Annotated in this window: 51 protein-coding genes (2 of these 51 cut by a window edge); 20 read left to right on the forward strand and 31 right to left on the reverse strand. The window is 65.7% G+C overall.

Features of this window, described 5'->3' with window-relative positions:
• On the forward strand, nt 1-1,263 hold the 3' portion of the coding sequence (locus AC5P6A_RS11220) for a glycosyl hydrolase family 18 protein (RefSeq protein ID WP_180877066.1). The gene continues 837 nt to the left of window position 1, outside the view; 1,263 of the gene's 2,100 nt are visible here — the last part of the coding sequence; its start codon lies off the left edge, out of view; its stop codon occupies nt 1,261-1,263.
• 119 nt (nt 1,264-1,382) lie between these two features.
• Here AC5P6A_RS11220 and AC5P6A_RS11225 read toward each other — a convergent pair whose 3' ends face one another.
• The gene (locus tag AC5P6A_RS11225; protein WP_021203463.1) at nt 1,383-2,171 is read right to left on the reverse strand and encodes a DsbC family protein; all 789 of its coding nucleotides are present in this window, start codon (nt 2,169-2,171) and stop codon (nt 1,383-1,385) included.
• Between the two features lie 100 nt (nt 2,172-2,271).
• Nucleotides 2,272-3,249, reverse strand: a complete 978-nt coding sequence (gene xerD, locus AC5P6A_RS11230; protein WP_180877064.1) for a site-specific tyrosine recombinase XerD — start codon at nt 3,247-3,249, stop codon at nt 2,272-2,274.
• 56 nt (nt 3,250-3,305) lie between these two features.
• Between xerD and AC5P6A_RS11235 the strand changes: the two genes are divergently transcribed.
• A complete protein-coding gene (locus AC5P6A_RS11235) occupies nt 3,306-3,797 on the forward strand; it encodes an RDD family protein (protein WP_021203465.1) in 492 nt (163 codons plus the stop codon).
• A gap of 179 nt (nt 3,798-3,976) precedes the next feature.
• On the opposite strand, the gene lptG is transcribed toward AC5P6A_RS11235, so the two are convergent.
• Complete coding sequence (lptG, locus tag AC5P6A_RS11240) at nt 3,977-5,083, reverse strand: LPS export ABC transporter permease LptG (RefSeq protein WP_019660994.1); 1,107 nt, start codon at nt 5,081-5,083, stop codon at nt 3,977-3,979.
• Nucleotides 5,080-6,162 carry an LPS export ABC transporter permease LptF gene (gene lptF, locus AC5P6A_RS11245; RefSeq protein ID WP_019660993.1) on the reverse strand — a complete coding sequence of 361 codons (1,083 nt, stop codon included), beginning with the start codon at nt 6,160-6,162 and terminating at the stop codon, nt 5,080-5,082. Before lptF ends, lptG begins: the two co-directional genes overlap by 4 nt.
• Before the next feature lie 104 nt (nt 6,163-6,266).
• Between lptF and AC5P6A_RS11250 the strand changes: the two genes are divergently transcribed.
• The 4 genes from AC5P6A_RS11250 (at nt 6,267) to AC5P6A_RS11265 (ending at nt 12,054) form a co-directional block, all read left to right on the forward strand.
• A complete protein-coding gene (locus tag AC5P6A_RS11250; RefSeq protein WP_021203467.1) occupies nt 6,267-7,745 on the forward strand; it encodes a leucyl aminopeptidase in 1,479 nt (492 codons plus the stop codon).
• A gap of 82 nt (nt 7,746-7,827) precedes the next feature.
• Complete coding sequence (locus AC5P6A_RS11255; protein ID WP_019660991.1) at nt 7,828-8,253, forward strand: DNA polymerase III subunit chi; 426 nt, start codon at nt 7,828-7,830, stop codon at nt 8,251-8,253.
• Nucleotides 8,254-8,324: 71 nt separating this feature from the next.
• Nucleotides 8,325-11,153, forward strand: a complete 2,829-nt coding sequence (locus AC5P6A_RS11260) for a valine--tRNA ligase (protein ID WP_346473461.1) — start codon at nt 8,325-8,327, stop codon at nt 11,151-11,153.
• Nucleotides 11,154-11,232: 79 nt separating this feature from the next.
• Entirely contained in the window at nt 11,233-12,054 is an 822-nt protein-coding gene (locus tag AC5P6A_RS11265) for an EamA family transporter (protein WP_346714939.1), read from the forward strand.
• A 66-nt stretch (nt 12,055-12,120) separates the two neighbouring features.
• Here the strand turns inward: AC5P6A_RS11265 and rimI are convergent, their stop codons facing one another.
• The 3 genes from rimI to pssA are packed head-to-tail and all read right to left on the reverse strand — an operon-like array spanning nt 12,121 to nt 13,897.
• On the reverse strand, nt 12,121-12,618 hold the full coding sequence (gene rimI, locus AC5P6A_RS11270) for a ribosomal protein S18-alanine N-acetyltransferase (RefSeq protein WP_019660988.1): 498 nt from the start codon (nt 12,616-12,618) through the stop codon (nt 12,121-12,123).
• Nucleotides 12,615-13,124 (reverse strand): hypothetical protein, encoded by a 510-nt coding sequence (locus tag AC5P6A_RS11275; RefSeq protein WP_058980477.1) that lies wholly within the window; start codon nt 13,122-13,124, stop codon nt 12,615-12,617. Before AC5P6A_RS11275 ends, rimI begins: the two co-directional genes overlap by 4 nt.
• Nucleotides 13,121-13,897 (reverse strand): CDP-diacylglycerol--serine O-phosphatidyltransferase, encoded by a 777-nt coding sequence (gene pssA / locus AC5P6A_RS11280; protein WP_019660986.1) that lies wholly within the window; start codon nt 13,895-13,897, stop codon nt 13,121-13,123. The genes AC5P6A_RS11275 and pssA overlap by 4 nt, the downstream gene beginning before the upstream one ends.
• An 80-nt stretch (nt 13,898-13,977) precedes the next feature.
• On the opposite strand from pssA, the gene AC5P6A_RS11285 reads away from it, so the two are divergent.
• From AC5P6A_RS11285 to AC5P6A_RS11295, 3 genes are all read left to right on the forward strand, one after another.
• Nucleotides 13,978-14,355, forward strand: a complete 378-nt coding sequence (locus AC5P6A_RS11285; protein ID WP_171953400.1) for a DUF4124 domain-containing protein — start codon at nt 13,978-13,980, stop codon at nt 14,353-14,355.
• Nucleotides 14,356-15,012: 657 nt separating this feature from the next.
• Nucleotides 15,013-16,716 (forward strand): proline--tRNA ligase, encoded by a 1,704-nt coding sequence (locus tag AC5P6A_RS11290; protein ID WP_058981022.1) that lies wholly within the window; start codon nt 15,013-15,015, stop codon nt 16,714-16,716.
• Nucleotides 16,717-16,938: 222 nt separating this feature from the next.
• The gene (locus AC5P6A_RS11295; protein ID WP_010480700.1) at nt 16,939-17,322 is read left to right on the forward strand and encodes an H-NS histone family protein; all 384 of its coding nucleotides are present in this window, start codon (nt 16,939-16,941) and stop codon (nt 17,320-17,322) included.
• 110 nt (nt 17,323-17,432) lie between these two features.
• Here AC5P6A_RS11295 and AC5P6A_RS11300 read toward each other — a convergent pair whose 3' ends face one another.
• Nucleotides 17,433-18,692, reverse strand: a complete 1,260-nt coding sequence (locus tag AC5P6A_RS11300; protein ID WP_019660983.1) for a threonine/serine exporter family protein — start codon at nt 18,690-18,692, stop codon at nt 17,433-17,435.
• Nucleotides 18,693-18,784: 92 nt separating this feature from the next.
• Between AC5P6A_RS11300 and AC5P6A_RS11305 the strand changes: the two genes are divergently transcribed.
• The 4 genes from AC5P6A_RS11305 to AC5P6A_RS11320 are packed head-to-tail and all read left to right on the forward strand — an operon-like array spanning nt 18,785 to nt 22,303.
• A complete protein-coding gene (locus AC5P6A_RS11305; protein WP_019660982.1) occupies nt 18,785-19,906 on the forward strand; it encodes an ABC transporter permease in 1,122 nt (373 codons plus the stop codon).
• A gap of 1 nt (nt 19,907) precedes the next feature.
• On the forward strand, nt 19,908-20,735 hold the full coding sequence (locus tag AC5P6A_RS11310) for an ABC transporter ATP-binding protein (protein WP_021202702.1): 828 nt from the start codon (nt 19,908-19,910) through the stop codon (nt 20,733-20,735).
• A gap of 3 nt (nt 20,736-20,738) precedes the next feature.
• Nucleotides 20,739-21,665 carry an MlaD family protein gene (locus AC5P6A_RS11315; protein WP_019660980.1) on the forward strand — a complete coding sequence of 309 codons (927 nt, stop codon included), beginning with the start codon at nt 20,739-20,741 and terminating at the stop codon, nt 21,663-21,665.
• A complete protein-coding gene (locus AC5P6A_RS11320) occupies nt 21,662-22,303 on the forward strand; it encodes an ABC-type transport auxiliary lipoprotein family protein (protein ID WP_134731781.1) in 642 nt (213 codons plus the stop codon). Before AC5P6A_RS11315 ends, AC5P6A_RS11320 begins: the two co-directional genes overlap by 4 nt.
• A gap of 4 nt (nt 22,304-22,307) precedes the next feature.
• Here the strand turns inward: AC5P6A_RS11320 and AC5P6A_RS11325 are convergent, their stop codons facing one another.
• The 3 genes from AC5P6A_RS11325 to AC5P6A_RS11335 are packed head-to-tail and all read right to left on the reverse strand — an operon-like array spanning nt 22,308 to nt 24,309.
• Nucleotides 22,308-22,895: an alpha-ketoglutarate-dependent dioxygenase AlkB family protein gene (locus tag AC5P6A_RS11325; RefSeq protein WP_019660978.1), complete on the reverse strand. Its 588-nt coding sequence runs from the start codon at nt 22,893-22,895 to the stop codon at nt 22,308-22,310.
• Between the two features lie 48 nt (nt 22,896-22,943).
• Nucleotides 22,944-23,576, reverse strand: a complete 633-nt coding sequence (locus tag AC5P6A_RS11330) for a CoA transferase subunit B (protein ID WP_312002651.1) — start codon at nt 23,574-23,576, stop codon at nt 22,944-22,946.
• Between the two features lies 1 nt (nt 23,577).
• Entirely contained in the window at nt 23,578-24,309 is a 732-nt protein-coding gene (locus AC5P6A_RS11335) for a CoA transferase subunit A (protein WP_021202697.1), read from the reverse strand.
• 158 nt (nt 24,310-24,467) lie between these two features.
• On the opposite strand from AC5P6A_RS11335, the gene AC5P6A_RS11340 reads away from it, so the two are divergent.
• The 3 genes from AC5P6A_RS11340 to AC5P6A_RS11350 all read left to right on the forward strand — a co-directional run bounded on the left by AC5P6A_RS11340 (nt 24,468) and on the right by AC5P6A_RS11350 (nt 29,958).
• Nucleotides 24,468-27,098 (forward strand): DEAD/DEAH box helicase, encoded by a 2,631-nt coding sequence (locus AC5P6A_RS11340; RefSeq protein ID WP_346714988.1) that lies wholly within the window; start codon nt 24,468-24,470, stop codon nt 27,096-27,098.
• A gap of 97 nt (nt 27,099-27,195) precedes the next feature.
• Complete coding sequence (locus tag AC5P6A_RS11345; protein ID WP_019660974.1) at nt 27,196-28,542, forward strand: phosphohexomutase domain-containing protein; 1,347 nt, start codon at nt 27,196-27,198, stop codon at nt 28,540-28,542.
• Nucleotides 28,543-28,554: 12 nt separating this feature from the next.
• Nucleotides 28,555-29,958, forward strand: a complete 1,404-nt coding sequence (locus AC5P6A_RS11350) for a mannose-1-phosphate guanylyltransferase/mannose-6-phosphate isomerase (protein ID WP_346714940.1) — start codon at nt 28,555-28,557, stop codon at nt 29,956-29,958.
• Nucleotides 29,959-30,033: 75 nt separating this feature from the next.
• Here the strand turns inward: AC5P6A_RS11350 and rfbD are convergent, their stop codons facing one another.
• Genes rfbD through rfbB form a run of 4 tightly spaced genes read right to left on the reverse strand, consistent with a single transcriptional unit; the run spans nt 30,034 to nt 33,435 of the window.
• Nucleotides 30,034-30,927, reverse strand: a complete 894-nt coding sequence (rfbD, locus tag AC5P6A_RS11355) for a dTDP-4-dehydrorhamnose reductase (RefSeq protein WP_346474880.1) — start codon at nt 30,925-30,927, stop codon at nt 30,034-30,036.
• Nucleotides 30,924-31,481 (reverse strand): dTDP-4-dehydrorhamnose 3,5-epimerase, encoded by a 558-nt coding sequence (rfbC, locus tag AC5P6A_RS11360; RefSeq protein ID WP_171953395.1) that lies wholly within the window; start codon nt 31,479-31,481, stop codon nt 30,924-30,926. The genes rfbD and rfbC overlap by 4 nt, the downstream gene beginning before the upstream one ends.
• Nucleotides 31,478-32,365 (reverse strand): glucose-1-phosphate thymidylyltransferase RfbA, encoded by an 888-nt coding sequence (gene rfbA / locus AC5P6A_RS11365; protein ID WP_171953394.1) that lies wholly within the window; start codon nt 32,363-32,365, stop codon nt 31,478-31,480. Before rfbA ends, rfbC begins: the two co-directional genes overlap by 4 nt.
• Nucleotides 32,366-32,379: 14 nt before the next feature.
• A complete protein-coding gene (gene rfbB / locus AC5P6A_RS11370) occupies nt 32,380-33,435 on the reverse strand; it encodes a dTDP-glucose 4,6-dehydratase (protein WP_346714941.1) in 1,056 nt (351 codons plus the stop codon).
• A 262-nt stretch (nt 33,436-33,697) separates the two neighbouring features.
• On the opposite strand from rfbB, the gene AC5P6A_RS11375 reads away from it, so the two are divergent.
• From AC5P6A_RS11375 to AC5P6A_RS11390, 4 genes are all read left to right on the forward strand, one after another.
• Entirely contained in the window at nt 33,698-34,444 is a 747-nt protein-coding gene (locus tag AC5P6A_RS11375) for an electron transfer flavoprotein subunit beta/FixA family protein (RefSeq protein ID WP_019660968.1), read from the forward strand.
• Complete coding sequence (locus tag AC5P6A_RS11380; protein ID WP_346474879.1) at nt 34,444-35,385, forward strand: electron transfer flavoprotein subunit alpha/FixB family protein; 942 nt, start codon at nt 34,444-34,446, stop codon at nt 35,383-35,385. Before AC5P6A_RS11375 ends, AC5P6A_RS11380 begins: the two co-directional genes overlap by 1 nt.
• Before the next feature lie 166 nt (nt 35,386-35,551).
• Nucleotides 35,552-36,241, forward strand: a complete 690-nt coding sequence (locus tag AC5P6A_RS11385) for an NAD-dependent epimerase/dehydratase family protein (RefSeq protein ID WP_108755349.1) — start codon at nt 35,552-35,554, stop codon at nt 36,239-36,241.
• Nucleotides 36,231-37,187, forward strand: coding sequence for a glycosyltransferase family 2 protein (locus AC5P6A_RS11390; protein ID WP_329842778.1), 957 nt, complete (start codon nt 36,231-36,233; stop codon nt 37,185-37,187). Before AC5P6A_RS11385 ends, AC5P6A_RS11390 begins: the two co-directional genes overlap by 11 nt.
• A 1-nt stretch (nt 37,188) precedes the next feature.
• Here the strand turns inward: AC5P6A_RS11390 and AC5P6A_RS11395 are convergent, their stop codons facing one another.
• From AC5P6A_RS11395 to AC5P6A_RS11470, 16 genes are all read right to left on the reverse strand, one after another.
• Nucleotides 37,189-38,037: a glycosyltransferase family 2 protein gene (locus AC5P6A_RS11395; RefSeq protein WP_108755347.1), complete on the reverse strand. Its 849-nt coding sequence runs from the start codon at nt 38,035-38,037 to the stop codon at nt 37,189-37,191.
• A 2-nt stretch (nt 38,038-38,039) separates the two neighbouring features.
• A complete protein-coding gene (locus AC5P6A_RS11400; RefSeq protein WP_188248907.1) occupies nt 38,040-38,486 on the reverse strand; it encodes a GtrA family protein in 447 nt (148 codons plus the stop codon).
• A 2-nt stretch (nt 38,487-38,488) separates the two neighbouring features.
• Nucleotides 38,489-40,384 carry a hypothetical protein gene (locus AC5P6A_RS11405; RefSeq protein ID WP_346714942.1) on the reverse strand — a complete coding sequence of 632 codons (1,896 nt, stop codon included), beginning with the start codon at nt 40,382-40,384 and terminating at the stop codon, nt 38,489-38,491.
• Nucleotides 40,385-41,043: 659 nt separating this feature from the next.
• A complete protein-coding gene (locus AC5P6A_RS11410) occupies nt 41,044-43,527 on the reverse strand; it encodes an LTA synthase family protein (protein ID WP_346714943.1) in 2,484 nt (827 codons plus the stop codon).
• 131 nt (nt 43,528-43,658) lie between these two features.
• On the reverse strand, nt 43,659-44,714 hold the full coding sequence (locus AC5P6A_RS11415) for a methyltransferase domain-containing protein (RefSeq protein WP_346714944.1): 1,056 nt from the start codon (nt 44,712-44,714) through the stop codon (nt 43,659-43,661).
• Nucleotides 44,715-44,780: 66 nt separating this feature from the next.
• Nucleotides 44,781-45,380, reverse strand: coding sequence for a D-glycero-alpha-D-manno-heptose-1,7-bisphosphate 7-phosphatase (locus AC5P6A_RS11420; protein ID WP_329842771.1), 600 nt, complete (start codon nt 45,378-45,380; stop codon nt 44,781-44,783).
• The gene (locus tag AC5P6A_RS11425) at nt 45,377-46,075 is read right to left on the reverse strand and encodes a sugar phosphate nucleotidyltransferase (RefSeq protein WP_329842770.1); all 699 of its coding nucleotides are present in this window, start codon (nt 46,073-46,075) and stop codon (nt 45,377-45,379) included. Before AC5P6A_RS11425 ends, AC5P6A_RS11420 begins: the two co-directional genes overlap by 4 nt.
• A gap of 1 nt (nt 46,076) precedes the next feature.
• The gene (locus AC5P6A_RS11430) at nt 46,077-46,655 is read right to left on the reverse strand and encodes a D-sedoheptulose-7-phosphate isomerase (protein WP_329842769.1); all 579 of its coding nucleotides are present in this window, start codon (nt 46,653-46,655) and stop codon (nt 46,077-46,079) included.
• Nucleotides 46,652-47,680, reverse strand: coding sequence for a GHMP family kinase ATP-binding protein (locus tag AC5P6A_RS11435; protein WP_329842768.1), 1,029 nt, complete (start codon nt 47,678-47,680; stop codon nt 46,652-46,654). Before AC5P6A_RS11435 ends, AC5P6A_RS11430 begins: the two co-directional genes overlap by 4 nt.
• A complete protein-coding gene (locus AC5P6A_RS11440) occupies nt 47,677-51,087 on the reverse strand; it encodes a class I SAM-dependent methyltransferase (RefSeq protein ID WP_329842767.1) in 3,411 nt (1,136 codons plus the stop codon). Before AC5P6A_RS11440 ends, AC5P6A_RS11435 begins: the two co-directional genes overlap by 4 nt.
• Before the next feature lie 38 nt (nt 51,088-51,125).
• Complete coding sequence (locus AC5P6A_RS11445; protein ID WP_171953387.1) at nt 51,126-52,484, reverse strand: ABC transporter ATP-binding protein; 1,359 nt, start codon at nt 52,482-52,484, stop codon at nt 51,126-51,128.
• On the reverse strand, nt 52,474-53,268 hold the full coding sequence (locus AC5P6A_RS11450; protein ID WP_329842766.1) for an ABC transporter permease: 795 nt from the start codon (nt 53,266-53,268) through the stop codon (nt 52,474-52,476). Before AC5P6A_RS11450 ends, AC5P6A_RS11445 begins: the two co-directional genes overlap by 11 nt.
• 2 nt (nt 53,269-53,270) lie before the next feature.
• Nucleotides 53,271-54,452 carry a cystathionine gamma-synthase gene (locus AC5P6A_RS11455; protein WP_329842765.1) on the reverse strand — a complete coding sequence of 394 codons (1,182 nt, stop codon included), beginning with the start codon at nt 54,450-54,452 and terminating at the stop codon, nt 53,271-53,273.
• Nucleotides 54,453-54,575: 123 nt separating this feature from the next.
• Nucleotides 54,576-55,946: a pyridoxal-phosphate dependent enzyme gene (locus AC5P6A_RS11460; RefSeq protein WP_021202680.1), complete on the reverse strand. Its 1,371-nt coding sequence runs from the start codon at nt 55,944-55,946 to the stop codon at nt 54,576-54,578.
• A gap of 301 nt (nt 55,947-56,247) precedes the next feature.
• Entirely contained in the window at nt 56,248-56,484 is a 237-nt protein-coding gene (locus tag AC5P6A_RS11465; protein ID WP_005407964.1) for an HP1242/YdcH family protein, read from the reverse strand.
• Between the two features lie 324 nt (nt 56,485-56,808).
• A protein-coding gene (locus AC5P6A_RS11470; protein ID WP_180877041.1) for an OmpA family protein crosses the window boundary here: on the reverse strand, nt 56,809-56,926 show its end. It continues 767 nt past the right edge of the window; only the last 118 of its 885 coding nucleotides appear in the window; its start codon lies off the right edge, out of view; its stop codon occupies nt 56,809-56,811.

A 56,926-nucleotide genomic window follows, 5' to 3' on the forward strand; every position in this document is an offset into this window, starting at 1 on the left:
GGCACCGAGATCAGCGCCACCACGCTGGCCGGCGACGGCGGAACCACCGGCAAGCGGGTCATCGGTTACTTCACCCAGTGGGGCATCTACGGCCGCAACTACCGGGTCAAGAACATCGACAGCAGCGGTTCGGCCGCGCGCCTGACCCACATCAACTACGCGTTCGGCAACGTGCGCAACAACCGCTGCGAAGTCGGCATCACCCAGCCGTCGGACCCGAACAGCGGTGCCGGTGGCGATGCCTTCGCCGACTACACCAAGGCCTTCAGTGCCGCCGAGAGTGTCAGCGGCAGCGCCGATACCTGGGACCAGCCGCTGCGCGGCAACTGGAACCAGCTCAAGCAGCTCAAGGCCAAGTACCCGAACCTGAAGGTACTGATCTCGCTGGGTGGCTGGACCTGGTCGCGCGGCTTCTCCAGCGCGGCGCGCCCGGAGAACCGCCAGGCCTTCGTCGCCTCGTGCATCGACGCGTACATCAAGGGCAATCTGCCAGTGACCGACGGTGCCGGTGGTGCCGGTGCCGCGCTGGGGGTGTTCGACGGCATCGACATCGACTGGGAATACCCGGTGGCCTGCGGCATCGAATGCGGCAAGCCGGAAGACAACGCCAACTTCACCGCGCTGATGGCCGAGTTCCGCCGCCAGCTCGATGCGGTGCGTCCGGGCCTGTTGCTGACGGTGGCGGTGGGCGCCGGCATCGACAAGATCCGCGTCACCGATCCGGCCGCGTACCACCCGTACCTGGACTACATCAACGTGATGACCTACGACTTCCACGGCGCGTGGGATGCGAAGACCAATCACCAGTCGGCGCTGTTCGATTCGCCCAATGATCCGTCCACCGGCGACCAGAAGCTGTACAACAGCAACGACGCCATCGAGGCCTTCATCAGCCGCGGCGTGCCCGCGGCCAAGCTCAACCTGGGCATCGGCTACTACGGGCGTGGCTGGACCGGTGTGGCCAACGCCAACAACGGCCTGTACCAGACCGCGACCGGCGCTGCCCCGGGCACGTATGAAGCCGGCATCGAAGACTGGAAGGTGCTGAAGAACCTGGCGTGGCCGGGCTACACCGACAACACCGCAGGTGCCACCTGGATCTACAACGGCAGCACGCTGTGGAGCTTCGACACCCCGGCCAACATCACCCGCAAGATGGGCTACGTGAAGACCCAGGGCCTGGGCGGCGCGTTCGTCTGGGAGTTCAGTGGTGACGATGCGCAGGGCACGCTGACCAAGGCGGTCAGTGATGGCCTGAAGTAAGAAAAAAGCCGGGGGTGCTGCGCGCCCCCGGCTTCCTACCTGTAGAGCCAAGCCCATGCTCGGCTGCGGAAACATCAGCCGAGCATGGGCTCGGCTCTACAGAAACAAGGTCGGTCGCGTCAGCGCTTGGCCGACAGCTTTTCCAGCGCCGCACGCAGCTGTGCCGGCGGCAGGTAGCCCCCCAGCTGGGTGCCGTCCGGCGCGAAGATCGCCGGCGTGCCGTTCACGCCCAGCTGCTGGCCCAGTGCGTACTGCATCGCCACCGGGTTGGTGCAGTTCTTTGCCGGCACGCTGCCACCGCGCTTGGCGTTGGTCAGTGCCTGGCGGCGATCAGCCGCACACCAGACCGAGATCATGTCGGTGTAGTCCTTGCTGCCGAGGCCCATGCGCGGGAATGCCAGGTACTCGACGGAGATGCCGTTGCGGTTGAGCTCGGCGATGTCCTGGTGCAGCTTGCGGCAGTAGCCGCATTCGATGTCGGTGAACACGCTGATGGTGTACTTGGCGTTCGGTGCGGCAAACACGATGCGGTCGCCATGGTTGGCCTTGGCCAGCAGATCGCGGCGGTAGCCGAGCAGGCCTTCGCTGTTGGCCGGGCCCTTGGCACGGGTGTCGTAAGGCTGCGACTGGAACAGGTAACGGCCATCATCGGACACGTACAGGAGCTGGCCGGAGACCACCACTTCACGGAAGCCCGGGAACGGTGCGGCACCGATGTAATCCACCTGGAAACCGGGATTGAGCGCGGTCAACGCGGCACGTACCGCCTGGTCGGCCGACGCGTTGGCGGCGGGGGCGGCCTTGGCCGCAGCGGCAGCAGCAGGCGCCTTGGCGGCCGGCGGGGCCGGCTGGGCGCAGGCGGTCAGGCTGAGCGCACCGAACACGGCGGCGATGGCAAATCGGAGCATGGAACGATCCGCGACAGAAGAAGACCCTGGATTCTGACACAGCCAGCGGTACCGGACAGCGGCACCGCCCATGGTTTGTGGCCGGGATTCAGGGGCCTGCTCAGCCGCGCGGATGGTGGCGGGCGTGCAGCTTCTGCAGGTGCTCGCGCGCTACCAGGGTGTAGATCTGGGTGGTGGACAGCGAGCTGTGGCCGAGCAGCATCTGCAACGCGCGCAGGTCGGCACCACGGTTGAGCAGATGGGTGGCGAAGCTGTGGCGCAGGCCGTGCGGGCTGATCCGCGCCGGGTCGATGCCGGCCACCTGCGCATGGCGCTTGACCAGGTGCCAGAACACCTGCCGGGTCAGCGCATGCAGCGACGGCTCGATGAACAACGGCGTCTGCCCATCGGCCAGCGCCTGCACCTTGCCCTTCCCGACCAGCTGCGGCCGAGAGTGCTGCAGGTAGCGCTCCAGCCAGTGCTGGGATTCCTCGCCCAACGGCACCAGCCGTTCCTTGCTGCCCTTGCCGGTGACCCGCAGCACGCCCTGGCGCAGGTTGACCGCAGTCGCGGGCAGCAGCACCAGCTCGCTCACGCGCAGGCCGGCGGCGTACATCAGTTCCAGCATGGCGCGATCGCGCAGGCCCAATGCGCTGTCGGTATCGGGCGCTGCCAGCAGCGCGTCGATCTGGCTTTCGGCCAGCGCCTTGGGCAGCAGCCGTGGCAACTTCGGCGGGTCGAGCAGCGCGCTGGGATCCTCGCTGCGTTCGCCGCGGCGCACGCCATCGGCGAAGAACGCCCGCAACGCCGACAGCAGGCGCGCATTGCTGCGCGGCGACCAGCCATGCCGGGTGCGCCAGGCCAGATACTCGAACAGTCCGGGGCGCTCGATGCCGGCCAGGCCACCGTCGCGCCCATCCATCCAGCGCGCCAGCCCTTCCAGATCGCGCCGGTAGCTGTCGAGGGTGGCGCGGGCCAGGCCGTTCTCGGCCCAGATCGCATCAAGGAAGCGCTGGATGCGCGCGCTGTCGTCGGCGCGCAGTTCGGGCAGTTGCTGGACCAGCTGGCGGCGTTCGGCGGGGGTGGAAACATGGGCCATGCGTGCAGGATACGGGGGCCACTGCGGGCACGGCCAGCTTTGCGTATGCTCGACGCATGTCCCAGCCTGCCACCGACACGGCCTCTGCCGCTGCTACCGAAATGCCCCATCCGCGCGCATTGTTGCTGTGGCGCATGCTGGCAATGGTCTACGACGCACTGCCGGTGCTGGCACTGTGGATGCTCGCCGGCACGCTGTTCACCCTCGCCTACACCCTCAGCGGCCACGCGCAACGCGAGAACATCGCGCCATTCAGTGCCTGGCAGTGGCTGCTGTGGGCGGTGTGCTGGGCGATCACGGGGTGGTACGCCACGGCCAGCTGGCGCCGCGGCGGACAGACGCTGGGCATGCGTCCATGGCGGCTGAAAGTGCAATCGAGCGATGGCACGCCACTGCGGCGCAACCAGCTGTGGCTGCGCTTTGCGGTAGGTACGCTGTCACTGCTGCTGGGCGGGCTGGGATTCTGGTGGGCGTGGGTCGACCGTCAACGCCTGACCTGGCACGACCGCGCCAGCGGCACCCGTCTGGTGCGCATGCCGAAACGGTGATGCACGACCTGTAGAGCCGAGCCCATGCTCGGCTGGCAGGCGGTGCGCAAAAAGCAGCCGAGCATGGGCTCGGCTCTACAGAATCCAGCACGCTGGGCCGGGATGCTGGTGGTCCTGGCACGGATGCCGAAGCGGTGGATTGCCCCGGTAGCGCCGGGCATGGCCCCGCGCCACCAGAATCAGCCCGACTTGCGCCGGAACAACAGTCCGGACACCGCCAGCATCACGATCGGCGGCAACGCATAGGCAATGCGGTAGTCGAACTTCAACGCGCCGGCCATGCGCCCGAAGAACAGCTGCAGCAGCCAGAAGCCCAGCGCGAACAGGATGCCCAGGAACAGGCGCTTGCCCATGCCGCCGCTGCGCAGCGAACCAAACGCGAACGGCACCGCCGCCAGGCACAGTGCCAGCACGTTCACCGGGTAGAACCAGCGGCTCCAGTAGACATCCTCGAAATCGCGCGCATCCAGCCCGTTGCGCTGGCGGTAGGCAATGCTGGTGCTCAGCTCGGCAACGCTCAGGTTGCGCGGCTTGGCGATGCCGGTAGCCAGTGCCGCCGCATCGAGATTCGAGTTCCACGGCTCGCGCGCCACTTCCTGGCGGGTCGCCGAACGCTCGCCGAAGGTGTCGCGACGCACCCCGGTCAGCACCCAGCCGTCCTTGTCGTGCTCGGCGGTGGCGGCATGGGTCAACGAGGCGATCCCTCCGTTCCCGGCAATGCGGTAGAGACGCACGTCGCGCAGGATCAGGCGGGTGCCCTTGTCACCGACCAGCTGCTCCTCGCCGCTCTGCGCGTTGAGGAAGGTATCGCCTTCGCGTGCCCACAGGCCGGAGTAGCGGCTGGTCGCGATATCCCGGCCCCACTTGGCGCTGGACTTCAGCGCATCGGCGCGGTCCTGGCCCCAGGGGCCCAGCGTCTCGGCGCTGAGCACCATCACCGCGGTCAGCAGTGACAGCGCGATCGCCACCGAAACGCTCAGGCGCTTGCGCGACAGGCCCAGTGCACGCAGCGCGGTCAGTTCAGAGGTCGCTGCCAGCTGGCCCAGGCCCATCAGTGCGCCGATCACCGCGGCCGTGGGGAACATCGTGTAGGCGCGGCGCGGCACCGTGTACAGCACCCAGGCGGCGGCATGGCCCAGCGTATAGCCGTTCTTGCCGATGTCCTTGAACTCGCCGGAGAAGGCCATCACCACGTCCAGGCCGACCAGCACCGCCCAGGTCAGCAGCACCGTGGTGAACACCGACCGGCCCAGGTACAGGTCGAAACGCATCGGGCGCAGCCTCATGCGCGGGCTCCCTTCGGGTGGCCCAGGCGGCCATCACGTGCATACATCCAGATCGCCAGCGCCAGCAGCGGCACCGTCAACCACCACAGGCCCAGCGCGGCCGGAATCTTGCCGTTGGCAATCCAGCCACTGCCGATGAACATCAGGTTGGTACCCACCATGTAGGCCATCAGGGCCAGCATCATGCGGCCATAGCGCTGCTGCCGCGGCGAACTGCGGCCCAGCGGCACGGTCAGCAGGGCGAACGCCAGCGCGATCAGCGGCGGTGCGATGCGACGGTGCAGCTGCGCCTGCGCCTGCGGGCGCGCATCGCCGATCAGCTTCAGGGTCGGCATCAGTTCCGGGTCGTCCTCGGTGCGGGTCTGTGCGCCGTCGGGCAGGGCCACGTCATTGCGGGCGAAGGTCGCCAGCCGGTAGTCGAGCCCACCGGCCACGGGCCCTTCCACCTGGTGGCCATCATCCAGTTCCAGGAAGCGCTGGCGGGTGCCCTCGAAGTACATGCGGCCACTGTTGGCCGAAACCACTTCCAGGCGATCATCCTTCTGCCGCTGCAGGAACACCTTGCCCAGCTGGGTGCCGTCGGGCGAGATCGAGGACAGGTAGACCACGCCGCCGTTGGGCAGCGGCGTGAACCGGCCCGGCTCCAGGCCGGCCATCAGCACGCTGCGGTTGGCCTCGATGACCATCTGCTCTGCCACCCGGCCGGCCCACGGGCCCAGCCACAGCGAGCAGGCGCCGACCAGCAGCACCACCGGCACCACCAGCATCAGCAGCGGCCGCAGCAGCCGCTTTGGGCCTACCCCGATCGCGGTGATGACCGCCATCTCCGAGTCGCGGTACAGGCGGGCGATGGCCAGCAGCAGGCCCAGCATCAGCGCCAGCGGCAGGATCAGCGGCAGGTAGGCGATGAACTGCAGGCCCAGCTGCGAGAACAGCAGCTTGGCCGGCAGGCGCCCGTCGGCGATGTTGCCGAGGATGTCCACCAGCACGCCGCCCACGCTGACCACCAGCAGGACGATCAGGGTAGCCAGGAAACTCTGGACGAAATCGCCCAGCAGGTATCGGTCGAGCTTCAGCATGGGGCGGTGGTTTAAACTCTGGGGTTCGTTCGCGGTGCCGCCCAGTCTACTGTCTGGGCGTAAACGGCCTGCGATTGTACGGACTCGCCAATGGAATCTGCTCAATGGCCCTCGAATTCACCCTGAACCACGTTGCTCCGGCCGCCGCCACCGTTGATTGCCTGGTGGTCGGCGCGTATGCCGACCATACCCTGACCCCGGCCGCGCAGGCGCTGGATGCCGCCAGCGGTGGCCGCCTGGCCGCCCTGGCCCAGCGTGGCGACCTGTCCGGCAAGACCGGCGCCACCACCCTGCTGCACGACCTGCCGGGCGTGAGCGCGCCGCGCGTGCTGGTGGTCGGCCTCGGCGACGCCGCCCGCTTCGGCGTGCCGCAGTACCTGAAGGCCGTGGGCGACGCCGTGCGTGCTTTGAAGGCCGGCGCTGCCCGCAGCGCACTGTTCACCCTGTCCGAAGTGGCGGTGAAGGACCGCGACGCGGCCTGGGCGATCCGCCAGGCGGTGATCGCCGCCGATCACGCCGCCTACCGCTACACCGCCACCCTGGGCAAGAAGAAGGCCGACGACGCCGGCCTGGCCCAGCTGGCCATCGCCGGTGACGACGCGCAGGCCCTGGCCCAGGGCCAGGCCATCGCCGCCGGTGTCGAGTTCGCCCGCGAGCTGGGCAACCTGCCGCCGAACTACTGCACCCCGGCCTACCTGGCCGAGGTGGGCGTGAAGTTCGCCGGCGAGCATGACGGTGCCGAAGCCGAGATCCTCGACGAGCACCAGATGGAAGCGCTGGGCATGGGCTCGCTGCTGGCCGTGGCCCGTGGCTCGGCCAACCGCCCGCGCCTGGTCGTGCTGAAGTGGAACAATGGCGGCGACGCCAAGCCCTACGTGCTGGTCGGCAAGGGCATCACCTTCGATACCGGTGGCGTCAACCTGAAGACCCAGGGCGGCATCGAGGAAATGAAGTACGACATGTGCGGTGGCGCCAACGTCATCGGCACCTTCGTCGCTGCGGTCAAGGCCAAGCTGCCGCTGAACCTGGTGGTGGTGGTGCCGGCCGTTGAAAACGCCATCGATGGCAACGCCTACCGCCCGTCCGACGTGATCACCTCGATGTCGGGCAAAACCATTGAAGTGGGCAACACCGACGCCGAAGGCCGCCTGATCCTGTGCGATGCGCTGACCTACGCGCAGCGCTTCGAACCGGCGGCGCTGGTCGATGTCGCCACCCTGACCGGTGCCTGCATGGTCGCCCTGGGCCACCAGACCGCCGGCCTGATGAGCAAGCACGACGACCTGGCCAACGAGTTGCTGGCCGCCGGCGAGCAGGTGTTCGACCGCGCCTGGCGCCTGCCGCTGTGGGACGAATACCAGCCGATGCTGGATTCGACCTTCGCCGACGTCTACAACATCGGCGGCCGCTGGGCCGGTGCGATCACCGCCGGCTGCTTCCTGTCGCGCTTCGCCGAAGGCCAGCGCTGGGCCCACCTGGACATCGCCGGCGTGGCCAGCGATGAAGGCAAGCGCGGCATGGCCACCGGCCGCCCGGTCGGCCTGCTGAGCCAGTGGCTGCTGGACCAGGCCGCCCGCGCCTGATGCCGTACCCGACCCTGGCCGGCAGACGCCGGCCCGGGCCTCGCCCGGCACCGCCGGAACCCTGCCTGACCCGGACCCTGCCATGCCCCGCGCCGACTTCTACCTGATCGCCAAGCCCCGTTTCCTGACCGAGCCCCTGCGCCTGGTCTGCGAGCTGGCGCGCAAGGCCAACGACGCCGGGCTGTTCACCCTGGTACTGGCCCGCGACCAGGCCCAGGCCGAGGAGCTGGACGAACTGCTGTGGGCGTTCGACAACGATGCCTACATCCCGCACCAGATTGCCGGCGAAGACATGGACGAGGAAGAAGCCCTGGTGCTGATCGCCGTGCCCGGCACCGAGGCACCGGTGCGTCCGCTGGTGATCAACCTGCGCGACGAGCCCTGGCTGGGCCAGTGCGAGCGCGTGCTGGAAGTGGTTCCGGCCGATCCGGAAGCGCGCGAACCGCTGCGCGAACGCTGGCGCCAGTACAAGGCCGCCGGTTACGACCTGAACAAGCACGACATGTAAGCGCGCCCCGGTCCCTTGATGGGCCGCCGCCGCGCCCTGATCCTTCAACGATTACCTCCTGGTTCCCCCGCATGACCCAACTCGCCTCCAGCTACGACCCGACGTCCTTCGAGACCGACCTCTACGAGGCCTGGGAGAAGGCCGGCCACTTCAAGCCGTCCGGCACGGGCGAGCCCTACACCATCCTGCTGCCGCCGCCGAACGTGACCGGCACGCTGCACATGGGCCATGCGTTCCAGCAGACCCTGATGGACGCGCTGGTGCGCTACCACCGCATGCGCGGCTACGACACGCTGTGGCAGGTCGGCACCGACCACGCCGGCATCGCCACCGAAATGGTGGTCAGCCGCAACCTGGCGCTGGAAGGCAAGGGCGAGACCCGTGATTCGCTCGGCCGCGAAGGCTTCATCGGCAAGGTCTGGGAGTGGAAGCAGCAGTCCGGCGACACCATCGAACGCCAGATGCGCCGCCTCGGCACCTCCGCCGACTGGTCGCGCAGCACCTTCACCATGGACCCGCAGCCGTCGGCGGCGGTCAACGAAGCCTTCGTGCGCTGGTACGAGCAGGGCCTGATCTACCGTGGCCAGCGCCTGGTGAACTGGGACCCGGTGCTGAAGACCGCCATTTCCGACCTGGAAGTGGAGAGCGCCGAGGAAGACGGCTTCCTGTGGTCGATCGCCTACACGCTGGATGAAGGCCTGAGCTACGAGCACGTCGAGCGCGATGCCGATGGCGTGGAAACCCTGCGCGAAATCCGCGACTACCTGGTCGTCGCCACCACCCGTCCGGAAACCCTGCTGGGCGATACCGCAGTGATGGTGCACCCGGAAGACGAACGCTACGCGCACCTGATCGGCAGAAACGTGGTGCTGCCTTTGACCGGCCGCCGCGTGCCGGTGATCGCCGATGATTACGTGGACCGCGCGTTCGGCACCGGCGTGGTCAAGGTCACCCCGGCGCATGATTTCAACGACTACGAAGTGGGCGTGCGCCACAGCCTGCCGATGATCAACCTGTTCACGCCGGTGGCAGCGCTGAACGAAAACGCGCCGGAGCGCTTCCAGGGCCTGGACCGCTATGAAGCGCGCAAGGCCGTGCTGGCCGAACTGGAAGACCTGGGTATCCTGATCGAGACAAAGGCGCACAAGCTGCAGGTGCCGCGCGGTGACCGTACCGGCCAGGTGATCGAGCCGTACCTGACCGACCAGTGGTTCGTGAAGATGGACGACCTGGCCAAGCGTGGCCTGGAACTGGTCGAGGACGGAAGTATCGCCTTCGTGCCGCCGAACTGGATCAACACCTACCGCCACTGGATGAACAACATCCAGGACTGGTGCATCAGCCGTCAGCTGTGGTGGGGCCACCGCATCCCGGCGTGGTTCGATGCCGCCACCGGCAGCTGCTATGTCGGTCGCAGCGAAGAGGAAGTGCGCGCCAAGAACAACCTCGGCAGCGACGTGGTGCTGAACCAGGAAAGCGACGTGCTGGAGACCTGGTTCTCCTCGCAGCTGTGGCCGTTCTCCACCCTGGGCTGGCCGAATGAGCAGGCCATGGCCGAGCGCGGCTTCGACCGCTACCTGCCATCGTCGGTGCTGATCACCGGCTTCGATATCATCTTCTTCTGGGTGGCGCGCATGATCATGGCCACCGACAACCTGGTTGGGAAGATCCCGTTCAAGGACGTCTACTTCACCGGCCTGATCCGCGACGGCCAGGGCCAGAAGATGTCCAAGAGCAAGGGCAACGTGCTCGACCCGCTGGACATCATCGATGGCATCACCATCGACGACCTGGTCGCCAAGCGTACCGGCGGCCTGATGCAGCCGAAGATGGTGGAGAAGATCGAAAAGGCCACCCGCAAGGAATTCCCGGACGGCATTGCTGCCCACGGTGCCGATGCGCTGCGCTTCACCATCGCCGCGCTGGCCACCCACGGCCGCGACATCAAGTTCGACATGAACCGCGCCGAGGGCTACAAGAACTTCTGCAACAAGCTGTGGAACGCCAGCCGCTTCGCCCTGATGAACACCGAAGGCGCTGCGTTCACCGGCGTGCCGAAGCCGCGTACCGATGCCGAGCGCTGGATCCTTGCGCGCCTGGCCGCCACCACCGCCGAAGCGCAGGGCCATTTCGCCGCCTACCGCTTCGACCTGCTGGCGCAGTGCCTGTATGAGTTCGCCTGGAACGCGTTCTGCGACTGGTTCCTGGAACTGAGCAAGCCGGCACTGAACGGTGCAGACGCCGCCGACGCCGAAAGCACCCGCCACACCCTGCTGTACGTGCTGGAAGCGCTGCTGCGCCTGCTGCACCCGCTCACGCCGTTCATCACCGAACAGCTGTGGCAGCAGCTGGCCCCGCGCCTGGGCCTGACCGAAACCACGCTGTCGCTGCGCCCGTACCCGACCGCCGCCGAGTTCGAAGGCGATTTCGCCCAGGCCGAGGCCGACGTGGAATGGCTGAAGGCGGTGATCAGTGCCGTGCGCCGCGTGCGCAGTGAGCTGAACGTCGCGCCGTCCAAGCTGGTGCCGCTGCGCCTGCAGGCCGGCCTGGCGCAGGACCGCGTGCGTATTGAACGCTTCAGCGCCTCGCTGTCGTTCCTGCTGAAGCTGGACAGCGTCCAATGGCTGGCCGAAGGCGAAAGCGCACCGCCGGCGGCCGCCGCGATCGTGGGCGAGCTGAAGCTGCTGGTGCCGCTGGAAGGCCTGGTCGATCTGGACGCCGAGCGCGCACGCCTGGACAAGGAGATCAAGCGCGTGGAAGGCGAGCAGGAAAAGAGCGAAACCAAGCTGGCCAGGTTCACCGACAAGGTTCCACCGGCGGTGGTCGAGCAGGAGCGCGTGCGATTGGCCGACTGGAACACTCAGCTGGCCGGCCTGCGCGAACAGCGCGCGAAGCTGTAACACCTCGCCCTGGTGGGTGCCAACCAAGGTTGGCACCCAGCAAACCCGGAACATTTTCCCGGCATGGCATCATCACCGGATGCCGCTTTCCATCTTCCTGCTGGTCCTCGCCGCTGCGGCACTGCATGCCAGCTGGAATGCGATCGTCAAACGCGGGCCGGACAAGTTCCTCGGCACCGTGCTGGTGACCGGCAGCGCTGCGCTGCTGTCGGCGGCGGCCCTGCCCTTCCTGCCGTTCCCGGCCGCGCAAAGCTGGCCCTGGCTGGCTGCATCCGTACTGCTGCAGGTGACCTACCACGGGCTGGTCGCACGCTGCTACCAGCGGGTCGACATGAGCCTGGCCTATCCGCTGATGCGTGGCAGCGCGCCGATCCTGGTTGCACTGGCGGGCTCCCTGCTGGGCGAGCAACTGCCCCCGGCGGCGTGGCTGGGCGTGGTGCTGGTGAGCACCGGCATCCTGTGCATGGCACTGGGTGCACGTGGCGGCCAGCTGCGCCTGCCGCTGCTGACTGCGGCGATGATCGCCACCTACACCCTGGTCGATGCGCACGGCGCGCGCGAGTCCGGCAGCGCGCTCAGCTACACGCTGTGGTTGTTCCTGCTGTCGGGCATTCCGCTGCCGCTGTGGGCGTTGTACACCCGCGGCGGCGCGGTATTGGACTATGCGCGGCAGCATTGGCCACTGGGCCTGGCCGGTGGCGTCGGCACCACCGCCTCCTACGCGATGGCGTTGTGGGCCATGACCCAGGCACCGGTGGCGATGGTCTCGGCGCTGCGCGAATCCTCGATCCTGTTCGCGTTGCTGATCTCGGTATTCGTGCTGCGCGAGCGGATTCCGCGTGCGCGCTGGCTGGCAGCGGCGTTGATTGTGGGTGGCGTGCTCGCACTGCGGATGGCGTGAGAGAAGCGTGCCAACCAAGGTTGGCGGCTAGCGGTAGTGCCGGCCGCTGGCCGGCACCCTTCTCCGTCACAACGGCGGCATCGCCTGCAGGTCGCCATCGACCAGCTCGATCGCCATCACCACCGCGTCCTCGCGGCCCTGTGCGGCCGGGTAGTAGCGCGGGCGGCGGCCGATCTCGTTGAAGCCTTCGCTGTGGTACAGCGCCAGCGCCGGCGTATTGGACGGACGCACTTCGAGGAACACACGCTGTGCCCCCCGGTCGCCAGCCAGCTGTACCAGCGCGCGCAGCAGTTGACGACCCAGCCCACGCGACTGCGCCAGCGGATCGATGCAGATGTTCAATACATGTGCCTCATCGGCCGCGATGCTGAGCACCCCATAGCCGATCAACTGGCCATCGCGCTCCATGGCCAGGCCGGGATAGCCCGCACGCAGGCAATCGACGAAGATGCCGCGGGTCCACGGAAACGGATACCCGCGTACCTCAATCGCCATCACCGCGTTGAGGTCACTCTCGCGCAGCGCGCGCAGGCTGACCGGACCAGGCTGGCTGACCGCACTCACGGTGCGCCCCGCTTGCGCAGGGCACGCAGCTGCGGCCACAGCGCGCGCTTGGCGGCGGGATCCTGGCGCAGCTGGTCCAACGGCCAGCTGTCCATCAGCGCCTGCGTGGCCGGATCATTGGGATTGCAGCCGGACGCGCGCAGCAAGGCGATCTGCAGGCGATCCGGCAGCCGCACCACCGGCTGCCGGGCATTGCCGCCGGGCAGCGGGCGGGCCGCCGCCGGCGCGGTATCCGGTGCGTTGACCGGGGTCTGGCGACGTGGTGGCGCCTGGCGTTCCTGCCGGGAAACCGGTGTTGGCGCAGCCAGAGGTTCGCGCGCGGGCGCGGTGGGTGCCCGCGCCTGCTCCACCGCTGGCGCGGCAGCCGCCTCGGCTTCGGCCACGCTCAGCTGCAGCGCGGCGTCCAGCTCGGCGGCCAGCTGGCCGTCGTGATAGACGGTGTAGCCCATGGCCTGCAGCCAGGCCTGCTGGGCCGGAGACCACAGCACGGGCAGGTCCTGGCTCACGCGGCCTCGGGCTTCTTGCGCAGGCGCTGCACGGCCCACATCACCGGGCCGGACAGGGCGTACAGGATGCCCACCGCGAACAGCACGCGCGGCAGGTCGATCACCGCGATGGCGATGGCCACTGGTACCAGGGCCAGCACCAGGAACGGCACGCGGTCGGAACGGGTACCCTTGGCGCCGCCGCCCTTGAAGCTCCAGAAGCGGATGCGGCTGACCATCAGCAGCGCCGCGATGATCGTCACCGCCAGCGCCACGTAGCGCAGCTGGTTGCCGTCCCAGCCCAGGTTGCCATCTGCGAACGCCCAGACGAAGGACATCATCAGGCCGGCCGCGGCCGGGCTGGCCAGGCCGACGAACCAGCGTTTGTCGACCACCGCCACCTGGGTATTGAAGCGGGCCAGGCGCAGTGCCGCGCAGGCCGCGTACAGGAACGCTACGGCCCAGCCAACGCGGCCGAGCAGCGGATCGTCGAACTTCAGCCACGACAGCGACCAGTGATACATCACCAGCGCCGGAGCCATGCCGAAGCTGACCAGGTCGGCCAGCGAGTCGTACTGCACGCCGAATTCGCTGCTGGTGCCGGTCAGGCGCGCCACGCGCCCATCCAGCCCATCCATCACCGCCGCCACGAACACGGCGATGCTGGCGTTGACGAAATCCCCATTGGCCGCGGCGATGATCGCGTAGAAGCCGGCGAACAGTCCGGCAGTGGTGAACAGGTTGGGCAGCAGGTAAATCGTGCGCGAACGCGGCGGCGGTGTGATCGGGTCCATGGAATCCAGTTTAATCGACTTGCCAGTGCTCGGCGCCAATGCTGCAATCGGCGTTCTACGCCCATTCCGCGGAGTTTGCCATGCGTGCCCTGTCCTGCCTTGGATGCCTGCTGCTGCTGGCCAGTGCCAGCGCCGTGGCTGGCCCGGTCTATAAATGGAAGGACGCCCATGGCGTGACCCAGTACTCGGAGACCCCGCCGGCCGGCAAAAAGTACGAGACCCGGGAGCAGGCGCGCAGCCCGCAGACTGCAGCCAGCACCCAGACTCCGGCTGCACCGGTGCCCGAGCAGTGCAGCACCGCCCGTGCCAACCTGGCCTTGCTGGATGGTGGCGGCCAGGTGATGCAGGACGCCGATGGTGATGGCAAGGCCGATACCCCGTTGAGCCCGGAGCAGCGCACCGCGCAGAAGGGGCTGGCGGAGGCCGCGATCAAGGCGTACTGCCCACCGGCAAGTTAAGGGGGTCGGCAGGGCTGCGCCCTGCACCTGCAGAGGCTGCATGCAACGGCAACGGCAACGTCAAAAGCGGGCATTCCGTGGAATGGCGGGGCGGTGTCGGATTGCGGGGACGCCGCAAGTACGTCCATGTAGGCTTGGCAGCCGCATCCATGCGGCTGACACCCCGCAATCCGACACCGCCCCACCCCCGACAGATTCCCGGTGGCCAATAGATCCACGCCATGCGTGGATGAAATCTGTCGGATCTCGAATTGAATCCGGGGTCAGATCCGTTTTCCTGCGGAAAACGGATCTGACCCCAGGAGCCATTCCGACAGCTCGCAGGAAACTGTCGAAGGCGGGGTGGGTCCGGTTGCGGGAGTGTCCGCGGCATGGATGCCGCGGCCAAGCCCCCATGGGTGAGGGCGCTTTGCTCGCGAAGCACTGCTTCGCAAGCGCCCGAACGCACAGCCGCCAGCGGCTGGGCCGGACCGCGGAGCGGGGTTTACGGCGTCTCCCGCAACCGGACCCACCCCGCCATCCCACGGGAAGCCCGCTGTTGCTGTTGCTGTTGCAGCTGACGTTGCTTGAGGCGGGTGCAGGGCGCAGCCCTGCCGATACCCCTCCCCCCGGCCGGGCTGGCAGAATAGGCGTCTCTGCCGTTATCCGAAGCCGACGATGCGCCTCTCCCAGTTCCACCTGCACACCACCAAGGAAACCCCCAGCGACGCCGAGCTCACCAGCCACCGGCTGATGCTGCGCGCGGGCATGATCCGCAAGCTGGCATCGGGCCTGTACACCTGGTCGCCGCTGGGCCTGCGCGTGCTGCGCAAGGTCGAGCGCATCGTGCGCGAGGAAATGGACCGCGCCGGTGCCGTGGAATTCCAGATCCCGACCATCCAGCCGAAGGAACTGTGGGAGCAGACCGGGCGCTGGCAGAAGTTCGGCCCGCAGCTGCTGAAGATCAAGGACCGCAAGGACCAGGTGTTCTGCTACAGCCCGACCGCCGAGGAAGCAGCCTGCGACTTCGCGCGCAGCGAGCTGTCCAGCTACAAGCAACTGCCGGTGAACTTCTACCAGGTACAGACCAAGTTCCGCGACGAGATCCGCCCGCGTTTCGGCGTGATGCGTTCGCGCGAGTTCCTGATGAAGGACGCCTATTCGTTCCACCTGCACGACGAGTGCCTGGTGCGCGAATACGAGAACATGAAGTCGGCCTACAGCCGCATCTTCACCCGCCTCGGCCTGGACTTCCGCATGGTGCAGGCCGACTCCGGCGCAATCGGCGGCGATGCGTCGCAGGAATTCCACGTGATCGCCGATTCCGGTGAAGACGCGCTGGTGTTCTCCACCGGCTCGGACTACGCGGCCAACATGGAAGCGGCGATTGCCGCCGATCCGGCGCCGCGTGCGGCCGCCAGCGAAGCCATGCGCAAGGTCGACACCCCCACCCAGAAGACCTGCGAGGAGGTCGCGGCCCTGCTCGGCATCGACCTGCAGCGCACGGTGAAGTCGGTGGCGCTGATCGCGGGTGAAGGAAAGGCACAGCAGTTCGTGCTGGTACTGGTGCGCGGTGACCATGAAGTCAACGAGATCAAGCTGGCCAAGGTTGCCGGCCTGGACGAACAGCGCTTCGCCAGCGAGGCGGAGATCGCCGAGCATCTGGGCAGCGTGCCGGGCTTCCTCGGCCCGGTTGCCCCGGCCAAGCCCATCCGCGTGGTCGCCGATCGCGAAGTGGCGGCGATGTCGGACTTCGTCGTCGGCGCCAACGAAACCGGCTTCCACCTGGCCGGCGTCAACTGGGGCCGCGACCTGCCGGAACCGGAAGTGGCGGACATCCGCAACGTGCGTGCCGGTGACCGCGCACTGGACGGTGGCGAACTGAAGATCGCCCGTGGCATCGAAGTCGGCCACGTGTTCCAGCTCGGTCGCAAGTACGCCGAAGCGCTGGATGCCACCGTGCTGGATGAAAACGGCAAGGCGGCGGTGATGGCGATGGGCTGCTATGGCATCGGTATCTCGCGCGTGGTAGCTGCCGCGATCGAACAAAACCATGACGATGCCGGCATCATCTGGCCGGACGCGATGGCGCCGTGGCAGGTGGTGGTGTGCGTGATCAACCCGAAGGGCGATGCTGCCGTGGCCGACGCTGCGGCCAACCTGCTGCAGGAACTGCGCGATGCCGGCCTGGACGCGGCGCTTGACGATCGCGGCCTGCGCCCGGGCGCGATGTTCGCCGACATGGAACTGATCGGCATCCCGCACCGCGTGGTGGTCAGCGAACGCGGCCTGGCCGCCGGTACCTACGAATACCGCTCGCGCCGCGCCAGCGAAGCGGAAAGCCTGGACAAGGCCTCCCTGCTGCAGCGTCTGCAGGGCTGATCAGGAAAAAGACCGGGCCCTGCCCCGGTCTTTTTTTTCTGCCGCGGTCTTCCCCGATATTGCAGCGGACATAATCCGGTCAAAATCACCGCGACGGCGCCTGCATGCCGCCACGCCATGACCCGCCTGCATTTGTGCTGTGATTAATTCATCTCTATTCTGTCCGCCGACGCCATGGACTGGCTTGTCCCGTCCACACATTAGTTTCCGGAGTAACCGTAAATGAGCATTGACCTGACCGGCCTGTCAGCACGCGAGCTGGGCGCCCTGATCCGTACCGCCAAGAAGCAGCAGACCATCGTCGCCAAGCGCCGGCCGATCACCAAGGTCCGGGCCCAGCTGACCAAGCTGGCCAAGACCGAGGGTTACACCATCGAAGAACTGTTCGGCAGCGCCCCGGCCACGCGTGCCCGCAAGGCCGCTCCGGCCGCCAAGGCCCCGTCGAAGACCGCCGGCCGCAAGCTGGGCAAGGTTGCCCCGAAGTACCGCAACCCGGCCAACCCCAAGGAAACCTGGACCGGCCGTGGCAAGCAGCCGCGCTGGATGGCTGAGCTGACTGCCAAGGGCAACAAGAAGCCGGAAGATTTCCTGATCAAGAAGGCCTGAGGCCGGATCGGGATGCAATGAAAAACGCCGGCGAAAGCCGGCGTTTTTTTGTTTGTAGAGCCGAGCCCACGCTCGGCTATCCATATCCGAAGCCGAGCATGGGCTCGGCTCTACAGAGTCTTGCGGGCGGGCATCAGCAGATTGCCGAACAGCAGGCCGGCCACCAGTGCCATCACCACGTTGAGCACGGTAAGGAACACGCTCTGGCCGGCGCCCACGTCCTGCTGCTGGACCAGGGTCAGCACGCCGCGCAGGCTGGTGCTGCCGGGCACCATCATGATGATGCCGGGCAGGCGGATGATCGCGCCCGGACGCCCGACCAGACGACCGAACAGATTGCCACCGGCCGTCAGCAGCATCGCCGACAGGAAGATGCCGGCCGGCGCGCCCCAGGCGTGGCCGCCAAACTTGGAGATCGCATAACCGGCCACCGAGGCGGCAATCACCCACGGATAGTCGCGACGATTGGCCTTGAACAGCATCGCGAACGCGAATGCCGCGGTCAGCAGCGAGCCCCACTCCACCCACGGCCCCTGCGGCCGAGCCGCGCGGATCACCGGGTCGAGGCCGAGCACGTCGGCCAGGGTCACCGCGATCATCGCGCCGACGCTGAGCTTCATGATGGTGGTCAGCGCGCCGGCAAAGCGCGCGGTGCCCGATACCCAGTGCTGGCTGGCCAGTTCGTTGACCGCATTGGTCAGCGACATGCCGGGCAGCAGCACTACCAGCGAGGCGATGATCACCGTGTTGAGGTTGAGCGCACCAATAAAGGACGCAACCAGGGTGGCGACCAGGCCGGCCAACAGCGCGGCCAGTGCCTCGGCGGCTTCGCGGGTGGCCGGGCGACGGTCGGTGACCATGCCGAGCAGGCCGATCATCAGGCCGATGACACCGGCGGTCGCAATGTCCAGCCACGGCAGCTTCCACATGCCGGCCACGCCGGCCGCGCCAAGGGTGAACGAGAGGATCGTGCGCAGCTTGCCGCGCCGGCCCGGATCCTTGTCCAGCTGGCGCAGCGCGGTGTGGCCCTGGGCGATGCTCATCCGGCCGTTGGCCACTTCTTCGGCAATATGGTCGGCGACGCTGAGCTTGTGCAGGTCGTTCTCGCCGGGCGCCAGGCGGATCACCCGGGTGATGTCACTGGAGCCGATCGCCTGCGCCGGATCGCTGAAGCTGAGGATGATGCCGGTGGGGTTCGACCACGGTTCACAATCCAGGTCGAGCTGGCGAGCCAGTGCCACCACCGCCGTTTCCAGGCGCTGGGCCGTGGTGCCATAGCTGTGCAGGCGTCCGGCGATCTCGGAAACGAAGGCCACCCGCTGCGCGTAGGTGGCCTGGGGCGTGGGGATCGTGTGAGCATCTGCGGACATGCGCCGTAGTATTACCTAGGCGGGGCCTGACCGGAGAAATTCATCCGAGTTCGACGCGATGGCCAATACAGAACGGTTATGCTGCGACCGGAATGGCCCAAGTGACCCCGAACCACGCCCCCCAGCTCGAACAGGACGCCCATGATCCGGGCGTGATCCGCCTGTCCGGCACCTGGACCTTGAAGACCGCGCTGGCCGCGGCCGAGGTCCTGCGTGGCGTTCCTGACACGCTGACCGGCATCGATGCCACCGCCATCGAGAAGATGGATTCGGCCGGCGTGCTGCAGGTGCTGCGCGTGGCCCATCGCGCCGACCTCGGCGAAGACGCACTGAAGTTCCGCGCGGATCACCAGGCGCTGGTGTGCACCATCGAGGAAGTCGCCGACGACCGGCCCAAGCCCAAGCGCGACTTCGGCGTGCTGGCGGCACTGGAGCGGCTGGGTGTCAGCGTCCATGCCACCGGCCACAACATCAAGGCGCTGTGCAGTTTCCTCGGCGAGAACCTGGTCAAGGCGGCCCGCCTGGTCAAGGAACCGCGCCGCTTCCGCCTTACCGCCACCGTGCACCAGATGGAGCAGGTCGGGCTGGATGCGGTGCCGCTGGTGGCACTGCTGTCCTACCTGGTCGGTGCGGTGATCGCCTTCCTCGGCTCGACCATCCTGCGCGACTTCGGCGCCGAGATCTACGTGGTCGAACTGGTCAACATCGCCTTCCTGCGCGAGTTCGCGGTGCTGCTGACCGCGATCGTGCTGGCCGGCCGTACCGCCAGCGCCTTCACCGCACAGATCGGCGCGATGAAGGCGCGCGAGGAAATCGATGCGATGCGCACGCTGGGCCTGGACCCGGTCGACCTGCTGGTGCTGCCTCGCTTGCTGGCGTTGCTGGTCACCCTGCCCCTGCTGACCTTCATCGCGATGATCGCCGGCCTGGCCGGCGGCGTCACCGTCGGTGCGTTCGACCTCGACATCCCGCCGCAGATGTACATCGCGCGCATGCACGAGACCATGGAGGTGCGGCACATGCTGGTCGGCCTGTCGAAGGCGCCGGTATTCGCGCTGGTGATCGGCCTGATCGGCTGCCTGGAAGGCCTGAAGGTCGAAGGCACGGCACAGTCGGTAGGCGAACGCACTACTTCCAGCGTGGTGCAGACGATCTCGCTGGTGATCATCATCGACGCTTTCGCGGCGTTGTGGTTCATGCACATGGGCTGGTGACATGAGCACGCATCCGACGCCCGAAGACATTCCCATGCAGGACGACGACGGCCACGAGCTGGCCATCCGCGTGCGCGGCCTGGTCAACCGTTTCGGCAGCCAGACCGTGCACGAAGACCTGGACCTGGACGTGCGTCGCGGCGAGATCCTGGGCGTGGTCGGTGGCTCCGGCACCGGCAAGTCGGTGCTGATGCGCTCCATCCTGGGCCTGCGCACGCCCGACGAAGGCCAGATCGAAGTGCTGGGCCGCGACGCGCGTGCCGACGACGCCGAGAGCCGCCTGCACATCGAACGCAACACCGGCGTGCTGTTCCAGGACGGCGCACTGTTTTCGTCACTGACCGTGGGCGAGAACGTGCAGGTACCGCTGAAGGAACACCACCGCGAACTGCCCGAGCGCTGGCATTACGAGCTGGCACTGCTGAAGGTGAAGCTGGCCGGCCTGCCCGCCGACGCGATCAACAAGCTGCCCTCGCAGCTGTCCGGCGGCATGCGCAAGCGCGCCGGCCTGGCCCGGGCGCTGGCGCTGGACCCGCCGCTGCTGTTCCTGGACGAACCCACCGCCGGCCTCGACCCGATCGGCGCGGCCGCGTTCGACCGACTGATCAAGACCCTGCAGGAAGCGCTGGGGCTGACCGTGTTCCTGATCACCCACGACCTGGACACCCTGTACGCCATCTGCGACCGCGTGGCCGTGCTGGCCGACCGCAGGGTCGTTGCCAACGCCCCCCTCCCGGAAATCGAGAAACTGGATCATCCGTGGATCCAGGAATACTTCCACGGACCCCGCGCGCGCGCCGCGCGTGGCGAACAGATCGAGAGTGCCTGAGCCATGGAAACCAAAGCCAACTACGTGCTGATCGGCGCGTTCACCCTGATCACCGGCCTGGCCCTGCTGGCGTTCGGCCTGTGGGCGGCCAAGTACTCTTCCGACCGCACCTGGCAGGAATACCGCGTGGTGTTCCGCGAGGCGGTGACCGGCCTGTCGGTGGGCAGCCCGGTGCAGTACAACGGCATCGCGGTCGGGTCGATCGTCGAACTGAACCTGGTGCCGGACGACCCGCGCCAGGTGGTCGCACGCATCCGCCTGAACTCGACCACGCCGGTCAAGACCGATACCCGCGCCAAGCTGGCGATCACCAGCCTCACCGGCCCGTCGATCATCCAGCTCAGCGGCGGTACGCCGCAGTCGCCGGCGCTGACCACGGTCAACAAGGATCCGGCACCGATCATACCGACCACGCCGTCGGCGCTGCAGAACATCACCGATGTTGCCAACCGCATCGTCGAGCGCATGGACCAGATCCTCAGCGACCGCAATGTAGCCTCGATCAACGCCACGCTGGCCAACCTGGAGACCATCAGCGGTGGCCTGGCCGACCGCGACCAAGGTACCCAGGCGCTGCTGCTCAGCGCGCGCGATGCCGCCCGCAGCCTGGACACCACGCTGAAGACCACCAACGGCACCATCGAGCGCCTGGACAGGAACCTGGTGCAGCAGCTGCCGGGCATCATCGACAAGCTCGATGCCACCCTGGCCAAGCTCGACTCGGCCGCCGGCAACGCCGATTCGATCCTTGGCGAGAACCGCGCCGCGATCAACAGCTTCGCCAATGATGGCCTCGGTCAGCTCGGCCCGACGCTGACCGAACTGCGCGGCCTGATCCGCGACCTGCGCCGGGTCAGCGACCGCCTCGAGAACAACCCCGCGCGCTACCTGCTGGGCCGCGACGCACCGAAGGAGTTCGAACCCAAATGAGCCCGCCCCCCCTTCCGCGCCTGCTGCTGGCCGCTTCGATGGTCGCCCTGCTGGGCGGCTGCTCCATCCTTGGCAGCAGCGAGAAAACCGCAGTGACGCTGTACTCGCCCTCGGTGCAGGTGAAGGCCGACCCGGCGTGGCCACAGGCCAGCTGGCAGCTGGTACTGGCCAAGCCGAGCGCCGCGCGCCTGGTCGACAGCCCGCGCATCAATGTGCGGCCGACGCCTTCGCAGATGGAAATCTACAAGGGCGCCAGCTGGGCACAGCCGGCCACCGACATGATCGAGGACACCCTGCTGCGCGGCTTCGAGGATTCCGGGCGCATCCGCGGCGTGGCGCGCAGCACCGCCGGCATCCGTGCCGACTACAAGCTGTCCACCGACGTGCGCCGCTTCGAATCGGATTACCAGGGCCAGACCACGCCGACCGTGGTGATCGAGGTCAACGCCAAGCTGATCCACGTCGCCGACCAGCGCGTGGTGGCCGACCGTACGTTCCGCCAGGCGCAGCCGGTCGGCAGCACCGACGTACCGGCGGTGACCGCGGCGTTCGAACGTGGCCTGCAGCAGCTGGCGCAGGATGTGGTGGGGTGGACACTGGTGAGCGGGCAGGCCGACCAGCCTAACGTCGCGCGCTGATCGATCAGCGCGGCGCAATCCAGCGGAACGTCAGGTTGATCCGCTCACCCTGCACCCGCGCCATCTTCGGAAGCGCGTGCTGGTAGAACCTCTGCGTCTGCCCCGCCATTACCAGCAGATCGCCATGGCCGAGCAGGTACTCGGCCTTGCGCGCCGGATCATCGCGCCGGCGCAGCAGGAATCGACGCGATGCGCCCAGACTCAGCGACGCAATCACCGGGGCCGGACCCAACTCCGGCTCGTCATCGCTGTGCCATCCCATGTAGTCGCCGCCGCCGCGATAGCGGTTCAGCAGCACGCTGTTGAAGCGGCCGAAGCCATCGTCCTGCAGGCGCTCGCGCATGCCCTGCAGGGACGGCGGCCACGGGTGCGGCACGAATTCTGCCCCCGAGTAGCGATAGCGCGCCTGCGGATCACCTATCCAGCAGCTCAACCGTGGCGAATCCACCCAGCTGCCGAACATGCGGATGCGATGCACCTCCCACGGCACGCCGGCTTGCAGATCGCGCTGCAAGGCATCGGCCTCGGCGGGAGACAGCCAGGCCGGGAGGTGGCGGACGTCGGCATCGGGAAGGTCGTGGGGGAACAGCATGGGCGCCCCAAGGGAAAGGGCGGGGCGACCGAAGGCCGCCCCGGAACGTCAGCGGCGCGCGAACGCCACGCCCGTTTTTTCCTTCAGTTCGTCATTGCTGACACCCGGCGCCGCTTCCACCAGCACCAGACCAGCATCGGTGACGTCGAACACCGCCAGGTCGGTGATGATCCGGTCGACCACGCCAACACCCGTCAGCGGGAGCGTGCATTCGGCCAGGATCTTGTGCTCACCGTTCTTGGCGGTGTGCTCCATCAACACCACCACGCGCTGCACGCCGGCCACCAGGTCCATCGCGCCGCCCATGCCCTTGACCATCTTGCCGGGCACCATCCAGTTGGCCAAGTCGCCCTTGTCGGTGACCTGCATGGCGCCGAGGATGGCGAGATTGACGTGACCGCCACGGATCATCGCAAAGCTGTCGTGGCTGCCGAAGTAGCTGGCACCGGCACGCGCGGTGACGGTCTGCTTGCCGGCATTGATCAGGTCGGCATCGACCTCGGCTTCGGTCGGGAACGGCCCGATGCCCAGCAGGCCGTTCTCCGACTGCAGCCACACGTCCACGCCTTCGGGGATGTGGTTGGCGACCAGGGTCGGCAGGCCGATGCCAAGGTTCACGTAGGCACCATCGGTCAGTTCGCGGGCGGCACGCGCCGCCATCTCATCGCGGGTCCACGCCATGTCAGTTGCCCTCCGCGCGGATGGTGCGCTGTTCGATACGCTTCTCAGGATGCGGGTTGTGCACGATGCGGTGCACGTAGATGCCCGGCAGGTGCACCTGGTCCGGATCGATGGCACCCACCGGCACCACCTCTTCCACTTCCACGATGCAGACCTTGCCGGCCATCGCACAGGCCGGGTTGAAGTTGCGCGCGGTCTTGCGGAACACCAGGTTGCCCGCTTCGTCGGCCTTCCACGCCTTGACCAGCGCCACGTCGGCGCGCAGCGCGGTTTCCATCACGTAGTGCTTGCCGTCGAACTCGCGGGTTTCCTTTCCTTCAGCCACCACCGTGCCATAGCCGGTGGCAGTGAAGAACGCCGGAATGCCTGCACCACCGGCACGCAGGCGCTCGGCCAGGGTGCCCTGCGGGTTGAATTCCAGCTCGAGCTCGCCGGCCAGGAACTGGCGCTCGAATTCCTTGTTCTCGCCCACGTAGGACGAAATCATCTTCTTGATCTGCCGGGTTTCCAGCAGCTGGCCCAGACCGAAACCATCGACCCCGGCATTGTTGGAGATCACGGTCAGGCCCTTGACGCCACTGTCGCGCAGCGCGGCGATCAATGCCTCGGGAATGCCACACAGGCCGAAGCCGCCCACGGCCAGCGTCTGGCCATCGGCGACCACCCCTTGCAGGGCCTCCGCCGCACTGGCGAAGCGCTTGCTGCGCTTGCCGGTGGAAGTCGATTGCTGCATTGCTGTACTACCCTGCACGTTGAGGATGACCGCATTCTAGCTGGAGGGCGGCGAAGGGCCTGGATGCGCCGCAGCATTGCACGGGCATCGCACAGGGTTCCGTAGAATGCCGGGTTCCCCTGCCAATGGCCGGCCCCGTGCCCGCCCCACCCTCGTTGATGGCCCATACCTACACCGAAGAAGACCTGCTCCGCTGGATGGAAGGCCGGACGCTGGAAATGAGCGACCATGGCCTGTCGGAAGTCCATAGCATGCGTCTGTTCGGTGACATTCTGGTCGCTGAGGTAAAGATCCCGGCCAAGTACTCCTACCGGGTGGAGATCGACCTGGCCGCCAGTCTTCGCCATCCGCGCAGCCTGCTGCGCAACCGGTGTTCCTGCCCGCTCAGCCACGACTGCATGCACGTGGCGGCTGTGCTGGCGCAGATGCTGCAGCAGATCGACCATACGCCCCCCAAGCCCGACGACAGCAGCACGCTGCCAACGCTGCTGATCCGTTCGATGACCCCCGTCCTGCGCCTGCACACGGTCGAGTTCCGTCCGCCGTGGCTCGGCCCACGCGACCCTTCGCAATGGGCCGATATCGCCACCGTGGCCTTCGAATACGACGAGCACGTGCGGTTCCTGGATGATCCGAGCCTGTTCGCCCACGATCCGGAGGGCCAGCTTGCGCTGCTGCCCCGCGACCTGGCCGAGGAATCACGGCGCGAGGCCGAGCTGCGCACGGTGGGACTGCATCGCGACACGGCGCCGCGGGCGCCATTGGAGGGCGCAGGACCTCAGTTCCAGCTGCGCACCCATGACTGGACACGGTTCCTGCTGGACGACGTACCGCGCCTGGAAGCCTTGGGCTGGAAGGTAGAGACCGACGACGATTTCCGCCATCGCATCACCCGGGTGGATGAGATCGACCTGGACATCCAGGCGGACCCGGCGGATGCGGGCTGGTTCAACCTGGGCCTGGACATCCAGGTGGAAGGCCGCAACGTGTCGATGGTTCCGCTGCTGCAGCAGGTGCTGCAGTCCGATCCCCGCTGGATGCGTGGCCAGCTGGACGCCATCGGCGATGATGAGAACATCCTGTTGACGGCGGGCGACAACACGCGCCTGGCATTGCGGGCCGCACGACTGAAACCGATCATGGCCCTGTTGACGGACCTGTTCGCCCAGCGTGGCGCGCCGCTGCGCCTGTCTGTGCTTGACCGTGGCCGCCTGCAGGCGCTGCAGGACACGGCGCGCCTGCAGTTCCGCGGGCGCAAGGACACCCAGGCACTGGTGCAGCGGCTGATGCAGGCACCCGCATTGGGCGAAGTGCCGCCGCCGGCAGGGCTGGTGGCAACGCTGCGTCCCTATCAGCGCGAAGGCCTGTCGTGGCTGCAGTACCTGCGCCAGCAGGGCCTGGGGGGCGTGCTGGCCGATGACATGGGCCTGGGCAAAACCGTGCAGACGCTGGCGCATGTGCTGGTCGAGAAGGAAGCCGGTCGCCTGGACCGTCCGACGCTGCTGGTGGTGCCCACTTCGCTGCTGCACAACTGGCAGAGCGAAGCGGCACGCTTCACCCCGGGCCTGCGCGTGCTGACCCTGCACGGGCCGGCACGTGAAACGCTGTTCGAGGCGATTCCCGGGCACGACCTTGTACTGACCACCTACCCTCTGCTGTGGCGCGACGAGCAGGCGCTGCAGGCACATACCTACCATCTGTTGATTCTGGATGAAGCCCAGCAGGTGAAGAATCCGAAGTCACGCGCGGCCATCACCCTGCGCACGCTGCAGGCGCGCCACCGGCTGTGCCTGACCGGCACGCCGCTGGAAAACCACCTGGGCGAACTGTGGACGCAGTTCGACTTCCTGCTGCCCGGCCTGCTAGGCAGCGAGAAACAGTTCAACCAGCATTGGCGCCATCCGATCGAACGTGGCAGCGACCACCGCCGCGCCACCTTGCTGGCGCAACGGCTGCGTCCGTTCATACTGCGCCGGCGCAAGGACCAGGTGGCGTCAGAGCTTCCGCCCAAGACCGTCATTACCCGCGCGGTGGAAATGGAGAGCGGCCAGCGTGATCTCTATGAAACCGTGCGCGCAGCGATGGAAAAGCAGGTGCGCGAAGCCATCAGCGGCAGCGGGCTGGCGCGCAGCCACATCGTGGTACTGGATGCGTTGCTGAAGCTGCGCCAGGTCTGCTGCGATCCGCGCCTGCTGCCTGGTGATGCCCCGGCGCGCAATGCGGGCTCAGCCAAGCTGGACCTGCTGCGCGAGATGCTGCCGTCGATGGTCGAGGAAGGCCGGCGCATCCTGCTGTTCTCGCAGTTCACCGGCATGCTCTCGCTGATCGCGCAGGCACTGGATCAGCTGGGCTTGGCCTATGTGACCCTGACCGGCAACACCCAGGACCGGGCCACGCCGGTGCAGCGCTTCATGCAGGGGGAGGTGCCGGTATTCCTGATCAGCCTGAAGGCAGGTGGCGTCGGGTTGAACCTGACCGCCGCCGATACCGTCATCCACTTCGACCCGTGGTGGAATCCGGCGGCCGAAAACCAGGCCAGCGATCGCGCCCATCGCATCGGCCAGCAGCAGCCGGTGTTCGTTTACCGGCTGATCGCCGCAGGCAGCATCGAAGAACGGATTGCCGAGCTGCAGGAGCGCAAGGCCACGCTGGCCGACGCCATTCTCGAAGGCGGCGGCGCTACGGGGCCACGCTTCAGCGAAGAAGACGTGCAGGCGCTGCTGGCGCCGTTGCCGGGCCTGCCCGGCAAGCGTTTGCGCAAAGCGGGCAAGCGGTCGACGCGGAGCTGACCTCCGGACGCCAGTCAGGTGGCGTTCCCCGATGGAAACGATTCCCATACATGACTGGGACTACAATTGGGGACTGAGCTCACAAAGGAACTGATCGATGCCCCTGCCCGCCTTCAAGGCCTACGATATCCGCGGCCGTGTGCCGGAAGAACTGAACGAAGACCTGGCCCGCCGCATCGGCGTCGCCTTGGCCGCGCAGCTCGCTCCAGGTCCAGTGGTCCTCGGCCACGATGTGCGCCTGACCAGCCCGGCGCTGCAGGATGCACTGGCCACCGGCCTGCGTGGTACCGGGCGCGAGGTGATCGACATCGGCCTGTGCGGCACGGAAGAAGTCTATTTCCAGACCGACCATCTGGGCGCGGCCGGCGGCGTGATGGTCACCGCCAGCCACAACCCGATGGATTACAACGGCATGAAGCTGGTCAAGGAGAATGCCCGGCCGATCAGCTCCGATACCGGCCTGTTCGCAATCTCTGACGCGGTTTCCGCCGATACGTCCGAGGCCCAGCCGCCGCGTGCCGGGCAGGTTGCCCAGCACGACAAGAGCGCCTACATCCAGCACCTGCTCAGCTATGTCGATGCCAGCAGGCTCAAGCCGCTGAAGCTGGTGGTGAATGCCGGTAACGGCGGCGCGGGCGCGATCGTCGACCTGCTGGCCCCGCACCTGCCGTTCGAGTTCATCCGCATCTGCCACGAACCGGACGGCAGCTTCCCCAACGGCATTCCCAACCCGCTGCTGCCGGAGAACCGCGCCGCCACCGCCGATGCGGTGCGTGAACACGGTGCCGATTTCGGCATTGCCTGGGACGGTGACTTCGACCGCTGCTTCTTCTTCGACCACACCGGCCGCTTCATCGAGGGCTACTACCTGGTCGGTCTGCTGGCCAAGGCGATCCTGGCACGCAATCCCGGCGGCAAGGTCGTGCATGACCCGCGCCTGGTCTGGAACACCGTGGATATGGTCGAACAGGCGGGCGGTGTGCCGGTGCAGTGCAAGAGCGGCCATGCCTTCATCAAGGAAAAGATGCGCGCCGAAGACGCCGTGTACGGTGGCGAGATGAGCGCCCACCACTATTTCCGCGAGTTCGCCTATGCCGACTCCGGCATGATCCCGTGGCTGCTGATCGCGCAGCTGATCTCCGAGAGCGGCCGCTCACTGGCCGAGTGGGTCGAAGACCGCATGGCGGCCTATCCGTGCAGTGGCGAGATCAACTTCAAGGTGGCCGATGCCAAGGCTGCCGTGGCCCGCGTGATGGAGCACTTCGCGGCGCAATCACCGGTACTGGATCACACCGACGGCATCAGTGCCGACTTCGGCGGCTGGCGCTTCAACCTGCGCAGCTCCAACACCGAACCGCTGCTGCGCCTGAATGTCGAAGCCCGTGGTGACGCCGCGCTGATGCAGGCGCGTACCGACGAAATTTCCCGCCTAATCCAGCAGTAATCAAGGACGACCATGAGCATCATCCAGCCCGTCATTCTGTCCGGTGGCTCCGGGACCCGCCTGTGGCCGCTGTCGCGCGAGGCGTACCCGAAGCAGTTCCTGCCGTTGGCGGGCGAACTGACGATGCTGCAGGCCACTTGGAAACGGGTGGCGCCGATCGCCGCGCATGGCCCGCTGGTGATCGCCAACGAGGAGCACCGCTTTGTCGCTGCCGAGCAGCTGCAGCAGGTCGGCGCCGAGCCGGCGGCCATCATCCTGGAACCGGTTGGCCGCAACACGGCGCCGGCAATCGCGGTCGCAGCCCTGGAAGCCACCCGCGACGGCGCCGATGCGCTGCTGCTGGTGCTGCCCTCGGACCATGTGATCACCGACGAAGCCGCCTTCCGCAGCGCCGTGCAGGCCGCCGCCAGTGCCGCCGAAACCGGCAAGCTGGTGACCTTCGGCATCGTGCCGACCGGTCCGGAAACCGGCTACGGCTATATCAAGGCCGCCGATGGGCAGGGTCTGCGTGCGGTCGAGCGCTTTGTCGAAAAGCCCGACCTCCAGACCGCCAGCGGTTACGTCAGCAGCGGCCAGTATTACTGGAACAGCGGCATGTTCCTGTTCAAGGCCTCGCGCTACCTGCAGGAACTGGAGCGCTTCCAGCCCGGCATGCTGGCCGGCAGCCGCCAGGCCTGGCAGCAGGCCCGCCGCGATTCGGATTTCACCCGCCTGGACAAGGACGCCTTCGCCGCCGTTCCCTCTGATTCCATCGACTATGCCGTGATGGAAAAAACCGCCGACGCCGTGGTGATTCCGTTGGACGCCGGCTGGAACGATGTCGGCTCGTGGACAGCCCTGCGCGATGTCTCGCAGCAGGACGGCGATGGCAACGCCCATCAGGGCGATGTGATCGCCATCGACTGCCGCAACACCTATGCCTATGCACGGCGCCTGGTGGCACTGGTCGGCCTGGATGACGTGATTGTCGTCGAGACCGACGACGCGGTGCTGGTCGGCAGGGCCGACCGCATGCAGGAGGTCAAGACCGTTGTCGGTCAGCTGAAGTCCGAAGGCCGCAGCGAGGCCACGTGGCATCGCAAGGTCTACCGCCCGTGGGGCGCGTACGATTCAATCGACAATGGTGCACGCTTCCAGGTCAAGCGCATCACGGTCAAGCCCGGCGGCACACTCAGCCTGCAGATGCATCATCACCGCGCCGAGCACTGGATCGTGGTCAGCGGCACCGCGGAAGTGACCCGCGGCGACGAAGTGATCCTGCTCAGCGAAAACCAGAGCACGTACATCCCACTGGGCGTGACCCATCGCCTGCGCAACCCGGGCAAGCTGCCGCTGGAACTGATCGAAGTGCAGTCCGGCAGCTACCTTGGCGAGGACGACATCGTGCGCTTCGAGGATACCTACGGGCGCAGCTGACCCGGCGCCCGCTGGAGGCGACCGACCGTTGGTCGGGGTGGGTGCCGACCGTCGGTCGGCACACCGCCTGCCGGGTCAGGCAATCTCCGCCATCACCCGCTTCAGGCCATCCTGCCAACTCGGCAGTACGATGCTGAAATCCTGCTGCAGCTTGCGGTTGTCCAGCACCGACCAGGCCGGGCGCTTGGCCGGGGTCGGATACTCGGAACTGGGAATCGCCTCGACCGCCGGCACCTTCGCCAACACGCCGGTAACCAGCGCTTCGGCGAAGATCGCTTCGGCGAACCCATGCCAGCTGGTCTGGCCGCTGGCGGTCAGGTGCCAGGTACCGGACAGTTGGCCCGGATGCCGCAGCGCCTGCGCAGTAACATCAGCGATCAACGCGGCCGGCGTCGGTGTACCGACCTGGTCGGCCACCACACGCAGCTGGTCGCGCTCGGCGCCGACGCGCAACATGGTGCGCAGGAAATTTGCCCCATGCGAGGCATACACCCAGGCCGTGCGGAAGATCAGGTGGCGACCGCCGGCCGCGCGTACTGCATCCTCACCATCGCGCTTGCTGGTGCCATACACACCCAGCGGCGCGGTCGGCTCGTCCTCGCGGTACGGCGCGGTGCCCTGACCATCGAACACATAGTCGGTGGAGTAATGCACGAACGGCACGCCATGGGCGGCACACCAGCGCGCGATCACGCCCGGCGCCTGTGCGTTGGCCGCGAACGCGGCCTCCACGTCCTGCTCGGCACGGTCGACCGCCGTGTAGGCGGCGGCATTGACCACCACCGACGGCTGCAGGCGGTCCAGCAGGGCCGGCAGGCTGTCGGGCTGGCCGAAATCGGCCACCTCGCACGCGCTGCCGTCGGGCAGCTGGCCACTGCGCGTGGTCGCCAGCACCGGCCCCAGCGGGGCCAATGCGCGCAGCAGTTCCTGCCCGACCTGCCCGTTACCGCCAAACACCAGCACGGTCATGCGCTGTAGACCGGCAGGCGGTCCTCGGCGATCTCCTTCAGGAAAGGTGCGCTCTCATCCTTGGCCGACAGGGTCGGTGCGCTCACCGGCCAGTCCACCGCGATGTCGGCATCGTTCCAGCGCACGCCGGCATCGAAGTCCTTCAGGTAGACCTCGGTGCACAGATAGCTGAACACCGCGCGCTCGGACAGGACGGCGAAACCGTGGGCGAAGCCTTCCGGAATCCAGAACTGCTTCTTGTTCTCCGCGCTCAGCACCACCGCTTCCCACTGGCCGAAGGTCGGCGAACCGCGACGGATGTCGACGGCCACGTCATAGACCTCGCCTTCCAGCACGCTGACCAGCTTGCCCTGCGGCCGCGGCCACTGGTAATGCAAGCCACGCAGCACGCCCTGCGCCGAGGTGGAGACATTGCTTTGCACGAAGCGGTCCGGCAAGCCCAGTGTGGCAAAGCGTTCGGCGTTCCAGGTTTCGAAGAAGTAGCCGCGTGCGTCGCCGAACACCGCCGGCTCGATCACCACGCAGCCAGGCAACTTGGTTTCAATCACTTTCACGGAACAACTCCACGCAGGGCGAGCTTGTGCAGGTACTGGCCGTAGCCATTCTTGATCAGCGGCGCGGCGAGTGCCTCCAGCTGTTCGGCGGTGATCCAGCCCTGGCCAAACGCGATTTCTTCCGGGCAGCAGACCTGCAGGCCCTGCCGGGTCTGGATGGTCTCGATGAAGTTGGAGGCTTCCAGCAGCGACTGGTGGGTGCCGGTATCGAGCCAGGCATAGCCACGGCCGAGCGCTTCCAGGTGCAGGTTGCTCTCGCCCAGATAGCGCTTGTTGAGATCGGTGATCTCCAGCTCGCCGCGCGGCGACGGCTTCAGCTCGGACGCGTAATCGCTGGCCTTGCCGTCATAGAAGTACAGGCCAGTCACCGCATAGTTCGAACGCGGGTTTTCCGGCTTCTCCACCAGGTCGATGACCTTGCCGCTCTTGTCGAACTCGGCCACGCCATAGCGCTCAGGATCATTCACCCAGTAGCCGAACACGGTGGCACCGTCGGTGCGCTCATCGGCGCGCTTGAGCACGTCGCGCAGGCCGTGGCCGTGGAAGATGTTGTCACCCAGCACCAGGCAGCTCGGTTTGCCGGCCACGAAGTCGCGGCCGATCAGGTAGGCCTGGGCCAGGCCATCGGGGCTGGGCTGCACCGCGTACTGGATGTCCATGCCCCACTGCGAACCATCGCCCAGCAGCTGCTGGAACAGGGCCTGCTCGTGCGGGGTGTTGATGATCAGCACCTCGCTGATGCCCGCCAGCATCAGCACGCTGAGCGGGTAGTAGATCATCGGCTTGTCGTACACCGGCAGCAGCTGCTTGCTGACGCCCTTGGTGATCGGATACAGCCGGGTGCCGGAGCCGCCGGCGAGGATGATGCCCTTGCGCTGCGTCATGGTGTCTCCCGGGTTCAGGCTGCGGTGCCGATGCGCTGCAGGCGGTAGCTGCCGTCCAGCACGCCGTTGACCCATTCCTGGTTGTCCAGGTACCAGTCGACGGTGAAGGTGATGCCCTGCTCGAAGGTGTAGGCCGGTTCCCAGCCCAGGTCGTTCTTCAGCTTGGACGCATCGATCGCATAGCGGCGGTCATGGCCGGGGCGGTCGGTGACGTAGGTGATCTGGCTGCTGCGCGGCTGGCCATCCGCACGCGGGCGGCGCTGGTCCAGCAGTGCGCAGATGGCCTGCACCACTTCGATGTTCTGTTTTTCCGAATTGCCACCGACGTTGTAGGTCTCGCCAACCTGGCCCTTGGCCAGCACGGTGCGGATCGCCTCGCAGTGATCGGACACGAACAGCCAGTCGCGCACCTGCTTGCCGTCGCCGTACACCGGCAGCGGCTCGCCGGCCAGCGCCTTGGCGATCACCAGCGGGATCAGCTTCTCCGGGAAGTGGTACGGGCCATAGTTGTTGGAGCAGTTGGTGGTCAGTACCGGCAACCCGTAGGTGTGGTGGAACGCACGGACCAGGTGGTCCGAGGCGGCCTTCGACGCCGAGTACGGGGAATTCGGAGCATACGGCGTGGTTTCGCTGAACTTGCCGGTCTCACCCAGGGTGCCGTACACCTCGTCAGTGGATACGTGCAGGAAGCGGAAGGCCGCGCCCTGCTCGGCCGGCAGCGCCTTCCAGTAGTCACGGACCGCCTCCAGCAGGCCCAGGGTGCCCACCACGTTGGTCTGGATGAAGGCGCCAGGACCGTCGATGGAGCGATCCACGTGGCTCTCGGCAGCAAAGTTGAGCACGGCGTCCGGCCGGTGCTCGGCCAGCAGGCGGGTCACCAGGACGCTGTCGCCGATGTCACCCTGCACGAACACGTGGTTCGGGTTGCCGTCCAGGCTGGACAGGGTCTTCAGATTGCCGGCGTAGGTCAGCGCATCGAGGTTGATGACTTTGACGCCGCGCGCGACGGCCTCGAGAACGAAGTTACCGCCAATGAATCCGGCGCCGCCGGTGACAAGCCATGTGGGCACTACCTGTTCTCCTGATCGAAATTCATCCAAGGGGCGCTATGAAGCGCCCGACACAGCGGCACAGGATACATGTGGTTCGTCTTCACGACTGCCTGCGTGACGTGAACGACTCACGATACTTACGCGAGCCATGCCGCATCGCAACATGACCATACGCGTTCGCATGGTCGTCCCAAGCCAGCTAGAATCGGGATCCCACCCCCGAACCGGTTGCTGCTGCAGGACCGGACGTTCTCCCCGTTACTGAAGGACCCCGTACCAGATGAAAATCCTCGTCGCGTACAAGCGCGTGGTGGACTACAACGTCCGCATTCAGGTCAAGCCGGACGGTTCCGGCGTGGTCACCGACGGCGTCAAGCTGTCCCCCAATCCCTTCGATGAAATCGCCCTGGAAGAAGCCCTGCGCCTGCGCGACAAGGGCATTGCCAGCGAAGTGGTGGTCGCCACCATCGCCCCGGCCGATGCCCAGGCGCACCTGCGCAACGGCCTGGCCATGGGCGCCAATCGCGCCATTCACGTCGTTACCGACCAGGCCATCCAGCCGCTGACAGCCGCACGCACCCTGCTCAAGCTGATCGAGAAGGAACAGCCGGACCTGGTGATCCTGGGCAAGCAGGCCATCGACGACGACGCCAACCAGACCGGCCAGATGCTGGCCACGCTGTGGGGCCGCCCGCAGGCGACCTTCGCCAGCAAGCTGGAGATTGCTGATGGCAAGGCCACGGTGACCCGCGAAGTCGACGCCGGCCTGGAAACGCTGGAAGTGGACCTGCCGGCAGTGGTCACCACCGATCTGCGCCTGAACGAGCCGCGCTTCATCAAGCTGCCGGACATCATGAAGGCCAAGGCCAAGCCGCTGGAGACCCTGCAGCTGGCCGATCTGGGCGTTGAAGCCGCCGATACCTTCAAGACCACCCAGTATGCCGCGCCGTCCAAGCGCAGCAAGGGTGTGATGGTCAAGGACGCGGCTGAACTGGTGGCCGCACTCAAGCAGAAGGGGTTGCTGTAATGAGCAGGATTCTCGTCATCGCCGAACACCACGACGGCAAGCTCAACGCCGCCACCGCCAAGACCGTAAGCGCTGCTGCCGCCATCAGCGGTGCCAGCATCGACGTGCTGGTGCTGGCCGCCGACCCGGCCGCCGTTGCCGCTGAAGCCGCGAAGATCGCTGGCGTCGCCAAGGTTCTGACCGTGGCCAACGCTGCCAACGCGCAGGCCATCGCCCAGGTGCTGGCGCCGCAGATCGCGCAGCTGGCCAAGGGCTACACCCACGTGTTCGGCCCGTCGACCACCTTCGGCAAGGACCTGATGCCGTGCGTGGCCGCCCTGCTCGGCGTCAACCAGGTCTCCGACCTGATGACCGTCGAAGGCAGCCACACCTTCAAGCGCCCGATCTATGCCGGCAACGCGATCATCACCGTGGAAGTCCCGGCCGACCAGATCGTGGTCGCCACCGTGCGTGCCGCCTCGTGGCCGGAAGCCGCCCAGGGTGGCAGTGCCGCCGTTGAAGCGGCCAGTGTCGATGCTGCCCTGCCGACCCACACCCGTTTCGTCGGCCTCGCCGCAGGTGCCAGCGACCGCCCGGACCTGCAGAGCGCCAAGCGCGTGGTCTCCGGTGGCCGCGGCGTCGGTTCGGAAGAGAACTTCAAGGTCATCTTCCAGCTGGCCGACAAGCTCGGCGCCGCCGTCGGTGCCTCGCGCGCCGCGGTCGATGCCGGCTACGTGCCCAGCGACCTGCAGGTGGGCCAGACCGGCAAGATCATCGCCCCGGAGCTGTATGTGGCGGTGGGCATCAGCGGTGCGATCCAGCATCTGACCGGCATCAAGGACGCCGGCACGATCGTCGCGATCAACAAGGATCCGGATTCGCCGATCTTTGAGATTGCCGATATTGGGTTGGTGGGGGATCTGTTTGCGATCCTGCCGGAGCTGGAAAAGGCCTTGGGCTGAGTTGCTGATGCCGGGACCGGACCATGGCGCCGCTGCGCTTGGTCCGGCTCCCCTGCTGGTCTATTCTGCTTTTCATTGAGAGGGGACCGGCCTGGTCTCTATTGCAGGGATGTAGCGTGGTCATGACTATGAAGAGTTTGTCGCCCTCCTTCGCGGACATCGCTGCATGATCCTGGGTAGCGGCTTGATCGCGCGTGCCTTCCATGGCTTTGCCGATGATCCAGACACCCTTGTCTTTGCGTCGGGCGTGTCCAACTCCGGCGAGCGCGACGCGGCTGTTTTTCTACGTGAACGCACCCTGCTGGAGACCGCGCTTGACCAGTCAAGCAAGCGCCTGGTGTATTTCGGCAGCTGCAATGTCGTCAATCCCGAACAGAATTCCCCCTACTTCCAGCACAAGCGTGACATGGAAAAGCGGGTTCTCGACTCGGGCAAGGGCGTGGTGTTCCGGCTACCGCAGGTAGTGGGCCGCACCCGCAACCCCAATACACTCACCAATTATCTGCGCGACTGCATCGTGCAGGCTCGGCCATTGACGTTGTGGACGCGCGCCCAGCGCAACCTGATCGACATCGATGACGTGGCCGCCATCGCCACACGACTGCTCGCTTCAAGCGACGCCCCTGCGCTGGCCTCCATCGCCTCGCCATGGTCGCTGGCCATGCCGCACCTGGTGGAGCTGTTTGAACAGGTACTGGAAAAGAAGGCGATCGTGCAGCTGGTCGAACGTGGTGAGCACATGCATGTGGACAGCTCGCTGGCCGAGGCCGTTGCGCGCGACATTGGGCTGGATCTTGGTCCAGACTATCCCCTTCGCGTGATCCAGAAGTACTACGGCACCCCTCATGAATCCTGAAATTTCCGTCGTCATTCCTGTCTATGGCAGTGCTTCAATCCTGCCCACGCTTGTGCAGAAGCTCGAACAATCGCTACGTGGCGTCGCCGGCGCTGACGGATTTGAGGCGGTGCTGGTACATGATCACGGCCCCGACAATTCGTGGGAGGTACTGAAGGCACTCGCCGCCGACCGCCCTTGGCTGAAGGGAATCAACCTGCGCCGCAACGCCGGCCAGCACAATGCCGTGATGGCAGGGTTTGCCCATGCACGGGGGCGCTACATCATCACCATGGATGATGACCTGCAGCACGATCCGAACGACATTCCGCGGATCGTCGAAGCGCTGGAAGCCGGCGCGGATCTTGTCTATGTGCGCTTCGAAGCGCGCCAGCATGCATTGTGGAAGCGCCTGGGCAGCCGCTTCAACGACTGGGTCGCCAGCCGTCTGCTGAACAAACCCACCGGGCTGTACCTGTCGCCTTTCCGTGGCATTCGCCGCGAGGTTTGCCAGACCGCGCTGGGTTACAGAGGCCCGTTCGTGTACGTGGATGGATTGCTGCTGCAGTCCACCAGCAACTTCACCTCAATCACCGCGCGCCACCACCTCAGGCAAGACGGCAAGTCCGGCTACAGCCTGCGCAAGTCGATTGCGCTGTGGATGCAGATGGCTACCAGCTTCTCGATCGTGCCACTGCGCTTCGTGTCGCTGGCCGGCATCGCCGCCTCAGGCGCCGCCTTCCTGTTCGCCCTGATCGTTGTGGCCCGCAAGCTGATGAATCCGGACCTGGCCGTGGGCTGGTCTTCCTTGATCGTCGCCATCCTTTTCATGGGCGGCCTGCAGTTGCTGGCCCTGGGGGCGATCGGCGAATACACCGGCCGGATCCTGCTCAACGTCAACAACCGCCCGCAATTCGTGGTGGGTGAGCGTTGCAACCTGGACGCCGACCCCACCATCGATAGCTGAGTTACATGCGCCGCCGCAGCCACATGTAGGCAAGGCGGCGAGCCCATGCCATCACGCGCGCTTTGAGGTTGCCACGCCGCAACTGTGCCGACGTAGCCAGGCCAGGATGTTCGCGCGCAAAGGACTCATGGAAAGCGATAGCCTGCTCGGACTGCTGGCGCATCAAGCGCACGCTCCATTGGCTGGCACTGATCCGGAAGCTGGCCAGCACTTCCGGTAGCGCGACCATGTCCCCCTGGATCATCACGTTGCTGTAGCTGGCCTGGTCGATCAAGTACGGGAAACGCGCATCCCACCAACCGGCCTGCTCCAACGCGTCCCGGCGCAGCATCACACAGCAGGGTTCGCCGAAGATGTTGGTGCCAGCCAGAATGGACGCCAATGCGGCCTCTCGCCCGGGAATGCAACCGGATAGGCCCGCCAGCCCGCGCGCCTTGAGTAGTTGCTTGCCCCCTGCATCGACCAGATCACGACGGGAAGCAACGAACACCGCGCTCGGGTTCGCATCGAATGCCGCCACCTGCATGCGCAACGCATGCGGCGCCAGCAGATCGTCACCGCACACCAGCTTGATCAACTCGCCACGTGCATGCTGGCTGACCCGATTCCAGTTGGCCTGCGCCCCACCTCCGGCCGGGGTAGGCTCCAGAACCCGCACGCGCGGGTCGTCCGCGAACGAGGCGATGACTGCAGCGGTATCGTCGGCCGAAGAATGATCAGCAATGACCAGCTCGAAATCGAGGTAATCCTGGGCCAGGATCGAGCGCACGGTCGCGGCGATATCACGCCCGTTGTTGTAGGCCGGGATAACCACCGACACGCGCGGCACCCGCCCCAGTTCAGCCTGCATGATCACGTCCTTCTGAAAGAAAAATACTTGTGGCCGACGTAGTTGAACACCACAACCACGACGGTAATACAGATCTGCGTCGGAATGGCTGGCAGACCAGCCCCTTCCACCAGCAGCGTCAGAGCTCCTGCGTTGAACAGGAAACTGAGCGTATTGACCCCGACAAATCGCAGAAAGTCACGCAGCACATGGCCACTGACCCGGAACACCAGGTGCCGGTATACGTTGAACACCAACACCAGGGACACGACCCAAGCGATGAACAGGCTGACCGCCGAGGGCACGCTGGGCCCCAGCAACCAGCTCAGCGCTGCAAACAGCGCAGTACTGAAGGCGGTATTGGCACCGCCAACGAGCAGGAACAGCACGCGCTGATCCCTGATCAACCGCTGCAGCGGGCCAGCCTCCCCACTGAACAACGGCGCATCGGGCTTCTTCGGGCTGGCCATGTTCAGGGCACCGCGCAGCGCACCGAGAAGCCGGTCAGCAGCGCGCCCAGTTCCGGCTCGTCTGCAGTACCGGCCTCGGCAGGGGTGTGGTCCGGCGCAGGTGCGGCGTGAAGCACAACCCTTGCCTCGGTACCGGCCTTGCCCAGTTCAACACTGCTGGTCTGTCCGGGCAGCAGTATCGACACGCTCTGCATCTGGCCGGCGCGACGAACTTCGACGCGGCGCGCGTGGAAGACCATGGGCACGTAGAAATCGGCTACAACTTCGCATGCACATGACTTCGGCAGCGTAAGCTCGCCATCGGTCTTCAACCAGCGCCCCTGCGTTTCCGGTTTGCGCCAGCCCTGCGCAAACGCAACATCGGCACCGGAACAACGCAGTTCCGGATGACCTTCGAAGATCGACAACTGTCGCTCGCGCATGATTTCCACGCCCTGCCTCGCATGCGACAGCGGAGACTGCAAGAGCGCTGCGGCATTGTCATCAGGCACGGAATTCAACAGCGCCCGGTTCATGTCTGCGAAGGCCAGCGCCCGATAGGGAGCAGCGCGCCATTCGTAGTAATAGGTACCCAGATGCATCACGCCAATCGCAGCCAGCATGCCCCAGACCAGCACTGCTGCATTCCGCGTGCTTCCCAGCGCGCGCAGTTCACGCACGATGATCCAGACCACACCGATCAGCCCCAACACCAGATCCATGTAGTACCGCGATGCCATCACCCCCCCTGGACCGTCGGCACCGCGCGCGAGGGTGACCGAGAAGGCCACCAGCGCGCCGTAAGCGATCAGGTAGATCGGCAGGCGCGAGCCAGGCGCACCGCGGCGCAACCAGGCCAGCACGGCAATGAGTCCGGTCAGCAGAATGCCCGCGCCGGCAACCGCAATCACCCAGACCGGCAACCGCTGCGTGATGGCCGCAGGATTGCCAATGGTGGAGCCCAGCGCATACAGGGTGATCAAGGGTGTATCGCCACTGAGCGCCAAGGTGTTGGCTTGCACGGCGGCGTCAGTCACCGTGCCCGACGCCAGGTACAGCGCGAACGCTGCCAGCATCGACACGCAGGGAAGCAGGCCGTACCAGCGCCCCGGCGCGCGCCATGCCGGCAGCATGGACAGCACCTGCAAGGCCAGCACCGCGCCGATGAAGGCATAGTTCCAGCCCATGCCGACCACCAGCACCACCACCACCGCCAGCACGGCCAGCAACGCGCTCAACAGGTGTGGATGCCGCGAGGCCCCTGACAGCAGGCGCGCATGCAGGCTGAAGAATCCGACGAAACACAGATTCTTTACCCACAGAGGCAAGCCAAGGTCCAGCGTGAAGAGCTCGAAGCCGGCCCAGCTGTGACACAACCCTGCGATGGTGATCGACACCGCCATGACCACCAGCGCATCGGAACGCGTACGAAGCGCCGCACTGCTGTCCCGGCACCACGCAAGCACCAGTATCAAGGCTACGGTGGCGGTAACCAGACCCGTGATCCGATTGATCAACAGCACGTCAAGGTGGAACAGATTGACATTGATCAGCAGGAACAGCTGGTTGACAAACCCGCGATGGGACGAACTCTGGCCCCAGAAGTCAAGCGTCGACAGGGTGCCGGCTTCCCACTGGTCCAGCTGGAACAGCAGCCGCAGCGAGTCCATGTACAGCGCGTCCGGGTGCGCCCTGCCCAGATAGACCTGGTGGACAATGGCAAAGAACAGCACGGCCATCGCGCCGACAATTATCTGAACGCGGGGCCGCACCCAATAGTCGGACAGATGCATGGTCGTCGATGACTTTTCCAAGGTGCAGCTCCATGGCAGCGCGGGCGCGTACCGTCTGAACGCGCGGGCCCCTATGGTAGATAATAGAGCCGCCCGCAGCCAGCCGCCGCGTGTACGGACGCCCATGCGCAAAGACCCGGGAGAATTTACCGGAAGGCCCACCTTGCAATTGCGCCATCTCTTTCCACACGCGTAGTGCTGTTGATGTTTTCGGTTCCAGCATAGAGTCCAAATGACGGACCCGCTTGGTGCACCAAGACAATAATCCAAGGCTGCAATGTATCCCCTGCGCCGCCTCACTTCATCAGTGACTGCAGGAAATTATGCAGGTGCGGTGCTCCCGGTCGAATCGACCATAAGTTCCCCCAGGGAATGGCGTGGCGCGGGCGGAACTGGACTTCCCCCCTCCATTCGCCCGATCCCCAAACTCTGCAAGCAGCGTGAGGGGCTGGTCCTACACCAGAATTCAGGTCGCGGCCTGGGGCTCTGCAGCTGCGCCAGAGGCAGCCCAAGGCCAATGCAATACCCACCGGGAACGCGAGGTTCAGGGCATTAGAGGCAGGACGCCCAAACCAAGCACATGGGCGATCATCGCGGGCGGTTACTTTGCAGACACCCTTAGTTGGCTTTGCTGACATGCACCTGAAGTCGCTCGATATGAAGCCGGGGGTACAAGTAGTGAGTATTGCGACTCGTCACCGGCAACACTGGGGCATGACGTGCAACCGGGTCGACCTACGATCCGCGCCGAATAGACATTCTTATGATTGGCAAAGAAATCAGGATTAAGACGGCTCTACCATGCAGGACGGTGCGCTGAGCACCGCCGACCCCAGCTCGCCACCACCGGCATCTTCAAACCAAAGCTTCAGATTTTCCGTCGCCCATGGCCCCGTCGTAGACTCGCCCCCCGGACCACTGGCGCTCCAGAGCTGGCGCTCGCCCCCTTCCTGCTCGATCAGGACACGCATGCCGCCGTCACCGGCAACCGGCGTACGCGACCACTGGACGCGCACCACACCCTGCTGCATGCCCTGCGCCGTGCACTGGCCGGATACCGCAGTGGCTGAGACCGAGGCCATGCCCTGCCCCTCCAGCACCACCTTCAAAGGACCAGTAACAGTGGCCGGCATCGCCCTTGCCGCGCTCGGGGCTGCGCGCACTTGCATGTCACCCAATACGTTGACCACCTTGCCGCCGCAGATCACCTGGACTGGCTGGCTTCCTGCCTGGTTGATCACGCTGGGCGCCGGCCACAAGCCCGCCAGGATGTCACCGGAACCCACCACCGGAGTGGTCACCGCGCCAATGCGCAGCTGTGGGCTGCCCTGGATACGCGCAACCTTCATCCAGGTCGCGCTCAGGCCACTTTCCTTCTGCTTGTTGAACGGCGCCCCGGCGACGGCATCCTTCGGGCCCCAGTCGCTGACCTCCAGCAGGCATTCACCGCTGCCGAACTGCATCGGCGTAGCCATGTTCAACCACGCCCCACCCAACGCATTGAAGTTCGCGCGCGACTCGGCAAGCAGCACATTACGCAACGCCCGCTTGCGATCGTAGAGCTGCACCGCCTCGGCGCAGGCCGTGCCTTTGGCCGGTGCCTCGCGGCATAGCTGCCATTGGCCGTTGTCGACGGTCAGAACATTACCCAGGAAGCGGGTGCTGTCGTGGGCCCGCTGGCTCACCATGTCATCGGTCAGATAGGGCAGCCGCCCCGGGATCACACCCAGCGCGCGGGTAATGGCCACCGGAAGGAACTCCAAGGGCATGGTGCCTACATCCACCGCGCCCTTGCGGCCGTCGATGAAAATCAGAGGCGTGCGCGACATGGCCACCAGCGTATCGGCACCGTCGAATGGCCGGCTGCTGGTATTGATGCCGGACATTGCATACGGCGCCTGGTCCGGCGGCATGGCCGGAGCGTGGTCGCCAAATGCCACGATCAGCGCATTAGGATCGTCCGCGCGCACCGCCTCGACCCAATCCATGAAGGCCCTGCTTGAGTAGGCCAGCGCATCGGCGTAGTTCTGCACCATGGAATTGGACGGCGTGACCTGTACGAGAGGCGGCCGCCGCTCGTGGTTGAGCTGATAGGGATAGTGAGAACTGATGGTGACCAGATAGTTGAAGTGGGGGGTGGAGCGATCCATCCGCGCCAGCACCTCGCGGTTCTGCCGAAAGAAGCTGGCGTCGTTCAGGAACACGCCGTCCAGATCGTCGCGCACGAACGCCTGATAGGCATTGAACTGTGCAAAGCCCATGTACTTATAAGCGGTATCACGGCCCCAGGAATCCTGATGATTGGAATGCGAGGCCAGCGTCTCATAGCCCAGCTCGCGCAGCAGGCGCGGCAGGCATGGCAACACATCCTTCATACGGCTCTGGAACACCGCATCCTCGGTGGCCGGCAGCCCACACAGCGCTTCAAATTCGGCATTGGCGGTGAGGTGACCGAAGTGCGGCGTCATCACCGCCGAATTGCCCCCCTGCTCCAGCATCGCGCGGAACCGAGGATCGAAGGGATCTCGGTCGAACTGGAAGGCCTTCAATGCCATGGGGTCCCAGAAGGTTTCCAGTAGCACAAGGTGCACATTCCGTCGTGCTGCCAACTGCGGGCGCTCGTCCAGCCGCAGCCCTGCCAGTACGTTACGGCCCTTGAGCGCGAGCTCATATTTACGCGCCCGCTGGTCCAACAGGAACTGCATGCCACCACGTCGTTGCAGATGGGTGACGTAGTCGCTGGCCGGCGCCGGCAGCACGGCATCGACGATGCGTGCTTCCCAAGGTGCACCGAAGTACAGCGCCAAAGGCAGCAGCAATGCCACGATCGACCATGGCAAGCGCCGCAGGCGATTCGGCCACACGCCGTACAGCAGCACGCAGGCCAGCAACAGCACCGTCACGGCAGCGAGCACGACTTGCCACGGCTTGAACACGCTGGCGAGCACACCCAAAGTGAAGATGTCGCTGAAGAAGACCGGCGAGCCCAGTGCGGATAACTTAAGAATGTGTGCCAACTGGAAAAGCAGCAGCCAGATTGCCACCGCCGCCACCGCCTGGGTACGACTGGCCCCAGCGCCACGCACCAGCAACAAGAACAGGCCAGCAAACAATACATCCAGCAGGATGCCCACAGGCCCGGGAGCGCCGTCTATCACCAGCCAGCGCAGCGCGCCGATGAGCAACGTGCCGAAAATCGCCAAAGCTAATACGAACGAGACAGTGCAACGTGGTGCGGATGAGGGATCCTGCTTGGCTCCGTGGTTCAATTTTTCACATTCCGGTCACAAAATTTTCACGCCGGATGATACCAGAGCGTCTCGGGGCCCCGCTGTGCACTATTCAACGAATCGGAATATCCGCGGCGACCATAATGATGACGCGGCCGGAGCAGGATCCCTCAGGCGTAGGCGCGCGCGCTTTCCCTGCCCAGAATATGCATCAGCTCCCCGGTCTGCGGGGAAACCAGGATGTCCACGTTCTCCGGTTCAGGTGTCCAGATGCGATCACCCATGGGAATTGCCGCGCGTGCCGATGGCCCCGGCATTTCCACGATGAATGCCCAGCTCTTCCCAGGCAACGGGTGAACCTGAAAGCCGACAGGTCCAAAGATCCGGCGCGCGGCGGTCACCGACCAGCACGTGACATGGCCACGGAAGTACGGATCCAGGTACCCGGGGTCCTCGTTGCGCACATAGTCGGTAAGGCCCGTATTGAACAGGAACAATGACCCAGGCCCGGAGACGTTGGCCATCGCCGCAGCCACGCCCTTGGCCATCGCCGGGGTGAGATGCTCCAGGACTTCCACGCAGATTCCGCATTGGAACGTCATCTGGACATCAGCGAGGTCGGCACAGAGATAATTGGCATTGCCGGTGCGATACTGCTGCGCCGGCGGGTACTTTTCCACCCCATAGAAACGCTGTGCGGAGTGCGGAAGATAATGGGAAACCGCATCCAGGAGATATCCGGGACCAGTACCGATATCGATGAATCGCTCAACCGGAACAGTGCAGTAGAGCAGCGCCTCTGCCAGCCGGGCCATGGATGATCCATATGAGCGCTGTCGCGCCGATGCCAGTTCAGCTGCCCAGTACTGGGCATCGTATTCGCGGGCGGCCAAGCCCTGATCGATGCGGTCGAGCAGCACTGGATCAGCAAAAATGAAATCGCAGGTCGCGCAGGCGTGATACGCCACCGCATCGATCGTTGTGTATAACGGTGCAGCCTCTTGGCACAGCGGACAAGGCGCCTGAATCAACGGCGGATCCGGCTCCCTGTCTTCTTCGGGATAGTCATCTGCCTGCGATGTGTGATGCGCGCTTGGCGCCCCCTCCGTGCCAGCGATGTCAGCGGCTTCACCGCTGCTGTCCGCTGGCGAAAGCTCCCCCGCCGCCGCGGACGGATGGAAGGTATGCCCTGGCTCGGGCACGTCTTGGCGATCCTGGTTCATCATGCTGCGTCTCCCTGGTGATACCGCGACACCGAGTCCCACACTGCACACTTCGCCACACTAGCATCATCAAGCGCCCAGCAGGACCTCGCGCGCCTGGCTGAGATCGCGTACATAAGCCACCCCGGGCAGACGCGCATCCAATGGATCATCAATCTGGATGCAGCGCCCCACACCGGCGGCCAGCGCCGCCTGCATGTCCGACGCTTTATCGCCGATCATCACCGAGCCGGCCAGATCGATCCCCAGATCCCGTGCGGCGGCCAGGATCATCCCCGGCGCTGGCTTGCGGCACGCACACTGCGCCCGGTAAATGCCCTGGCCGGCGGTGGGATGGTGCGGACAATAGTACACACGCAGGATATCGATGCCTCGCGCGGACAACTGCCGCAACATCCACGCGGTGTAGTCAGCAAACTGCGCTTCGGTGTAGAGCCCACGCCCGATCCCCGCCTGGTTCGTCACCACCACCAGGCCGAAACCGGCACTCTGGGCTGCCACGCACAAGGCATCAATGCCCTCCACCCATTCAGTGGTTTCAGGCGTATGCACGTAGCCGAAGTTGACGTTGATCACGCCGTCGCGGTCAAGCAGCAAGGCGCGCCGCGAAGGAGGCAGACCGCCGGCACTACACGGGTTGAGGATCGGCGTCGGCATCGCGGCGCTCATCGCTGTACGCGAGCGAAGAGATGCTGCGCCCGGGCAAAATCTTCGGGCACCCCGATATCGATGAACCCGGAGGTCTCAGCCATCATCCCCACACCCCCCCGCACCACCCACGGTTCAAGCACATCCTGCTCGAAGGAGTAGCGATCCTGCACAGGCAATGCTTCCAGCCCTTGGCGGGTAAGGAAGTAGCTGCCCGCATTGATCAGGCCCGGACCGCCACCGCCTTTCTCACGGAACCTGCGCACCCGGCCGTCTTCGACATCAACTGCGCCATAGCGCGCTACGTCGGGCACCGATGCCAGTGCAATGGCAATCGGAAGGCCTGCGGCGGCGCTCTCCAGCGCAGCCGGCTCGTACTCCAGATAGGTATCACCGTTGCACACATGCAGGCCATTGCCCGATGAGAGCCGCGCGGCCTGGGCGATCGCACCGCCCGTACCCAGCGGTTCCGACTCACGCGAGTACACAACATCCATGGCTCCCCACCGGGCGCCCACCGCCTGCTCCACGTGCTGCCCGAGATAGCCGATGGCGAGGATTACCCGCCGCATGCCGGCCGCCTCGTAGCGGTCCAGCAGATAGGCCAGGAAAGGCCGACCGGCTACGGGGGCCAATGGCTTCGGCAGATCGGGCACCGCCGCCCGCAGGCGCGTGCCCAACCCGCCGGCCAGAATCAGTACTTCGTCAGCGGCCATGTCAGCGCGGGAACATTTCGCTTTCGATCAACGCACACAGCAGATGGCCGATGAACTCGTGCCCCTCCTGGATGCGCGGCGTCTCGTTGGAAGGCACCCGGAAACAGATATCGCAGCGGTCGTTCATGTCGCCACCGTGCTCACCCGTGAATCCAATAACGCGCACGCCCTTGGCTTCACAGGCTTCCAGCGCGCGCATGATGTTCTTCGAACGGCCGGAGGTCGAAATCGCCACGAACACATCGCCTTCCTGGCCAAGTGCTTCGATCTGGCGCGCGAAAGTGTAGTCGTAGCCGTAGTCGTTGCCGATGGCAGTCAGGATCGAGGTATCGGTGGTCAGCGCGATCGCCGGCAGACCCGGACGGTCGTAGTAGAAGCGGCTGACCAGTTCACCTGCCCAGTGCTGCGCATCTGCGGCACTGCCACCGTTACCGGCAAAGAGGATCTTGCGACCGGCCTTCAGCGCGTCCACGCACAGTGCCACTGCCTGCTCGATCTGCGACGCCAGCGCCGCATCCGTCGACATGCGCTGGAAGTTCTCGAGAGTCTTGCCGAACTCGGCCTTGATGAAGTCGTTCATCCGATTTTCCATGCGGTTGCACCTTGGTGGGTGAAGTGTGTATCAAAAACGGTGCCGCCAGCGCCCGCAAGCGCGCGCACCAGGTCGACCCGATGTGCCGGATCGCAGAGGAACATCATGAAGCCGCCACCACCGGCGCCAGACACTTTGGTCGCTCGCGCGCCGTGCCGCATCGCCAACGCTTCGATCTCATCGATCATCGGGTTGGAGATGCTGCTGGCGCTGAGCTTCTTGGCTTCCCAACCGGACTGCATCACCTGCGCCAGCCGCTCGAAATCACCGCGCAGCAGCGCTTCCTTCATCTGGCTGGCTTCCACCTTCAAACGGTGCATTGCATCGAGCGAACTGGCCTTGCCTTCCTTGATATTGCGCGACTGCTCATCGATGATCTTGGCCGATGCACGCGACACGCCGGTGAAGTACAGCACCAGGCCGGCCTCGAGCTCGGACCAGATCCAGTCCTTGATGCGCAGCGGGTTCACGATCACCCGGTCGGCGTCGTAGAACTCCATGAAATTGAAGCCGCCGAATGCCGCCGCATACTGGTCCTGCTTGCCGCCAGACAGCTGCAGGTCGACGCGCTCGATGCGGTAAGCCAACTGCGCGATCTCGTATTCGCCCAACGGCAATGCGAAGTATTCGGCAAAAGCGGTGACCAGGGCGACGACCATCGTCGAGGACGAGCCCAGGCCCGAGCCAGGCGGCGCATCGGAGTGCGCGCGGATGCGGATGGCCGGACGCTCGCCCTGCAGGAAGTCGTTGCAGACCCGCAGGTAGACGCCCTTCATCAGCTGCAGAGGACCGGGACCGGCCTCCACGGCCAGCGGATCGACACGTTCGCAGGCGCCCGCATCCTGGGCGTGGAATTCCACCAGGCCATCGGGCGAGCCATCGAGGGTCGCGTAGGCGAACTTATCGATGGTCACGTTCATGACGTAGCCACCGAACTGGTCGCAGAACGGCGACACATCAGTACCACCGCCGGCCAGGCCCAGGCGCAGCGGCGCGCGCGAACGAACGATCATGCCTTCTTCTCCATTGCGAATGCCGATTCCAGCGCACGGCCCAGTGCATCGCGCGAGAACTGACTGCGGCAGTAGCTGGCGGCTGCACGCGACCGCTGCAGCCACAGCGCATCATCTTCCAGCAACGACAACAGCCCTGCGGCCAGGCCATCGGCCTCGTCGGCAACAGTGACTACCGCCTCCAGGCCGACCAGGCCCTGGGCACCAATACCTGTAGTGACCAGCGGCAGACCCTGCTGCATGGCTTCGACAACCTTGCCCTTGACGCCGGCACCAAAGCGCAGCGGCACAATGGCCACGCGCGCGGCCCCGTAGCGCTGGGCCAGTTCCTCGTCGCTGACGAAGCCGGTCACCTCGACATGCTCGCCTGCCAGGGCGCGCACGGCATCGGTCGGGTTGGAGCCGACCAGCGACAGCTTCACGCCGGGGTGGCGCGCCCAGACCTGCGGCATCACCGACTCGACCAGCCACTGTGCGGCGTCCACATTGGGGCCGTGGGCAAAGCCCGCAACGAACAGGATGCCGGCACGCTGCGCGGGCACGGCGTCATCGTTGAAGTGGTCGAAGGCGTACGGCAGGATCGCGCGTGCATCAACGGATGGCTCCAGCACGCGCACGTCCTGAGCCTCTTCGGCCGACGGGTAAAGGACGCGGTCGACGGCTTTCCAGATGCGCCGCTCCAGCAGCTCCATCGAACGCGCATCGCCATCGCTGCTCCCGTTGCGCTTGGCCTCCATGTCCATGCGACGGAAGTGCAGGTCGTGGCCGTAGTAGACGCTGCGAACATCCGGGTGCTTGCGCAGGGCATCGATGTAATGCTCGGCGATATGCGGGCGCGACAGCATCACCGTGCGCACGTGCGGGTTTTCTCCCAGGTAGCGCGCGAAGCCGCCCACCCACTGGCCGCCATACATCACTTCCACGCCACGCGCCTGCAGCGGCGGGGTGTAGATCGGATCGAAATACAGGTTGTCGGCCCAGAACTTGACGACGCAGCCACGAGCCAGCAGCGCATCGATGAAGGCGATCATGGTCCGCGAACCAGCGTCACGATCAGGCTGCGGCACGTAGTGGTCGACGATCAGCACCGTTTCCTTCTGCCAGGCACGGTCGCGCGCCAGCACCACGTGCTCGCCATTGGCTTCGTGCCGTGCCAGCTCGTCCTGCCAGCGCTCGCGCAGCTTCTTTTGATTGGCAATCTGGTAGGCCTTGATGCCGCTGCCGGTATCGGTGCCATGAGAGATACCCTCGTAATGCACGACTTCCGAGGTCGGGCAGTAGTAGAGCTGGTAACCCGCCTTGCGCACGCGGAACGCCAGATCCGAGTCCTCGCAGTAGGCCGGCACGAACTCGGGATCGAAGCCGCCCAGCTCACGCAGCAGCGCGCTGGAAATGAGCAGGCTCGCGCCGCTGCAGTAGTCCACCGGCCGCAGGTAGTTGTACTGGCTGTCGGCCGGGTTATCCAGGCGGCCGTAGTTCCAGGCCGAGCCGTCCCGCCAGATGATGCCACCGGCTTCCTGCAGGCGGCCGTCGGGGTAGACCAGCTTGGAACCAACCATGCCGCAGTCGGGCATGCGCTGGAACACGTCCAGCATCTGGTCCATCCAGCCCGGACGTACTTCGGTGTCGTTGTTGAGGAAATAGGTGTAGCGGCCCCGGGCCAGTTCCAGCGCCTGGTTGCAGGACAGCAGGAAGCCGAGGTTCTGCGGGTTGTGATGGAAGCGCAGGCCCGGCACAGGCACAAGCTTCTCGATCTCGGGATCGCCAGAGGCATCCTCCAGCACCAGGACTTCATAGCTCACTGCCGGCGGATGCGCAGCGATCGAGCGCAGGCAGGCCAGGGTGTGCGGCAGGTTGCCGTAGGTGGGAATGACGATGCTGACTTCCGGCAATTCATGCTCCGGGAAGGACAGGGTCTTCAGCACTTCGTCCGGGTCTTCCACCACTGACGGCAGTGCAAGGCCGGCAGGCGGCTCGACCTGACCCTTGTCATGGCGCAGCAGCCAGCCCCGCACCGGGCGTGCGAGCGGTGCCAGCAGCGGGTAGCGCGCCAAGCCACTTGCACGCAGCGACGCGATAATGGCGGGCACATCCCCGCGCAGCAGGCGCGAAGCGAAGCGCATCGGGCGCGTGATGCGCCAGGACTTGGAAGCGAGCACTTTTGTGAAAGCATCGTTCAGGCTCTCCAGCTGCTCGTCGTATTCGCGGATGACGCGCTGCACTTCCAGCTCGGAGGTGCCTTCCGCACCGGGCCGGAAGGCAAGACCAGAGCGCCGCTGCAGCTCACGGCTGACTTCCGAACGGCTGGCAGCGGTCTCATGAGCCGTCTGCAGCAATCGGCGCAGCTCGGCCGCTTCGTGCTGCGATGCCTCCTGGTGCCGTCGCAGGTCAGCTTCGACGTCCGCCTTCTCGCCCCGCACCTGTTCCAGCTGCGCCTCCAGCGCATCGTTGCGTTCACGCAATTCAGCAATGGCGTTGTGGCCACCGCTGGCCTGGACGATCTGGTCCAGCTCCAGCGCCCAGCGCGTGCGCTCGTCGAACTCGCCTTCCAGGCGCTGGTAGTTGCGCTTGGAGCCTTCCAGCTCCGACTCCAGCGACAGTGCCCAGGCGTAGATCGATTCCTTCTCCGAGCCCAGCCGCGATGCTTCGGCCTCGGCAGTCTCGGCACAAACGCGATCGGTGCAGGCTGCGCCCAGGCGTGAGAACGCACCACGGACCAAGGCCTCGGCGGCCGGCACGCCAGCACTGGCGAACAGTGCTCTCATGGTCTCGCCAATGTCGCCGCCCACAGCGATGACGCCCAGGCCATTGCCATGCAGGAACTCGAAGCTCGGATAGCGCTCGCGCAACGGCGCGAAGAAGCGCTGGACGCCAAAGCCTTCAGTATGCACGTTGGTATCGTGGAACAGCACCACGCCGCGCGAGGACATCTTCGGCAGCCATGTAGTGAAGTCGTGCGAGACCGCCTCGAAGGTGTGCAGGCCGTCGATATGCAGCAGGTCGACCGAGCCATCGGGCACTTCGTCCAGCGCGTCGTCGAAGGTCATCCGCAGCAGGGTCGAGAACGCAGCGTAGCTGCGTTCGTTGCGCTCGACGACGCTGCGATGGATATCGTTTTCGTAGTAACCAGCCTGCGAGTCACCTTCCCAGGTGTCGACCGCATAGCAGCGCGTGTCCAGGCCCATCTCCTTGACCGCCTGGCAGAACGCGAAATACGAGATGCCACGGTGGGAACCGAGCTCGACAAGCGAGCGCGGCCGATGCGCCTGGATCACCCAGAATGCAAACGGAACATGCTCCAGCCAGCCCGATGTCTCCAGAAACTCCGGGCGGGTGAACATTGCACCGTGACGAAAAATGGCTGCGGTCGGATCCGCCGCACCTTCAATGATCAACTCGTCTGCCATCTTCCACTTCCCTCAGGTCGAGCGCGCACAGGGGCCGCTCAGACATCGTTGTTCTGCAAGGTGATATTCAGCATCGGGATGCCGATCAGTCCAAAGCGCATGGTTTCGTCCAGCGCGCGGAACTCCAGGGCGTCGTGGATCCAGTGCTGCTGCGTGTGGTCATGCAGGTCGCCAGAGGCGACGGCTGCATCGATCATGTAGGAGCCGGACGGCATCACCGGCATGCGGAACTGGAACGTGGCCCGCACCGTCTGCCCTGCCGCGCCACCCACCGGCGCATCCTTGCAGGCGAAATAGCTGTTGTCGCCGAACAGGCGCTGGCCCAGCCGGTCCTTCACGTAGAAGCCGACAATGAGGTTGTCCAGCGACTCCTCCAGCTTCACCGTGACCTGCAGGGTAACCAGCTCGCCCCCTTCGACCAGGGTCAGTGCGCCGCCGTCGTCGCCACGGATGGCCACGTCGACGATGCGCGCGCCCTGCGCGCCGAACTCCTGCCCCACATTCTCCGGATCGAATTCGAACAGCGCGATGCGGTTGATGACACCCTCGTCGCGGAACTGATCACGACGGAAATCGGGAGCTTCAGCAGTGCTGCGGCGCTGCTTCTTCTCGACCACGATGGTTTCGCCACCCACTTCACGACGGCCGACCACATGTTGCTCGGTCATGTACGCCTCGACCACCTCCTGTGAGGTGCCCGACAGGCGCATGCGTCCGTTCTGCAGCCACACCGCGTTCTCGCACAGGTTGGTGACAGCGGCGGCATCGTGGCTGACGAACAGCAGCGTGCCGTTCTTCTGGAACTCACGCAGGAAGCGCATGCACTTCTGCGAGAAGAACGCATCGCCCACGGCCAGTGCTTCATCGATGATCAGGATGTCGGCGTCGACATGGGCGATGACCGCGAAGGCAAGGCGGACCGACATGCCGCTGGAGTAGCTGCGTACCGGCTGGTCGATGAACTCGCCGATATCGGCGAAGGCGAGGATGCTCTCCAGACGCTGGTCGATCTGCGCGCGGGTCAGGCCGAGGATGGTGGCATTGAGATAGACGTTCTCGCGGCCGGTGAACTCGGGGTTGAAGCCACTGCCCAGTTCAAGCAGCGCGGCCACGCGCCCCTTCACCGTGATGCTGCCTTCGGTGGGGTTCAGGGTGCCGGCGATCATCTGCAGCAGGGTCGACTTGCCCGACCCGTTGCGCCCGACGATGCCTACCGTCTGTCCGCGACGGACCGAGAAGCTGACTTCGCGCAGTGCCCAGAAATCCTTGTAGAAGGATTTGCGCTTGCCGGCCAGGGCCTGCCACAGGCGATGCGAGGGCCGCTCGTACATGTGATACGACTTGCCGACACCGTTGACCTGGATGACGGTCTCGGCCAGGGCAGTTTCAGAGGACATCGGCAAACCCCACGCGCAGCTTGTTGAACAGGCGGTGGCCGATGACGGCGACCACGCAAGCGATCACGGTGTAGATGGCCAGGCCAGTCCAGTCCGGCAGGCGCCCCCAGATCACTACTTCACGCACCTGGTTGATGATGAAGGTGAGCGGGTTGAGCTCGAACACGATGCGGTAGCTGGCCGGCACCGAATCCAGCGGCACAATGGCCGAGGACAGGAACAGCATTGCGGTGGCAATGACGCCGGCGATCTGGCCGATGTCGCGCAGGTACACACCCAGCGCGGAAACGATCCAACCTACGCCCACGGTGAGGATGACCAGCGGCAACACCACCACCGGCAGCAGCACCGCGGTAGGTGGGACGCTGCCCTTCACGCACAAGTACAGGATCAGCAGTACGACCATGTTCATCAGCAGGTGGAACAGCGCCGAGAACGCCATGCTCCAGACCAGCAGGTCCAGTGGAAACACCACGCGCTTGACGTAGCTGGTGTTGCTGACGATCAGCTGCGGTGCACGGGTGAAGCACTCGGCAAAGAAGCCGTGCACGGTCAGGCCGGCAAACAGGATCAGGGCGAAGTCGGTGGTCGATCCGGTCGATCCGGGCCAGCGGCCTTTCATGATGTAGCCGAAGGCCATGGTATAGACGAGCAGCATCAGGAACGGGCTGATCAGCGACCACAGCAGACCGAAGCTGGCCCCGCGGTAGCGCCCAAGAACCTCGCGCTGGGTCAGCTCGAAGGCAAGCGAGCGGTGCTTGCCGAAGACCGAAAGGATGCCCATTCTCAGACGTTCCCGCCCAGCGCCCGTTCCAGATCCACCTGCAGATCCCCCAGATCCTCCACGCCCACGCTCAGCCTTACCAGCGCATCACTGATGCCCAGCTGTTCGCGGCGTGCCACGGGAATCGAAGCATGCGTCATCACCGCCGGGTGGTTGACCAGGCTTTCCACCCCCCCCAGCGACTCGGCCAGGGTGAACAGCTCGGTCTTCTCGCAGAAGCGCTTGGCCGCCTCGAACCCACCCTTGAGTACGATCGAGACGATGCCGCCGTAGCCGGCCATCTGCTTGCCGGCCAGCTCATGCTGCGGGTGCGAGGCCAGGCCGGGGTAGATCACCTTCTCCACCGCCGGGTGCTTTTCCAGCCACTGGGCCAGGGCCAGCGCGTTGGCGCAATGTGCCTTCATGCGCAGCGGCAGGGTCTTCAGGCCGCGCAGGGCCAGGAAGCTGTCAAACGGGCCCTGCACGCCACCCACCGAGTTCTGCAGGAACGCCATCTGCTCGGCCAGTTCGGCGTTGTCGCCAACCACCACCATGCCGCCGACCATGTCCGAGTGACCGTTGAGGTACTTGGTGGCCGAATGCAGGACCAGGTCCGCGCCCAGTTCCAGCGGGCGCTGCAGCATCGGCGAGGCGAAGGTGTTGTCGACCACCACGATCAGGCCATGGCGCTTGGCGATGGCAGCGACCGCGGCGATGTCCACGATCTTCAGCATCGGGTTGGTCGGGGTCTCGATCCACACCATCTTCGTCTTCGGCGTGATCGAGGCTTCGAACGCCGCCAGATCGGTCAGGTCGACGAAACTGAAATCCAGCCCGGCGGTGCGGCGACGCACGCGCTCGAACAGGCGGAAGCTGCCGCCGTAGATATCGTCCATCGCCACCACGTGGCTGCCGGCGTCGAGCAGCTCGATCACCGTCGAGCTGGCCGCCATGCCCGAAGCGAACGCAAAGCCACGGGTACCGCCTTCCAGCGACGCCACGCAACGCTCATAGGCGAAACGGGTCGGGTTGTGCGTGCGCGAGTACTCGAAGCCCTGGTGCTCGCCCGGGCTGGACTGGGCGTAGGTCGAGGTGGCGTAGATCGGCGGCATCACCGCACCGGTACTGGGGTCGGGCGACTGGCCACCGTGGATGGCCAGCGTGGCCAGGGCCAGCGCACGGTCGGGCGAAGAGGAGTTGGACATGTCGTTTCCTGAATGGCGCCGACGTGCGGCGCCGTCAAAGGATCGGGAGTCTATCAGCGCAGCCTTAACGAGCTTTGACGCGAATAAACCGGAATTCAGCGGTGAACTGCCGTGATCGGCGGCTTACTGCACGCGACGGCGCAGATAGTTCAGCAGGTCGATACGGGTGATCAGGCCCAGGAAAGCATCGCCGTCCATCACGATCGCCACCTGGCCGCGGTCGAACACCGGCAGCAGGGCCTCGATCGGCGACTTCACGTCCAGCCGGTCCAGCTTGCTGACCATCGCCGTGGCAACCGTGTCGCGGAAGCGCGCTTCGTCGCCATAGACATGCAGCAGGACGTCGCTTTCATCGACGATGCCGACCAGCTGGTCACCGTCCATCACCGGCAGCTGCGACACGTCATACAGCTTCATGCGCTGGTAGGCGGTGGTCAGCAGGTCGTTCGGGCCAATAACGACAGTGTCGCGCTGGCCGTACGGACGCAGGATCAGGTCGCGCAGGTCGCCGTGCTGCGGGCGCTGCAGGAAGCCGTTGTCCAGCATCCAGTAGTCGTTGTACATCTTCGACAGGTACTTGTTGCCGGTATCGCAGACCAGTACGAGCACCTTCTTCGGCGTGGTCTGCTCCTTGCAGTACTTCAGCGCTGCGGCCAGCAGGGTGCCGGTGGACGAACCGCCGAGGATGCCTTCCTTGCCCAGCAGCTCGCGCGCGGTGTGGAAGCTCTCGGCGTCGCTGATTGCATAGGCTTTCTTGACACGGCTGAAATCGGAGATCGACGGCAGGAAGTCCTCGCCGATGCCCTCCACCAGCCAGCTGCCCGACTTGTCGTTGAGCACGCCGTCGTTGATGTATTCGGCCAGGATCGAGCCGACCGGATCGGCCAGCACCAGCTCGGTCTTGGGCGACAGCTTGGCGAACGCGCGCGACAGGCCGGTCATGGTGCCGGAGCTGCCGCAGCCGAACACGATGGCGTCGAGGTCACCCCCCATCTGCTCCAGGATCTCCGGGCCGGTACCGAATTCGTGCGCTGCCGGATTGTCCGGGTTGCCGAACTGGTTGATGAAGTAGGCGCCCGGGGTCTGCTCGGCGATGGTCTTGGCCAGGTCCTGGTAGTACTCCGGATGGCCCTTGGCCACGTCCGAGCGGGTCAGGCGGACTTCGGCGCCCATCGCCTTCAGGTTGAAGATCTTCTCGCGGCTCATCTTGTCGGGAACGACGAGGATCAGCTTGTAGCCCTTCTGCTGTGCCACCAGCGCCAGGCCCAGGCCGGTGTTGCCGGCGGTACCTTCAACCAGGGTCGCGCCCGGCTTCAGGTCGCCACGCTGCTCCGCCGCCTCGATCATCGACAGGCCGATGCGATCCTTGATCGATCCGCCCGGGTTGGCGCTCTCCAGCTTCAGGTAGAGCTCGCAGACGCCGGTGTCCAGGCGCTGGGCCTTGACGATCGGGGTCTGGCCGATGAGTTCGAGGACGGAAGAATGAATGGGCATTCGGAGGACTTTCGATTCGCGCCGCGCAGGGCCGGACCGATGATTATCCGTCGGATGGCGATGAATGTCAGGTCGTTGCGCCGCGGGGCCGGAAGCCCGCAAAAAAAGGATGCGGACGGCCCCGGATCGACGAGGAGACCGGTGCCGCCCGCATCGGTGAGTTGTGCCTGAAGGCCAAGGCACCACCGCCTGTGGTGCCTTGGCGCGGCCGCCTCATCGGCGCGGCCGCGATGCCAGGGCAGGAGCCCCCGGCAGGGCCATCGATGGCCGGGTCACGCCGTTCCGGGCGCGACGATGTGCGTCAAAGCGTGGGGGACGTCGTTGGGAGCGGTGTTTCGTACATTCGCAGAAGACGTTGCTTGGCCAGCAGCTTCTCGCGCTTCATGCGACCCAGGGTGACATCATCGATCGGGAGTACACCCAACTCCGCGTCCATGCACTTCTTGTTCAACTTGCGGTGCTGGTCATGGAGTGCCCTGAACTCCGGATCACGCGCGCGACGTGCGTCGATCTCGCTCTGGGGCTGATCTTCAAACATGATGGACCTCCTTCGACAGATACACGAACGCCCCGGCCGAAAGGCACGGGGCGTTGTTCATGGAGGAGCGCCGGTCGATGGCCACCTGGACGCCTGCAACGACCTGCGGCACTGGCCTGCGCACGTCGATCTGCTGCGGTTCGCGCCCTGCTTGCATCGGCCCGGCCCTCCCATCGTCCGGTCCGCGGCATTGCGTCCCGGACGATTGACCCTACGCCTGCTCAAGGCGGGGTACAAGACCCCTGCGTCAAAAAGACCGAACCCCGCCGGGGCGGGGTTCAGGCTGAATGCTCATCGCAACGAAAAACAAACAATATCAATGCATTACGGCGCGATGATGACCTCGGCCGAGCGCGCCCGGGTGGACGCAGCCTTCTTGCCGCTGACCTGGATGCGGTTGCTGGCGACACCACCCGCGACCAGGGCGTCGCGCAGCGCTTCG

Source organism: Stenotrophomonas sp. YJH_SMC_20 (assembly GCF_059367845.1).

Bases quoted from the DNA above. Each gene is read 5' to 3' on its own strand.
- AC5P6A_RS11225 (WP_021203463.1), bottom strand. From the start codon at position 2,171: ATGCTCCGATTTGCCATCGCCGCCGTGTTCGGTGCGCTCAGCCTGACC.
- xerD (WP_180877064.1), bottom strand. From the start codon at position 3,249: ATGGCCCATGTTTCCACCCCCGCCGAACGCCGCCAGCTGGTCCAGCAA.
- AC5P6A_RS11235 (WP_021203465.1), top strand. From the start codon at position 3,306: ATGTCCCAGCCTGCCACCGACACGGCCTCTGCCGCTGCTACCGAAATG.
- lptG (WP_019660994.1), bottom strand. From the start codon at position 5,083: ATGAGGCTGCGCCCGATGCGTTTCGACCTGTACCTGGGCCGGTCGGTG.
- lptF (WP_019660993.1), bottom strand. From the start codon at position 6,162: ATGCTGAAGCTCGACCGATACCTGCTGGGCGATTTCGTCCAGAGTTTC.
- AC5P6A_RS11250 (WP_021203467.1), top strand. From the start codon at position 6,267: ATGGCCCTCGAATTCACCCTGAACCACGTTGCTCCGGCCGCCGCCACC.
- AC5P6A_RS11255 (WP_019660991.1), top strand. From the start codon at position 7,828: ATGCCCCGCGCCGACTTCTACCTGATCGCCAAGCCCCGTTTCCTGACC.
- AC5P6A_RS11260 (WP_346473461.1), top strand. From the start codon at position 8,325: ATGACCCAACTCGCCTCCAGCTACGACCCGACGTCCTTCGAGACCGAC.
- AC5P6A_RS11265 (WP_346714939.1), top strand. From the start codon at position 11,233: ATGCCGCTTTCCATCTTCCTGCTGGTCCTCGCCGCTGCGGCACTGCAT.
- pssA (WP_019660986.1), bottom strand. From the start codon at position 13,897: ATGGACCCGATCACACCGCCGCCGCGTTCGCGCACGATTTACCTGCTG.
- AC5P6A_RS11285 (WP_171953400.1), top strand. From the start codon at position 13,978: ATGCGTGCCCTGTCCTGCCTTGGATGCCTGCTGCTGCTGGCCAGTGCC.
- AC5P6A_RS11290 (WP_058981022.1), top strand. From the start codon at position 15,013: ATGCGCCTCTCCCAGTTCCACCTGCACACCACCAAGGAAACCCCCAGC.
- AC5P6A_RS11295 (WP_010480700.1), top strand. From the start codon at position 16,939: ATGAGCATTGACCTGACCGGCCTGTCAGCACGCGAGCTGGGCGCCCTG.
- AC5P6A_RS11300 (WP_019660983.1), bottom strand. From the start codon at position 18,692: ATGTCCGCAGATGCTCACACGATCCCCACGCCCCAGGCCACCTACGCG.
- AC5P6A_RS11305 (WP_019660982.1), top strand. From the start codon at position 18,785: ATGGCCCAAGTGACCCCGAACCACGCCCCCCAGCTCGAACAGGACGCC.
- AC5P6A_RS11310 (WP_021202702.1), top strand. From the start codon at position 19,908: ATGAGCACGCATCCGACGCCCGAAGACATTCCCATGCAGGACGACGAC.
- AC5P6A_RS11315 (WP_019660980.1), top strand. From the start codon at position 20,739: ATGGAAACCAAAGCCAACTACGTGCTGATCGGCGCGTTCACCCTGATC.
- AC5P6A_RS11320 (WP_134731781.1), top strand. From the start codon at position 21,662: ATGAGCCCGCCCCCCCTTCCGCGCCTGCTGCTGGCCGCTTCGATGGTC.
- AC5P6A_RS11325 (WP_019660978.1), bottom strand. From the start codon at position 22,895: ATGCTGTTCCCCCACGACCTTCCCGATGCCGACGTCCGCCACCTCCCG.
- AC5P6A_RS11330 (WP_312002651.1), bottom strand. From the start codon at position 23,576: ATGGCGTGGACCCGCGATGAGATGGCGGCGCGTGCCGCCCGCGAACTG.
- AC5P6A_RS11335 (WP_021202697.1), bottom strand. From the start codon at position 24,309: ATGCAGCAATCGACTTCCACCGGCAAGCGCAGCAAGCGCTTCGCCAGT.
- AC5P6A_RS11340 (WP_346714988.1), top strand. From the start codon at position 24,468: ATGGCCCATACCTACACCGAAGAAGACCTGCTCCGCTGGATGGAAGGC.
- AC5P6A_RS11345 (WP_019660974.1), top strand. From the start codon at position 27,196: ATGCCCCTGCCCGCCTTCAAGGCCTACGATATCCGCGGCCGTGTGCCG.
- AC5P6A_RS11350 (WP_346714940.1), top strand. From the start codon at position 28,555: ATGAGCATCATCCAGCCCGTCATTCTGTCCGGTGGCTCCGGGACCCGC.
- rfbD (WP_346474880.1), bottom strand. From the start codon at position 30,927: ATGACCGTGCTGGTGTTTGGCGGTAACGGGCAGGTCGGGCAGGAACTG.
- rfbA (WP_171953394.1), bottom strand. From the start codon at position 32,365: ATGACGCAGCGCAAGGGCATCATCCTCGCCGGCGGCTCCGGCACCCGG.
- AC5P6A_RS11375 (WP_019660968.1), top strand. From the start codon at position 33,698: ATGAAAATCCTCGTCGCGTACAAGCGCGTGGTGGACTACAACGTCCGC.
- AC5P6A_RS11380 (WP_346474879.1), top strand. From the start codon at position 34,444: ATGAGCAGGATTCTCGTCATCGCCGAACACCACGACGGCAAGCTCAAC.
- AC5P6A_RS11385 (WP_108755349.1), top strand. From the start codon at position 35,552: ATGATCCTGGGTAGCGGCTTGATCGCGCGTGCCTTCCATGGCTTTGCC.
- AC5P6A_RS11390 (WP_329842778.1), top strand. From the start codon at position 36,231: ATGAATCCTGAAATTTCCGTCGTCATTCCTGTCTATGGCAGTGCTTCA.
- AC5P6A_RS11395 (WP_108755347.1), bottom strand. From the start codon at position 38,037: ATGCAGGCTGAACTGGGGCGGGTGCCGCGCGTGTCGGTGGTTATCCCG.
- AC5P6A_RS11400 (WP_188248907.1), bottom strand. From the start codon at position 38,486: ATGGCCAGCCCGAAGAAGCCCGATGCGCCGTTGTTCAGTGGGGAGGCT.
- AC5P6A_RS11405 (WP_346714942.1), bottom strand. From the start codon at position 40,384: ATGGGCGTCCGTACACGCGGCGGCTGGCTGCGGGCGGCTCTATTATCT.
- AC5P6A_RS11415 (WP_346714944.1), bottom strand. From the start codon at position 44,714: ATGATGAACCAGGATCGCCAAGACGTGCCCGAGCCAGGGCATACCTTC.
- AC5P6A_RS11420 (WP_329842771.1), bottom strand. From the start codon at position 45,380: ATGAGCGCCGCGATGCCGACGCCGATCCTCAACCCGTGTAGTGCCGGC.
- AC5P6A_RS11425 (WP_329842770.1), bottom strand. From the start codon at position 46,075: ATGGCCGCTGACGAAGTACTGATTCTGGCCGGCGGGTTGGGCACGCGC.
- AC5P6A_RS11430 (WP_329842769.1), bottom strand. From the start codon at position 46,655: ATGAACGACTTCATCAAGGCCGAGTTCGGCAAGACTCTCGAGAACTTC.
- AC5P6A_RS11435 (WP_329842768.1), bottom strand. From the start codon at position 47,680: ATGATCGTTCGTTCGCGCGCGCCGCTGCGCCTGGGCCTGGCCGGCGGT.
- AC5P6A_RS11440 (WP_329842767.1), bottom strand. From the start codon at position 51,087: ATGGCAGACGAGTTGATCATTGAAGGTGCGGCGGATCCGACCGCAGCC.
- AC5P6A_RS11445 (WP_171953387.1), bottom strand. From the start codon at position 52,484: ATGTCCTCTGAAACTGCCCTGGCCGAGACCGTCATCCAGGTCAACGGT.
- AC5P6A_RS11450 (WP_329842766.1), bottom strand. From the start codon at position 53,268: ATGGGCATCCTTTCGGTCTTCGGCAAGCACCGCTCGCTTGCCTTCGAG.
- AC5P6A_RS11455 (WP_329842765.1), bottom strand. From the start codon at position 54,452: ATGTCCAACTCCTCTTCGCCCGACCGTGCGCTGGCCCTGGCCACGCTG.
- AC5P6A_RS11460 (WP_021202680.1), bottom strand. From the start codon at position 55,946: ATGCCCATTCATTCTTCCGTCCTCGAACTCATCGGCCAGACCCCGATC.
- AC5P6A_RS11465 (WP_005407964.1), bottom strand. From the start codon at position 56,484: ATGTTTGAAGATCAGCCCCAGAGCGAGATCGACGCACGTCGCGCGCGT.